Raw genomic sequence first — 57,671 nt, forward strand, 5'->3', positions numbered from 1 at the left:
GCTTTAGGCTTATCGTTACTGTGTTTATCTGGCGTAGCGTCAGCGAACTACGGGGTCGCATTCGTGCATGGAACGGGTTCTCAAAACAATGCAGAAGATAATTACTGGACACGATCATTTATTAGTTCAGTGATGTCTGGGGCACCCAATTCAAATCGCTATGTCGTTGTAAATTGTGATTTTGAAAAGAATATGTGGGATGCGGCTGCAACTGGTTGTTTAGCAAGCCAGCTCACACAATTTATTCAATCACAGAATATCTCTCAAATGTATGTAATTACTCACTCTCATGGTGGCAACATGATGCGCTGGGTAATGTCAAACCCGACCACAGATTCCCGCTTTCCAAATATTATTAATAAAATTGTAAATGTGACTGCATTGGCGCCGTCTAGCGGCGGAACTGCTCTTGCTGATGCTGCAATAGCTGGCAATGTATTTGAGTCGGCTGTCGGCTGGTTGCTGGGTTACAAATCTGATGCGGTTAAGCAGCAACAACGTAGTTGGATGAGTTACTACAACAACAATAACTTGCTAGGAACAGCAGGTCGTCCAGCGTTACCTAAACCTTTCAAATCCGTGGTTGGCACCGATGTGGAATCTGCAGTTTGGGACAGTGATAGTTACTGTGGAGGATATCAAAATCAAGTTGCACTTGAGTTTACCCAAAACTGGTTAGATTCCTGTTCAGATGGCTTTCTTGAATGTAGTTCTCAGTCTGCTGCTGGCTATGTTTGGTTCCGAGATAAAGATCGCATGAGTGGCAGAGAGCCGTTGAGTCATCAACAATCCAGACGCCAATGTTTCGGTCTTGATACTCAACTGCGTAATGATATCTAGGAGGCAATAATGAAAATTTTTACCACATCTTTATTAGCGGCGACGTTGAGTGCGCTACTTGCTAGTGGCGCAGCTATCGCCAATCAAGGATATGCTACTTATACTTTTCCAATTAAAGCGGACACCACACTTAATAAATCAAATAAAGAAGAGTCTGTAATGAGTCAGTCTTACTGGCGTGAAGTAACAGGCGCGGAGCTTCGTAAAGGGATAGATCTAAATACAACAGCTAAAAGTGCACTTGTGTTACTGTCATTGAAGGGATCACAGGCTGATCAAAAGGTGATCGACACGGATCAGCTACAGTTGATTAGTAGAAATGGTCGTTATGTCGATAGTAAAAAAGTGTCTCAGGAATCGTTGGCACAAACGGGATTGTTTGCCCGCAGTGTCGCGATAACCGCGAAACATCATGAAATCGACAACGATCTTACCTTACGCTCGAATCAAGCGTTTAACGATGATGATCGATTCATTGTGACAGTGAAAGAGTCATCTTCTCCTTATCAACTTAAACTTCGAGCGCCAACGCAAAATATCACTGATGATCAGGATGTCTTGGCTACATTTTCGTTTACCGAAGGAAAAAGCCAGATCATTGATAGAAGCACGTTATCTGATCCGCAGTACAAAGCGCAATTGGTTGCGCCAGATGGGGCGATTACTGATCTTATTGTTGAGTCGGCCAACGAGCAGCTACAGGTAAAAAGCCCAGCGCTTTCCACCGTACTCAGTCCGGTTCATGGACTTTATGAGGTTCAGGTGACAATGGATGCGAAGGTTGATGGAAAACAAGTACTGCGTAATGCAAAAGTCGCAGTGGCGATGAAAAATACAACAGCTCAATTGGTTAACACCCGTTTTGAAACCTCCGACACACTGCGAGCTATTGTATCGTATGAAGCTATCGTTCCTAGTCGATTTGAGGCGAGAGCAGTGCTTTACGGTACTAACCATCAGGGAAAACTCGTTCCGGTTGCAGAAGCACATGCGGCTCACGATGTGAATTCGGGTAAGCAGATGCTCATTCTGCCTTTCAACGAAGAAATCGTAAATGCTGCCGGTGTAAAAGCCCCTTATGAAGTTGGGATGGTACGTCTATTCGATCAGGGACAATTGGCGTTACTTGATACATCTGATTCACGCGTTTCATCGGTTGATGAGATTCAGAATAATAGGCCAACATGGCGCTAATGATTGATCGCTAAGTGAATGAACGAGCCCTCGTATATTTTTTAAATATGCGAGGGTTTATTGTTCTGCGGCCTGTGTTGTTGATTATGCCGCGCGCTCTACTGCAATGTGCGCTAACCCTATTAATGCCTGCTTATACTCTGACTCAGGCAAAACGCTAAGGGCATCTATAGCCTGTTGACTTGCTTTGATTGCTTGGGCTTTGGTGTAGTCTAAGGCGCCAGTTTGCTCCATAGCAGTAATAATTGGCGACAAGTTTTCCATGCCATTACCTGACTCTATAGCCTGCTTAATCATGGCAGCCTGTTCGCTATTTCCATGCCACATTGCATACAGTAGCGGTAGTGTTGGCTTACCCTCGGCTAAGTCATCACCAACGTTTTTACCCATTTCTTCGCTGTCAGCTGCATAATCGAGAATATCGTCCACGAGCTGAAATGCCGTGCCTAAATATTTTCCATAGTTTGCCATAGCATGTTCAATTTCTTTAGATTGATCGGTGATCACCGCGGCTAACAGAGTTGCGGCCTCAAACAATCTTGCCGTTTTACTGTAAATTACCTGCATATATCGCGCTTCAGTCGTGTCAGGATCATTACAATTCATTAATTGCAGCACCTCACCTTCAGCTATCACGTTTGTGGCATCAGATAAAATTTCCATGACGCGCATACGTTTTAAACTCACCATCATCTGGAATGAGCGCGTATAAAGAAAGTCACCCACGAGCACACTGGCTTGATTGCCAAATACCGCATTTGCGGTTTCGCGCCCGCGTCTCATCATTGATTCATCAACCACGTCGTCGTGAAGCAATGTCGCGGTATGGATAAATTCAATAATTGCTGCAAGTGTATGGTGCTCATCATGACTAATATCCAGTGCGCGTGCAGCAAGTACCGTCATCAGAGGCCGTAATCGCTTACCACCACTGTTTACGATGTAAAATCCCAGCTGATTGATCAGGGCAACATCAGAGTCTACTTGGTTTTGAATAAGTTGATTAACCGATTGCATATCTGCATCGGCAAGTGTTCGGATCTGATTGATATCCATGTTATATTTGAGCAATTCTGATTCAAGGCATTAATATGCCGACGATTTTACAGAAATCCGTCTAGGTATCCAGTCTAGAAGCGCTTTATCAGCTTGAAAGCCAGCAGAAAGATAAATTGATGCTAATTTAATCAAAAAAAACGAATTTTGGGGTTGCTTGAAAAGGTCAGTTCACGTACAATTCGCGCCCTGTTTTAGAATTGTATAGCGTTATGAAAACGCAGAGCGGAGTTTAATATGTACGCGGTTTTCCAAAGTGGTGGTAAACAACACCGTGTGGCTGAAGGCCAAACCGTTCGTCTTGAGAAGATCGAAGTTGCGCCGGGTGAGACGGTTGAGTTCGATAATATCTTGATGGTTAGCAATGGCGACGATGTTAAAATCGGTACGCCTTATGTGCAAGGCGGCAAAGTAACTGCTGAAGTAGTTACTCACGGTCGTGGCGACAAAATTAAGATCGTCAAGTTCCGTCGTCGTAAGCATTCTCGTAAACAAATGGGCCACCGCCAGTGGTTCACTGAAGTGAAAATTACTGGCATTAGCGCTTAATAGGAGTACTGAAAGATGGCACACAAAAAGGCGGGTGGTAGTACCCGAAATGGTCGTGACTCAGAAAGTAAACGTTTAGGTGTTAAGCGTTTCGGTGGTGAGTCTGTATTGGCTGGTAACATCATTGTTCGTCAACGTGGTACACGTTTCCACGCTGGTGACAACGTAGGTATCGGTAAAGACCACACTCTATTTGCTTTGTCTGACGGTAAGGTTCAGTTCGAAGTTAAAGGTCCAAAAAATCGCAAGTACGTAAGTATCGTTGCTTAATTGACCTTTATAAAAAATTGATAAAGAGCCCCGCCTGATGTGCGGGGCTTTTTTATGATAATGGCATTGTGCATGTCTGAACATGCTTCGATAAAATACGATTAACGTTGTCGTTTGCTAGCCGAATGGGGCCAATCAGACTTAGGTAGAGCAGGTTTAAACTAGATCTCTTCTGAAGTGTTATACGACCAGAGTTTCAGTCTGGTAAATTCCCAACTAAGATTAGTCTTTGCCCTAATGCATAATTTGATCGTAATTCTTGTTTCTCAATTGAGGTAAGTAATGAAATTTGTAGATGAAGCGGAAATCCGCGTCGAAGCCGGGGATGGTGGAAATGGAACCATCAGTTTTCGTCGAGAAAAGTTTGTACCCAAAGGTGGGCCTGACGGCGGAGACGGCGGAGACGGCGGCAGCGTTTATCTTTGTGCAGATGAAAACTTAAATACCTTAATTGATTTTCGTTTTGAGCGTTTTCATCGTGCAGAGCGAGGGCAGAACGGGCAAGGTCGAAATTGCGCCGGTAAGCAAGGTAAAGATCTCGAATTAAAAGTGCCTGTAGGCACAAGAGCGACAGATCAAGATACTGGTGAGGTGCTTGGCGACCTTACTAAGCATGGGCAACGACTCAAAGTTGCGCAAGGTGGTTTCCATGGCTTGGGTAACGCCAGATTTAAAAGTAGCGTAAACCGTGCACCACGACAAAAGAGTAATGGTACACCTGGTGATATCCGCAATCTGAAACTTGAATTGATGCTACTTGCCGATGTTGGCCTACTTGGCTTACCAAATGCGGGTAAATCGACGTTTATTCGCTCCGTTTCAGCTGCAAAACCTAAAGTCGCAGATTACCCGTTTACCACCTTAGTACCGAATCTAGGTGTGGTGCGCTTAAATGCGCAAAAGAGCTTTGTTATCGCCGATATTCCTGGCCTTATAGAAGGGGCTTCTGACGGTGCTGGTTTGGGTATTCGCTTTCTTAAGCACTTAGAGAGATGCCGAATCTTATTACATTTGGTTGATTTGCTACCGGTTGATGGCTCAGATCCTCTTGAAAATGCAAAGGCAATTATTCAAGAGTTAGAAAACTACAGTCCGAAACTCGCAGCCAAGCCTAGATGGCTGATTTTTAATAAGATTGACTTGTTACTTGAAGAAGAAGTTGAAGAAATTACGTCGCGTATTATCGAGGGCCTAGAATGGAATGGCCCAGTCTTCCAAATCTCTGCTTTTCAAAAAGAGAATACTGATGCCTTGTGCCACGAAGTGATGCAGTTTATTGAGGAGCTTCCAATAGACGAACAGGCAGAGGTTGAAGAGGAAGTAGAGTTCAAGTGGGATACATATCATCAAGAGACGATTGCTGCACATCAGCATGTGGAACTTGATGATGATGACGACGACGATGATTGGGATGATGACGATTATGATGTCGAAGTCATTTACACCAGAGAGTAGCGACTCACTACGAAAGCCCCGCAGATAGCGGGGCTTTTTTTGGTTCGGTAAGATAATTTTCTCTCTTCGGTAAGGTTATTTCTCGTGATTGTTATTTGTACAAAAAAAATTAAATAAAAACACCTGTAAGCTCAAAAAATTATCAATTTCAACTAGTTAATATTATATGTGATTTTTATTGCAGTTTTTATGTAAACTGTATACCTTATACATCAGAATAAAAAATAACCTTTTAGGTGAAGTGTACTTCACATTTTTGACACAGTAACTATCTGTGTTATATTGGTTTCGAGTTAAAACAAAGATTTGCATATGATGAATCCTGATCGCTTAACAGACCTTCTCGAGCGCCTTGGTGCGCTTTATCGTAGTGAGATGAAACAATCTGGCATTAAACTATCGTTGCATCCTGTTCATATGGAAGTGCTGTATTTTCTCAGTCGCTGCAATAAATATAGTAATACGCCAGTCGCTATCAAAGAGTATCTCAACACCACCAAAGGTACGATTTCTCAAACAATTTCATTGTTGGAATCTAAAGGGTTACTGACTAAAGTTCCGGATGAAAATGACAAACGTGTAGTACACGTACATTTGACTGATGAAGGTAGGGAAATCGTCAATCAAGAGATGCCTCCTCGTGCGTTTTCTAACGTGCTTAATAAGTTGCCCTCAGATGATCATTTGACGCTGGAATGGCAGTTAGAATCATTACTGTCTGAATTACAGCGAGATGCTGGCAAGTCAGGATTTGGCATGTGCAAAACCTGCCGATTTCACCGAAACAAAACTCCATTGAATTTTTACTGTGAATTGACCAAAGAAGATTTACCTAAAGCTGCAGGTGAGCTAATTTGTCGAGAGCACAGCTTTGACGTTAGAGAAGAAGAACTAGAAAAGGAAAGCGTTGAAAAATGAGAGGCACCTAGATAAGAGTGTGAGCTCTAATTGTCCTGACTGGGTGCCTCTCACCTATTAAAAAGACAAGATAAGTCGTTTACCGTTTAGATTACGCAGCAATTTGATTTACCTCGCTTTCATCAATACCGAGACTACCTAGTAACTTACTGACACCTTTCAGATCAACCTCAATACCCGAGTCTGTTTCTTCCTTGCTCTCTAGCAGCATTTGCTTGTAGTTAGGGAAGCCAATTTGCTCAAGAACCTGAGCCCAAACATCCCATTCGCTATCACCAAATGATGCGATCGCTGCAGGCAATGCGTTCAGGTAGAAGCGTTGATGTTTTTCTGAAAGACTATGATAAATCTCAGCCATGGTATATGAGAAAACACTCGCGTGGCTCCACTCATCTGCTGCGTGTGCTGCAACTGATTCGTAACATAGCGGCTGGATCTCTCTGTCATTGGCAAGATCGCTCAAATAGTCAGTGATCAACGTTTCCGACGCAGTTGCTACCGCTAAACGAATGAGCTTTTGCTCGTCTGACGTTTGGCAGTTATCCAACAGTCTATGTAATTGGTTGATCAATTCAAACTGAGGCATGCTTACACGCTGGATCTGTCTTTCACGATAAACAATGTTAATTCCTTGCACTGATAAAAGCGTATGGAACGCTTCGTCTACGAGTGCTTGCGAGATAACGTTTTGAATAATCGGTGATTGTGATCCAGGATATGCTCCCTCAATAAGTAAATCACATACAGGCGTGATTAACTTAGATTCGATATTAATCGTCTTTTGATTGTAAATAATCCAACCATAAGATAGCACCGCCGCTTTTAATGCGGGATCAGCTTGTTTCCAGCTGTCATGATTGCAAAATGGAAGTAAGTTTTCTTTAAAATCCGGCTTGCTAGCATCAAACGCTATTTTCTGATTAACATCCCCATTGTGCACCATTGCACGGGTATTCCATAACTTTTCCAAGTTAGAAAGTACTTCTAAAACTTGGTTGTGGTCTTCATGATGATGGTGTTGTGAATTCATCGTTCCTTTCCCTTTTTCAAATTCCAGAAAAACATATTTGCTCAAATAAGCGCCAGTATAGTATCGAATAAAATCTATAAATAAAAGTTGAATTTTTGTTTAAAACTGGTTAAATTCTTTTCCTGTTGATTGAGGTTACCGTATGGAAACCTATTAAGTGCTTGAAAAATAAGAAGAAATAAAAGTTTATTTTATGGTTAATAATTTTGTAACCAAGTGAAGGAAAAATGAATGGTACTTATATTTACCGCATATAGGTATCGAAACAAAACTGTAAGGAGTGATCATGGAAGAGAATATCTTTCGCTGCATTCAAGTAAGAAACGACGTTGAAGGGATGAAAACTTTTGTATTTAAACCAGCAAAAACAATGCGATTTTTACCTGGTCAATTTGTTTCATTCGATCTTCCAACACCTCAAGGAACTATCACGCGAAGCTACAGTTGTTCGTCTTCAACGTGTAATGACAATATTTCGTTTTCTGTCAGACAAGTTGAAAATGGTAGAGGTTCAAACTGGCTCCATGAAAATTTAAACGTTGGCGATGAGCTTTCGTGCACAGGCCCTTATGGATTTTTTACTCCAGATGAGCACGCAACAGATAAGTTACTCTTTTTAGCAGCGGGAAGTGGTATTACCCCTTTCTTATCTGTTTTACGCACGTGGCGAGATCTTGCTAAAAGCGTTGATGCATTGCTGGTTTTTTCAGTGCGTTCACCTACGCAAATTATTGAATACGCCGAACTCAAGGCGCTTGCGGCCCAGATTCCAGGCTTTTCTTTTATCGTTCTACCTGAAGTTGATCCAGATAACAGCTGGACGGGCATAACAGGCAGACTTGATGGTGCATTAATGGACGTAATAGTGAGAGATTTGCCTCAACGACGCGTCTATACCTGTGGTCCCAAGCCATATATGGACAATATTAAGCAGCACTTGCTTGATAAAGGTATTGGGCTTGACCGCTTTCATGAAGAAGCCTTCGTTTCACCGAAGTCTGAGAAGCCTGTAGAGGTCGTCGCAAGTGGTGCGGAATACCGTGTTCAATTTGAAGACAGTGGAATAGAAGTAAGTGCTGATGGTTCATCAACACTTCTTGAACTTGCTGAAAAGGCAGGTATTACGGTTCGGTCAGCATGCCGAACAGGAATTTGTGGTTCATGTCAGGTGCAGAAAAAAGCAGGTGATGTGGATATGAATGATCTTGGTGGCATTTTGCCATCAGATAAGGAAAACGGAATGATTTTGCTCTGCTGTAGCCGTCCCAAGAGCGACGTTGTTCTATCTCTGTAAATAATGGGAAAGGAGATTATTATGAAGAAGACATTATGTTTTGCAATGATGGCCGCTGCTGGCTTGGTATCAGGTAACGCGTTGGCGAATGTTGACGCGGGCAGTTTTATGGATGGTGCTGAAGAAGCGGCATTTTTCGATTTCTGGTCAATTAAAGGTAAGCCACTTGCGTTCAGTAAGCGTTTGTCTAATACCTACGTTGCACTTGATATGATGGAAGGTGAAATCATTCTGGTAAATGCAGACAATGATTTCATGATTCAACAAAACCTAACTGGATTGTGGGGTTGGCCAGGTGGTCGTCCACAGCATGCTATCATCTCTGCAGATGGCAAATGGATCTACGTTACTACAGATGCGAGCGCAGAAGATCCTGCTAGTGTGGTCGTGCTTAAGGCGCGCCGTTTGTTCTGGGAGCAAGGCTACGCAGATCTAGAAGTGGTAAAAGTACTCGAAGCTGAGCCTGCAGGAACAACGTCAAAGTACAATGTGCCGACGCAAACATCTGATTTACAGCCTATTGCTTCATGGACTCAGCCTCCAATGACGCAAATTCACGGCCCAACTATCTTGCCATATTCTAACTTTGCGTATTTCACACAGTGGACAGACGACAAGGTACGTATCATTGATGGTAAGAATCTTGAATTTGCAGACCACGATCCACTTGTAATTGAAGGCGTAACTGATTACACCCACGGTATTTTCTTCAACGAATCAGGCACATTGGGCTTGTCTACAGGTTACTACTATGACGATACAGACGTAGATTTGTATAGCGTTGATAAGAAAACCGGTAAATTAACACTTGAAAAAGTTATCCCTCTAGGTGATGAGAATGCAAAAGCAGCATTCACTCACTTCAACGTATGGCTTGACGAGCGTTATGTGGTAACAGCATCTATGCAGTTTGGTCCAACGTCTTTGACACCAGCTGGTCAAGACATCATTCCTCCTAGCGTTTGGGTAATCGATGCATGGGAAGGAACGGCTAAGAAGATCCTAGATGCGGCTAACGACGCATCAGAATCAGGTGTATTCCGTTCAGCATCAGACATCGCTGTTGCAGCAGGCAAGCTTTACGTTGCTGAAGAAGATAGCTTAGACGGTACTTATGGTAATGATGGATATGTTTCTATCTACGATTTGTCTAATGTGAATGAGCCTAAGTTCATTAAGCGTCTGAAGCCAGGCGTAGAATTGCCTGAAGGTTTCAACGTTTCACATAGTTTGGGCGTAACAGCTGACGAGCGTTTCATCTACCTAACAAGCTACGCGTCACGCTTCATCATCAAAATCGATACAACAACAGATACCGTTGTTAAGGTGTATGATGAAAATGATGGATTGACGATGCCTCACGGTGGTTTCGTATCAGGTTCACTTCGTTAATTTGAACCTTTGTAAGAAAATGAGAGCCGTTTGTCGGCTCTCATCAAGAGCTGCCTAGCAGCTCTTTGTTGGTTAAGGACACAGACATGAAAACCGTACACGTTATACGTCATATGGCGTTTGAAGGGCTAGGGAATATAGAGCTTGCCCTTGCGAAATTTGATACAAACATCAAATATATTGAAGCGGGTATGCAGCCCATCACAGAAGAGATACTTGAAAGTGATTTGTTAATCGTTTTAGGTGGTCCCATCGGCGTATACGACGTTGAAGATTTTCCCTTCTTAGAAAATGAGATTTCGCTGCTAAAGCAACGCATTGAAATGAAAAAGCCCGTGCTAGGTGTTTGCCTCGGTGCTCAGCTGATCGCTCATGCCATGGGAGGCCGCGTATATGCAGGGCCAGTAAAAGAAATTGGTTGGGGCGAGCTTGAAATCACCGCTGGTGATAGTAATCCATTGCGTCACCTTACTCGCGTTCCTATTTTACATTGGCATGGTGATACATTTGAACTCCCTGAAGGCGCTACCCATTTAGCTGGAAATCATAATTACCCGAATCAAGCGTTTGCAATCGACGACCACGTGCTTGCATTGCAATTTCACCCAGAAGTTACAGAGACCAGTATTGAGCGTTGGTTTATCGGACACCTTTGTGAAATTAGCGCAACAGAGGGGGTTTCAGTGAAGTTGCTACGCGAAGATACGGCTAAATACGTTCGTCAAATGCAGGATGCGGCAGATAAAGTATGGTTAGATTGGTTTAAAACCATCAACCTATAAACAGATTTCACATTCTCCCATAAGAAAAAGCCAGTAATGATACTGGCTTTTTAATCTGATTCGACATTACGCATTCAAGCTGCTTTTAACATCTTCCATGCTTGCGCCGAAATTAATGTGTAGTACCTGATCGTCTATAACTAGCGCTGGCACAGATTTAACACCCGCCTTTTCAGCTTCGCCAATACGATCTTTTGCATTGCCAAAGTGAACAATTTCTAGGTTCAGTTTGTTTTTATCTACCACATCAAGAATTTTCTCTTCTGCTGATACACACACTGGGCAACCCGCATGATAAAACACTGCCTTACTCATCTCTCATCTCCATTGGTTTTGATTCGAATCTATATTTGCGCATCGTGATTCACAAAGTCAATAGAAAAATTGCTTTTATTTCGAACATATAGTTATAAGTATGTTAAATAAAATTCTAAACAGCGCTTTACAGTGGTGTCGAAACGATACTATCATGGTCGGCGTAACGTTAACCTTGGATGGAATGAAAATGAAACTGACACATATCGCCATGGTACTTGGCACAACTTTATTCGCAGCAACGCAAGTTAATGCGCACAGTATTAAAAGCGACGTAGACGGAAGCAAAAAACAAGCGTTTGATATCACTAACGCTTCTGCGTCTACAGACGGCCGCCTTACTACATTCATGATGGAAGTAGCAGGTGTTGCTGGAAGCGAAAAGCCTAAAGCAATTGGTAAGTTGGCAGGTGCGAAAGTTGAATCTTATGTTTGGCCAACAAGTTTAGATCCGGAAGTGGTTGGCTTTGACAAAAAGTCGGGCATCCTTGCTTTGGCGATAACCGCTCACCCTGATTTTGATGACACGCCTTTGTTCGATGAAGATGGCGACGGTAACCCAGCGAATGATGGTGCTGATTGGCACTCACATTGGGTTGTATTGACAGAAGAAAAAGCGTGTGGTGCAGGACTCAAAGTACGTGACGTTTCACCTGGTGTTGACTTGCTTCCTGCTACAGCACCTATGTTACCGATTGCATTAGACAGCCCTGGCATGAGCCCAATTCTTGATGGCAAGATCGCTAAAATTACCGTACCTGTAAAAGATACAGAAATGGTGAGCTTCGACGCGGTAACTGCCGAGCTAATGGTACACGCAGAAGGTAAAGCGCCACTACTATGTGTTACAGGTGTACACGACGTAGCATCTGGTGACTTGTCGCTACCAGGTAAGATCATGCGTTCTGAATAAAAGTTTAGGTACTGACGGCAATACACCCTGGTTTGTCGTCAGTATCGCTTTTAATTCACCCTTTGAATAAGGCAGGATAAGGAGAGTTTCTGTGACCAAAGTGAAGGCACCTGAGCTTAAAGTAAGCAAGTGGTTGGGTACTGATGACAATATATCGCTTGATTCCCTAAAAGGGCAGGTGGTGTTGATTGAAGCATTCCAATTGCTATGTCCTGGATGTGTAACACACGCGATACCACAAGCGATAAAAGCCCGCAAAATTTTTGCAGATCATGAGTTAAAGGTACTCGGTTTGCACACGGTGTTTGAGCATCATGAAGCAATGCAAGAAGCCACGCTTTCTGCATTTATGCACGAATATAGAATCAACTTTCCTGTAGGTATTGATGTTGCGTCTGCTAACACGCCTATACCTCAGACCATGTCTCTCTATGACATGAGGGGAACACCGACTACGCTGATAATCGATAAAGAAGGTTACCTTCGCCATCACCTTTTTGGCGCGGTTGATGATATGCAACTAGCTATGCACATTCAAAGTCTGATTTCGGAGTAAAGCATCATGTTACGTCAAATTCGTAGAGCAGCGACATGGGTTTTGTTGTTGTGCAGTGTGTCCTTCTCTTCAATGGCAGATACTGCTAAAGCGTATTTTATCTATCCGAGTGATGGTCAGACTGTGCCAAGCACATTTAACGTTGTTTTTGGATTGAAAGGAATGGGGATTGCACCAGCTGGCATAGATTTTCCGAATACAGGTCACCATCATCTATTAATAGACCAATCGACGTTGCCAGATATGTCTAAGCCTCTACCTGCAAATGAAAATGTACGCCATTTCGGTAAAGGTCAAACGGAAACAATTATTACCCTGCCAAAGGGAAAGCACACCTTACAGTTGGTGTTGGGGGATTATTTGCACACACCGCATGATAAAGCGGTAGTCTCCGAAAAAATCACAGTTTTAGTCAAATAGCATTCAGGTTAAAAAGTTAACCTAGATGCTTGCATTTCGAAAAATTGCATTGCATTATGGTTTTCATTCGAACCTATTGTGTCTGCAATTGATAGAACCAAAAAATATAGTTTTGTAGTAATAGCATTGTAGTAAAGGAAGGATTTACAAATGAGAGTACATGTTTTTGATACACACGTTACGTCTGAAGAAGGTAAGTATTATCATTTTGATGTTATCGTTGACGATGATAATACAAAGTTTGTGTCTGACTACGTAAAAGAATATTTATCTTCAATTAATGTACAGCAACAATCTGTTAAACAGCAATCATGTGCCTTTTGTCACACAGAGACGGCTAATGATCAAATTAAAATTGATATAGCGAATAAAGGATATCATATCCTTCCGATGCAAGGCTGCCCTCAATAAATTTTAGGTTTATCCCCAGCGGGCCGCGCGAGGTGCAAAGAGTAGAGGCTTTCCTTCGTTGCGGTTTTTTTGTTGGATAGAGTATATAGAAAATGCACCTGATTATAGGTGCATTTTGCTTATTTCCAGTAGTTATTTGCTGCAGCAATCGTTTGATAATGAATGCTGATAACCTGGCTGGACGCAATGAGATCGCGCGTATTATTGGCGTATTCAGGACGTAGTGATTTCAAAACCTCCATATCAGGTTGAGTGACTTTTACGCCCAAACGAGACAACTTTACTGCTAGTGCAAATCCATCTTTCGGTGTGTCGGCTTGTAAGCTCTCTGGAAAGTCTTTTAATGCTTCTGACATAGTTATTCCTTAGTGTTGATAGTTAACGAACAAACTATATGACTAATAAGGTGTTGAATCAATACTAGTGGTGTGAAAATATTACCCTCAGAAACCAGTAGAGAATAGTGGAACAATGACCATCGAAAAACACACTAACGCAGAAACGATCACGTCGGTTAGAATTGGCGAAGTAAAGCAAATACCAGGCTCAGATCTGCTGTCAGGAATCAACAAATCTGAATATAACGCACCACTTTTTCTAACGAAAGAGGGGTTGAAGGGCGATCATCAAGCCGATCGGCGCTTCCATGGCGGGCCAGAGAAAGCATTGCATTTTTATCATCGAGGTCATTATGCGTACTGGCGTAAAGTAGTCAAATCCCCTAATCCTATTGAAGTAGGCTCATTTGGTGAAAACATTACCTGTACTCAGTTTCATGAGAGAAACGTGCGAGTAGGAGATATTTTTCGCTTGGGAGATACGGTCATTCAGGTGTCTCAAGGAAGGCAGCCTTGTTTTAAGCTAAACGCAAAGTTTCAGGTGCCAGATATGTCTGTTAAAGTCCAGCAATCAGGTCGAACGGGTTGGTATTGCCGAGTACTAGAGGAAGGGGAAGTCAAGCCTAATGATACACTTACCTTATTGGAACCCAATTCGTCAGGACTGACATTGGCAAAAATAAACTTTATAATTTTTAGTCCATCATTAGATCCGCAGTTGTTGAGCGCGGTGGCTGAAACCGATTCCTTGAGTGAGAGCTGGCGGAGGCTTGCTCGCCTTAGGCTTGAGTCAGGTAAAGTGGAAAATTGGGACAAGCGCCTCTTCGGATAATACGCGTACTTATCTTTAATACGTTGTTGAGATTGTCACTCACACCATTGGGATTCAATGTGTAAATCAGTGAGCTCAATTCGATAATATGTTACAAACTTGAGAATTGAAGATCGTGAAAAGTTTATCTAAGCCGATGATTCTTTTACTGTGGCTATGTATACTCGCTGCTCAGTAAATAAGTCTCAGAGTTATCTATTCATGAATATATCAATGATTGCAGCCATGGCTAACGGGCGCGTAATTGGTAAAGACAACACAATGCCTTGGCATTTACCTGCTGATCTCGCCCACTTTAAGCGCGTTACACTCGGCAAGCCCGTGATTATGGGTAGGAAAACGTTCGAGTCGATTGGTAGGCCGCTTCCCGGTCGATTAAACATTGTTATTAGCCGTAATCCGGATTTTAAACCTGACAATGTGACTTGTGTCAGCTCTTGTGAGCAGGCTTTAGTTTATGCACAAGAGCATAGTGAAAATGTCGACGAAATCATGATTATTGGTGGAGGCACCGTTTATGACTATTTTCTTCCACATTGTGACACGCTGTATTTAACCGAGATAGAACTCGATGCTGAAGGGGACACATGCTTTCCCGATTATCAGAAAGACTTTGAGTGGTCGCTAATCGATGAAGAAAAGCATAACGAGGACGATCGGAATCCATATGCCTACCGTTTTCTTACATTGAAAAAAGTGGGAGTTAAACAATCTAGCTAATGTAGCGAAAACTGTTTGTTACCGTAGCGTCTCGCGAATTTTTCGATAGGTATGCCGTTGCAGTATATGTCAGATACCCGCTTTTGACCAAAAAGCCTATTTTTAACATCAATGAAGGTTTGATTTGACGTTGCTGCTGCTACGCAAAGTTGCGTTTCACGATTGTCTTCTCTTGCTTCGAATGCATAAACACGGACTATGTCATTGCCTTCGGTATCGTTGTAACGTTTCGCAAATTCGTCAATAGGTAGGCCATTGCAAGTGAATACATCAAGGTCACGCTGATTAAATCCAAATTGCTTAAGTGCTTCTCGAAGTGCATCGTCAGATTTGGCTGCGGCAATGCATACCGCTGACAGATTGGAGCCGTCGCTATTGGTAAATGTCACACCATGAGCGGGCAACGAACAGCATATTAAAATAAAAAATAACCAGCGTATTGTCATAGCGTCCCTAAAGTATTTCCAGCACTCGTGTAAAAGTGATAAGGGTTAAGGTGTGGCAGTGTTCTACCATTGGTAGAATATCTATCCGTCGTTATCACCTCAGTGTGCAAAAAATCAGGGCATGTGTCAAAGCGCCCTTGGCCAAGGGCGCTGATAACTTATTGATTTTTGTTAAATAGGGCTTCTAAGTTGAGACCCTGATGGCCTAACATGTCTCTTAATCGCCTTAGCGCCTCGACTTGAATTTGTCTGACCCGCTCCCGTGTTAAACCGATTTCAGCGCCAACATCTTCCAGAGTAGAGGGTTCATAGCCCATCAATCCGAAGCGTCTGGCAAGTACCTCTCTTTGTTTAGGGTTGAGCTCCTCAAGCCACTTCACGATACTTGATTTAATGTCTTTATCTTGAAGTTCATCCTCTGGCCCATGCCCCTTTTCATCTGCGATAATATCAAGCAGCGCTTTGTCATTGTCGCTGCCTATTGGCGTATCTACAGAAGTGATTCGTTCATTGAGACGCAACATCTTACTCACGTCTTCTACAGGCTTGTCTAAGGCTTCAGCTATCTCTTCTGCGGTCGGTTCATGATCAAGCTTTTGCGCTAGCTCTCTAGCTGCACGTAAGTACACATTGAGTTCTTTTACTACATGAATTGGAAGTCGAATGGTGCGAGTTTGATTCATAATTGCGCGCTCAATGGTTTGACGAATCCACCAAGTCGCGTAGGTTGAAAACCTGAAACCCCGCTCAGGATCAAATTTCTCCACGGCCCGAATAAGACCGAGATTACCCTCTTCGATTAAGTCTAATAGCGCTAAACCGCGATTATTATATCGTCGAGCGATTTTTACTACTAATCTAAGGTTGCTGACTATCATTCGTTTGCGGGAGGCTTCACACCCTCTCAGTGCTCGCCTTGCGAAGTACACTTCTTCCTCTGCGGAAAGAAGCGGTGAGAACCCAATTTCACCTAAATAGAGCTGGGTTGCATCGAGATTTTTTTGCAGTTCGTCCTGACCCTGTAAGATTTCCTCCATCTGATCATTTTCATCAGATTCAATCTCTTCTAGTTCTTTGTCAATAGCATTGTCAATATCGTCGGCAGCTTTTACTGCTTCTGCGACTGCGGCCTTCGGTTCACCCATGACTGCATCTCCTGCTTGTTAAGAATTTGTGTTTACGGTCTCCCCATTTTCCTTTTTGCTTTTATTTATTGTTATTTGAATTATGTTTACTTTGGTAAATACCTAAGTGGATCAACAGATTTTCCTTTGTAGCGCACTTCGAAGTGAAGCATGATGCGATCAGCATCGCTATCACCCATTGTCGCTATTTGTTGCCCAGCAGATACCCATTGTTGCTCTTTTACGAGTATTTTCTCGTTGTGAGCGTATGCACTCAAAAATTTATCTGAATGCTTGATGATCACCAATCGACCAAATCCCCTTAAAGCACTTCCTGTGTATACGACTTTGCCAGCAGCGGCGGCCTTGATTGGTGTTCCACGGTTGCCCGCGATATCAACGCCTTTGTTCCCTTGTGCTCGGCTGGAGAAGGTGCTTATCACCTTTCCCTTCGCCGGCCACTGCCACCGTTCTACACGTTGAGGAAACGCACTAGAAGGTTGTTTTTTGGCTAATTTTTGACCTGTTCGTGAATTACCATACGCCTGCTTGTTGGTACGGTCAACTGGAATTTGTGAATTTTTTGTTAAGGTCTGACCACTTGGCTTGGGTGAGGGTTTTGGCGTATTACTAACACGCTGCTTGGTTTTCAACCGCTGGCCGGGATAAATCTCATAAGGGGGGGCAATATTGTTAAAACGCGCTAAATCTCTGTAGTCATTGCCACTTATCCAAGCGATAGAGTATAAGGTATCCCCGCGTTTTACGATGTATTCATCTTTTGCGTAAGAGCCCTGTTTACGATCATAGACTGTTTTACCTGAATGAACTTCTACAACGGGGGCTGGCGTGGTTCGGCTACTACATGCACTTACTAAATACAGCGTCATGAGATAAATAACACAACGTGCATATGAAAAAGTCGTTGAACGGATTTTCATATTAAGTGTGTTACCTCATAAATGCAGAAGACGAAGCACAATTGTCACTACGTCGAAAATTTCTGCAAGTCTCTTTGTCGGATTAAGACGCTTGTTCGTCATGAACTCTACCGAGTTTTTCCATTAATATCACTAATACAATGCCTAACAACAGTAGGCCAAAGGCAAGTGGGGCGTTGGCGTTCAATCCGGTATTGAGTTCATAAACCGCAGGAAGTACGTTTTTCTCTACGAGTGGAACCACCTCGCCGTGACGGTTTATGGTGGTTTCAAGTGTGATTTTCCACGGCCAAACTTTATTGAGTGCACCCACCATAAACCCACTCAGTAAAGAGAGGGTTAGCATTTTTTGATGGTTGAACATCCAGTTCAAGACACGAGAAAAGCTCAATAAGCCTGCAATGCATCCCAATCCAAATAAGCCAATGATGATTAGGTTGAGCTCTTTTACTGCTGTAAATATAGGGGCATACAACCCAAGTAATAACAAAATAAAGCTACCAGAGATGCCGGGTAATATCATGGCGCATATGGCAATAGAGCCGGCTAAAAATACAAAGAGTGGTGTGGCTTCTGTCGCGGTTGGCGTCAGGGTTGTAATAAAGTACGCCACACAGGCACCCAATATAAATGTGAGTACTCTAGGTAGGTTCCATTTGTCTACATGGCGAGCCACGGACCATACTCCAGCCACAATCAGCCCAAAGAAGAATGCCCACAACATAGCAGGATAATGCTCAAGTAAATGAAGAATACCGCGGCTTAGCGTCAGGATGCTCAATATCACCCCCGAAAACAGTGCGACCAAAAAGTTGCCATTAACGTGTTGCCACGCAGCCCCGAATCCTTGTTGCATCAGTAGTCTCAGCGCATCCGGGCCACACTGCTTTAATGAGTAAATCAGCTCTTCGTAAATCCCTGTAATAAAAGCGATAGTTCCACCTGATACGCCAGGAACGACATCAGCGGCCCCCATCATCATGCCTTTGCCTGCAACGCTTAAATAATCACGCCATGATGAGCGAGAGGGAGTTATTTCCATATTTTAAAGGCTCCGAACGATAAAAACTAAATGATGTCGCCAGCAACAAGAGGCACAAAACGGACCGCTTCAACGACCTTTTGCGTGAACTCTCCGTCTGTGCGCGTAATGCAAAGTAACGATTGTGTGTCTTCCCCAACCGGAATGACTAATCGTCCTCCTTCATTGAGCTGAGCATAAAGGGCTTCTGGAATTTCTTTGGCAGCGGCGGTCACGATAATGGCATCAAAAGGGCCCTTTGAAGGCCAACCGTTCCAGCCGTCACCATGCTTCATGGATACATTATGCAAATCAAGCTGGTTCATCCGTCGCTTGGCTTGGAATTGTAGCGCTTTGATGCGCTCAACCGAATAGACGTGCTGGAATAGCTGAGCAAGAATAGCAGTTTGATAGCCTGAACCGGTGCCTAACTCCAACACCGTTTTAGGCTTGTTTTCACTTTCAAGCAGCAACTCTGTCATTTTAGCGACAATGTAAGGCTGTGAAATTGTCTGGCCCTGCCCAATCGGAAGTGCAGTATTTTGATACGCTTTGTGCATTAATGCATCAGGCAAAAAGCGCTCTCTAGGGGTAGAGGCCACCGCATTGAGCACGTGTAAGTTTTGAATACCTTCTTGGTGAAGAAGTTGTGCTAATGCTTCTCCTTTTCTGCTGGTAGATATCATGTTTGTCGTGATTCCGATTCGTTCTTACTGTTCTTTATTGCTTGAATTATTATATTTCTTTTTTAACCAATGTTGCATGGCCTCAAGGCTTTTATACGCGGTCATATCAACACTTAATGGTGTTACAGATGCATAGCCTCGCGCGATGGCATGAAAGTCTGTTCCAGGGCCAGCATCTTGTTCGCTGCCAGCTGGGCCATACCAGTATATATCTCGTCCAAAAGGATCGGTATCTTTCACCATTGATTCAGCTCTGTGTCGGCGTCCTTGGCGTGTGACTTCCACGCCTTTTAACTGCTCGTATGGTACGTCAGGCACGTTAATATTCAAAATTTGGTCAGCAGGGAGCGGATGAGCAATCAGGTGTTCAATCATATCACACACCACTTTGGCAGCCGTTTGAAAATGCTCCCCTCTCTTGCTGGCCAGCGACACAGCGATGGCAGGGAGTCCCATATAGCGTCCTTCAGTGGCTGCGGCAACAGTACCAGAATAGATAACATCGTCGCCTAAGTTCGCTCCGTGGTTGATGCCAGACACAACGAGTTGAGGGTCTTCTTCTAAAAATTGGTTAATACCCACATGAACACAGTCTGATGGCGTGCCGTTAACGGAGTAGAAGTCGTTCTTCATTTTCTGGATTCGTAAGGGTTGATGAAGCGATAAGGCATTGCTAGCACCGCTACAATTTCTATCAGGTGCAATTACCGTCACATCGTGCAGCTTCGCCAACTCGTCATGCAAACAAGAGAGCCCTTCTGCAAAAACACCGTCGTCGTTACTTAGTAGTATTTTCATTCCCTGTCTCCACTTTGCGTCGTAATCAACTCACGTAATACACTGGTTGCAAATGCGCCTGAAGGCAACGAGAAGCTTATCGTAAGTGTATCGTCTGCAAGTGTAAAATCCAGATTCGACGCATATAAGCGAATTGCGCGGCGCTCTTGAGACAATTTAAGTGCTTCAAGGGTATTCGTTAGGTCAGAGTAACTGCCAGCACATTGCGTTTCGAAGTCTTTCGCCGCTTCCTTTGATTGAAGCGGACCTTCTCCCCACATTGGCGCCGTGACAATGACGTCGCGTTGTTCAACACGTGAGAGTAAGTGTTCGTCAACCACATCAGCAGTAAAAAAGCTGTTGGAACCACTGAGCTGCATAGCATCCCCTTCAAGAACGGTATCAAAAATACCGTGCTCTAGCCGCTTTGACACAAACTCATTAAACAGCCAAGAGCGTAAGGCTGAAATGGCCATTGAGCGTTTATTTCTGTTACGAATGGTTTCGCCACCCATCATCATTTCTGCTAACGCAAGGTTGCCGCCCTGAGGGTGGTGTCGGCTGCTGCCAAATCGTTGCTCACCGAAGTAATTTGGTACCCCAGTTTGCGTTATTTTTGCAATTCTATCAGGTAAGTCTTCTGCGTTTTTAATATCACGGAGAGTGATCGTAAAGTGATTCCCTTTTAAAACACCCGTGCGCAACTTTTTATTGTGGCGTTTTGCTTCAAGGATTTGCAGCCCATCAAGGTGTAAACCTTGCCAGTCGATATCTTCTTTACCAGGCTTATGCACGCCTATCCATTGGTAGGTTTTAGCATGCTTGTCTTTTCTGCCTGCATAAGAAACGGCGCGCAGCGGTAATTGGGCATATTTTGCAATAGCCTCTGCGACAAACGCGGTATTCAGTTCGTTTTTTTCGATCCACAAGTAGATGTGTTCACCTTCGCCGATGGGTTGGTAGCCCAATTCTTCTTTTACGATAAAATCATCTGGCGATGACTTTAACGTGCCAGTCGCGTTTGGCGCTGATAGCAAATACTGCCAATGATCTGTGGTTAAATTCACGCGTTTTTTCTCTCTAGCAATACAACCGCATGGGTCGCAATTCCTTCTTTCCTGCCAACAAAGCCAAGCTTCTCTGTTGTAGTGGCTTTAATGTTTACCTGGTCTGTATCGCAATTAAGCACCTCAGCGATAGTCGCCTGCATGGCAGTTATATGGGGAGCCATTTTGGGAGCTTGGGCAATAATGGTTATGTCAGCATTGCCGAGTGTATAGCCTTTTTTAGTGACCAAACCATACACATGCTTTAATAGGTCTTTGCTGTCTGCACCTGAGTAGGCGTCGTCAGTATCGGGGAAATGCTTGCCAATATCTCCCAATGCCACTGCGCCTAGCAGCGCATCGCACAACGCATGCAAGGCTACATCGCCATCTGAATGGGCAATCAGTCCTTGCGTGTAGTCAATGGTAATGCCACCAATGGTGATGGGACCTTGTCCGCCAAATTTATGTACGTCATAGCCATGACCAATGCGCATTAGGATGTCCTCTGATTAAGATAAAATTCGGCCAGAGCAAGATCTTCTGGCCGTGTAACTTTAATATTACTGCTACAACCCTCAATTAAGTTTACGGTGAAACCAGCTTGCTCCATGGCCGAAGCTTCATCAGTAATGTTTGAACCCGCAGATAAACCGTTTAGCAACGCGGTGAGTAATTGCGCTTTGGGGAAAAATTGGGGCGTTAACGCATGCCAAAGCCCGTCTCTGTCTTCGGTATGAGACACCGTATTTGGCATGTGTGTTTTGGCTCGTTTCATCGTATCACGTACCGGCGTTGCCAAAATACCCCCTTCAGTGCCTTGTTCAGCAAGTGCGAGTAACTTGTTTAGGTCACTGTGCTTCAAACACGGACGTGCTGCATCATGCACCAATATCCATGGGCTGGAATCGTCTGTTTGAAGGCCTGACAGCACAGAATCAGCTCGCTCTTTACCGCCTGCAACTCTGTGTACACGAGGGTGGTGGGCAATGTCGAGGGCATCAAAATAGGGATCGCTCGGATGTAAAGGCAAGATCACGCGTCCGATTTGAGGGTGCGAAAGCAGGTTGTTTAGCGTGTGCTCTAATAAGGTTTGTCCGTGAATCGTTAAATATTGTTTGGGTCTATCGGCTCGCATGCGCTTGCCGACTCCCGCAGCTGGAACGATTACGTCAAATATCGGTTTGTTATGCATGTAAACTATTGTTCTGAGGGTAAAATACGATAAAAGGTTTCTCCGCGCTTGATTAAACCCAGTTCATTTCGGGCACGCTCTTCAATCGCTTCGAGGCCAATTTTTAAATCATTAATATCTGCTTGTAGCAATTCGTTTCGTTGCTTTAGGTTTGCGTTCTGTTTACGTAAATCCTGCACTTCTTTTTCCATCGCTACATAGTCGGGAATGCTATGCTTTCCAAACCAAAGTCGGTATTGGAGCATACACAAAAGTACCAGCAACAATGCTGTTAGCCATTTCATCTTTTGCTACCTCCTCGCTAAATACCGTTAGGTACGCATTATGCCGAGGTTTGATGTGTATAGCCAGCGGCACAGCGAAGCGCTATTCATTGTCGCCAAACAATTTATCCAGCAGTTTGTCTTTTAGCTTATTTTTTTCTTTTTGAATGGCATCATCTAATTTAGTTTTGAGCATATTTTCAATGCTGGTTAAATCGCCTGTTGCTAATTCTTCCCACTGTAACCATTGTAAATATTCATCGTCCTTTGTGCCTAGGAGTGAATTCGCTTTTTGATTAAGGCGGCGTTTTAGCTCTTCGATCTTCTGGGTTTGTTCGGGTGACAAATTAGTAACTAACGCACTGGCTAACTGCTTATCCAAGTTTGAGGAAAATTGAAATGACGGCGAATGAATATTCCCAGAAATTTTTGAATCAATTTGTAATGAGTTAAGGCCCGATAACGTCGAGGCGATAACATTCGTTAGCTTGTTTTCGCCTTTTGCTTGAATAGCCAGCTGGCTCAGATTGGCTTTGCCGTTGCCACTCAGTTGATTGTCTTTAAGGCGTACACTGCCTGATGTCGTTAATTTTCCTTCCAGAAGCGACGATACTAACTTAGCACTGTTAATCAGGGTTCCTTGGGGCAAAGCGAGTTCGTCTACTTGCCATTGCTGCTGCCCATTGAATCCTGCATCACCTAAAGCAAACTCACCTTTTAAAGAGACTGCGTTGAACAAAGGAGAGCGTCCGGCATCGGCGGTGTAACGGGTAGGTTTGCCGATGATGTCGTGCTGTTGAGTGATATCAAACCATTCACTCGCAATGTTTTGTCCTTGATATTGTACTGTTATGTTGGCATGTTTAATCCAAAAATCAGGCATAGAACCGTCATCTTCGAAGATTATCCATCTCCCCGTTTCGCGTTGTTGCTGCTGAGCGTCTTCGTGCTGGTTATTCATCGCTGGGGCAAGCGTATCTGTGGCAAGTAACACGTACTCTGTCCATTGCTTGGCTTTGGGGCCAAACACCATTTCAGTCACTTCAGAAATGGCAGCATGATCACCAGCAAAGGCAGATTTCAATCGGTTGAAATCATTTTCAGGGGCTTGTTTCAATTGCGACAATTTAGGCGCGATATCTTGTTTTGCATTCGACACCGCGTTTTTGAAGGCAGAAATGCGGGCTTTATCTTCTTGCAAGGCTGATTTAATGCGTTCGAATTCTTCTTTTGCACTGAGAATGTCAGCGGGCGTCTTATATTCTTTTTCTGTCAGCGCTTTCAGTTGCGCTTTGTATTCCTCAAGTGTGTCTTTTTTAGGAAGGGCTGCATACCCCTGTTTAACCTGCGTTTTGTGATCTTGAAAAGCAGATTCTAGTGACTCAGCAACGCGTGTTGTTTCTAACGGTGAGCGTGCTAATACGTCATCCACTGAAGGCGCTTCAGGCAGGTCGCCGAATAGAGCCTCTGTAGAGAACGGACTAGAACCTGGTGAGCGAAACACCTCGCCGGCAGAGCTACGCTCTGTGCCAAAGCGTAGTCTGTTGACATTCAAGCTCTCAATGATAACTTTTTTCATTAATAGAGGAGAAAGTTGTACCTCTGCGTCTAGCTGCTCAATCTGAACTTTATTCCTATTCGGGCGGGCGGCATCGGTTATTTGAATATCGAATAAAGCGATTTTAAAAGGAGAAAACTGATGCGCGGCACGTTCAATGTTCACTTCTGCCCCTACGGCTGACTCTAAACCTGACTCGGCAGCTAATCGAATCCATGTATCAAGAAATGCCCACACGATGAGTGCAATCAGCCCAACAAAACCGAAAAAGGCAGTCAGTCCCCACCAGCGAATAACATTCTTCATCTGTTAACTTTCCATTTTTTCATAAAGGCTATAGATGCGCGTTCCTTTAATGAACTCGACAATTTTCAAGGTTTTTATCCATTCCATAACGCGCTCACGGTATTTGACCACCAGTATTTTGCTGGTAATGACCACAATGGGAAAAAGCACCATGGCAACGACTAGGCTTCCTAATGTCAGGGTGTGATTAAATTGTGACAATACACCAATACTTGAATTGTACGCACTTTGCCAAACGCTATGAAGCGAAGGGGCGGTTAACAGCGCTTCACCTACGGCGATCATCAAAGGATCGAACAAATACGCGATTAAGGTAAATGCTCCCCATGAAACCAGAGCTGCGGTTAAATTTACTCTGAAAAAGAGAATGCACAACACGACTACAAGGTTATGAAGTCGCAGAAGCGGCGTTAATCCCAGTATCATTCCTAGCGCTATTGCAAAGGCAATTTGCCATGGTGATGACGCCGAATGAAGGATTTTAAAAAATTTGGCGAGCCAGTACATGAAAAGCCTCCTTGCACATCAGGCGATCAATTCGAGGTAGACGCATTCTCAGAAAATGGCGTATTCTCATTTATGGATTCAAGCATAATCAGACTCCCCAATAACATCAATATAGAGCCAGAAATACGCTCTTGCCAGAATGAAAAGCGCGGATGCGTTGCCAGCCATTTTCCTACCTGTCTGGATAAAAATACCACAAACAAATCCGATGCTAGTGCAATGCAAGTGTAAATACAGCCAAGCACGAGCATTTGCGATATCACGTTGCCATGATTTTCAGAAACAAATTGAGGCAAAAACGCAAGTAAAAACAGGGCTGTTTTGGGGTTGGTCATTTCTACGATAAAACTTTGTTTCAGAATGGCTTTGGGCGCTAAAAATGACACATGAGGTTTATCGGGGGAGGCTACCTGCGCATAACGAATGTATTTCCAACCGAGATAAATGAGGTATCCGGCTCCGCCCACTTTAATTGCAAGATACGCCATCGGGGAGTAGGTAAACACAACTGCAAGACCGAGAGCCGTTGCCAGTGCATATGTTAACGAGCCGATTGCCATGCCTCCTGCGGCGGCAACACCTGCTTGATACCCTTGCCCAAGCGCGCGCGCCATAATGTACAAATTTGATGGGCCGGGTGACAAACTTAAAATGAGTGCGGCTAAGGCGAATGCGAGCAAAGATTCAAGAGGTGGCATAAAACTCCTTATTGGCACTACAGATAAGTACGCTGTGATCTGGTGGCATACTGCAAATAGTTGCTATGGATAGCAAGGTTGATAAAACCATGGTAGCAGATTTGTTCTATAGAGAAAGTCGAGATTGATTTAAAGGTGGTGTGATGTATTTGATATTAAAGCTTTCGCATTAGTGCTTCGGCTTCTTCTCTGCTTTCAACGATGTGAACATGCCAACTGTCTGTCGATGCTTGCTCTTGGTATAAGCGCGCACGATCTGTTCGTTTATTGCTTAATGATGGAATACATACGGCATGAACATTGTCATTAATGCTCCCTAGAATTCTGCCTAGCACTGCAAATTCAGCGATATTTTCGTGACTGAAATTGACTTCGCTTGCATTGGAGTAATCAAATATGACTTTGTGCAGTGACTCTAACCCGTTCATAAACTCGTCGGTTTTCACGGATGCAATAACATCTGCTGCGTCTACCACACCACTGTATTGAATGGCTACCCAATTGGCGTAAAGGGTGATGTCGTAGGGCATAATGCGTATTGCTCCGTGTAAAATACTGTAACGCTCTTAGGGGCTCACAGGCATGGTGTTTTATTTCACTCTAATACAAGTATAGGCTGTTAATTCTGAGCAAGAGACACAATGTTAAGAAAAGGGGACGCAAAAACAGATGGGGCGATAGAATAAAAAAGAAAAAGGCCAGAAATATCCGGCCTTACTGAAGTCATTACCTGTAAGCGTTAGTCGCCTAAGCTTAATAACGTGGTGTTTCCACCAATTGCTGTGATGTTATTTGAGCGCGTTTTTTCTGTGATAAAACGCGTCAGATAATGTGGGCCACCCGCTTTAGGGCCAGTGCCCGATAAGCCTTGGCCACCAAATGGTTGTACGCCAACCACAGCACCCACTTGGTTACGGTTAATGTAGACATTGCCCACATTAACCAGATCTGCAATCGACATAGCCAGTGACTCGTTTCTGGAATGAATGCCGAGCGTCAGCCCAAAGCCTGTTGCGTTGATATTGTCAATGACGTCATTCAAGTGTTTTGCTTTAAAACGAATAACGTGAAGAATTGGACCAAAATGTTCTTTTTCTAATTGATCAATAGACGTAATTTCTACCGCTGTTGGTTGCACAAATGTACCGCTCGCCATAACCGATTCATCAACTGGAACCGTTGCGATTAGCTTGCCTTCTTTTCGGATGCGTGCAATGTGTTCGTTAAGACTCTGCTGCGCCGCTGCATCAATTACGGGGCCAACATCGGTTTGATAATCTAGAGGATCGCCCACAACCATCTCTTTCATTGCACCTTGCAACAGTTCGATAATGCGATCAGCAATGTCTTCTTGCACATAGAGCACGCGCAATGCGGAGCAGCGCTGGCCAGCACTGGTAAACGCAGACGCAATCACGTCTCTAACGACTTGCTCTGGCAACGCAGTACTATCTACGATCATGGCGTTTTGACCACCGGTTTCTGCAATAAGTGTCGATATCGGGCCATCTTTTTCTGCCAGCGCCATATTAATGCGCTTGGCTGTTTGGGTTGAGCCAGTAAAGCACACGCCAATCACGCGAGGATCTTGGCTAAGTGCTGCGCCTACATCACCACCACCTGGTAATAGGTGCAATACGTCCGCTGGAATGCCCGCTTCAAGGGCCAATTCAACGGTTCTATAAGCAATAATGCCGGTTTGTTCAGCGGGTTTGGCGACCACAGTATTACCTGTCACTAATGCTGCGGCAATTTGGCCTAAGAAAATGGCTAGCGGGAAGTTCCAAGGACTAATACACGCAAATACGCCTTTACCCACGTTAAATAGCTCATTGCGCTCGCCCGTTGGGCCTGGAAGCGGCCCCTCATAGGCAAACAATGCACGGCCTTGTTGCGCATAGTAACGGCAAAAATCCACGGCTTCGCGTACTTCATCAATGCCATCTTGCAACGTTTTTCCTGCTTCCATATTGCACAGTGCAATCAGCTCGTGACTGTGTTGTTCTAATAGATCGGCCAACTTTTCAAGCATAAGCGCACGCGATTCCACTGTAGTACGCGACCAAACAGGAAAGGCGGCATGAGCAATGTTGATAGCGTCTTTTGCTTGGCTTTCATTAGCCCAATGAATATGACCAACCGTCACGCTCTTGTTTTGTGGCATGCTCACTTGATGCTTAGTGCCTGATGTCAGGGTTTTACCGTTTACGATGCTGCCGACAGTCCATGTTTTGCCATAGAAAGATTTCACTTTGTCCATGAAGGCGTGATGTTGACTATTAATATTCAAATTAACTCCTTGTGAATTACGTCTGTCAGCAAAAATATCGGTGGGCAGGCAAATTTTATGGTTTGCAAGTGTGGGTTGTTGAGCCAATGTTTCTACAGGATGATCCACGAGTGTGCTGATTGGCGTTTTAGGATCGACAAGCTTGTGTACAAAGGAACTGTTTGCGCCATTTTCTAGAAGACGTCTCACCAAGTAAGGCAGCAAGTCTTTATGCGCGCCCACGGGCGCATAGATTCTAACGTTAAGATTGTCAGTACGTGATATGACAGTATCGTAGAGCTCTTCGCCCATGCCGTGTAAACGCTGGAACTCATACTCACGATTATGTTTTTCTGCCATTTTACGAATACACACTAAAGTGTGAGCATTATGGGTTGCGAACTGCGGATAAATGGCACCGGTAGTTTGCTCAGACAGTAAGAAACGCGCACACGCTAGGTAACTGGCATCGGTGCCGGCTTTTCGTGTAAATACCGGATAACCGTCTAGACCCATTTGCTGGCATTCTTTAATTTCAGTATCCCAATAAGCGCCTTTTACCAGCCTGACTGGAATGATGTCGCCCTGACTTTTCGACAATTGTGTTAACCACATCAATACGGGAAGGGCACGCTTTGAGTAAGCTTGCACCACTACCCCTAGATTTCCCCATCCTTTGGCAGCATCACTACGATAAACTTTTTCGATTAGTTTCAGAGATAACTCAAGGCGATCCATCTCTTCGGCATCAATGCTAACACCGACATTTTGCTCGCGAGCCAAGGCCACAAGTTGAATAACGGTGTCAGACATTTCATTTAACACGCGCGCTTCATTGGCGACTTCGTAGCGTGGATGAAGAGCAGATAGTTTAATTGAAATTGTCGGTGGAAGTGGGTAAGTATCGTTAATATTCTGGACACCCAGTTTACGGATCGCATTGGCGTAAGCATCGTAATACTTTTTCGCATCCTCCATGGTGTAGGCTGCTTCACCGAGCATATCGTATGAATGGGTGTAGCCATCTTTACGCTGGCTGCGGCTAGCTTTAATCGCCTCGTCGATGGTACGACCAAGCACGAATTGCTTACCCATGATTCGCATTGCTGCATACATGGCGTTACGAACAACTGGCTCACCCAAGCGGCTGATCATTTTATTTAGTAAGGTTTCACCGCTTTTCGTTTGATCAGTGCCCAACCGAAAGACTTTACCTGTAAGCATTAACCCCCACGTCGACGCATTTACCAACAAAGAATCACTGCTTTTTAGGTGTTTGCGCCAATTTGCGCCTGACAGCTTATCTTTGATAAGTGCGTCAGCGGTATCTGCATCGGGAATACGTAATAGTGTTTCTGCTAAACACATGAGAATGACACCTTCGGTGGTGTCTAAGCTGTATTGCTGCAAAAACGCGTCGATACCGTCTCCGCCTTTTGCTTCTTTTCTGACTGCGCTAATCAGATCTGTTGCATCTTCTTTGATTGCACTCATTGACCCTTGGTCGCGCTCTATAAGAGAGAGCAACTCTTGCAAATAGGCATTTTCGTCGACGATGTAATTATCTGAAATTATCGATTCCAACTCACTCAAAGAGGGCAGTTGATAGTCAGGTTTTTTGAGTTCGCTCGCTTTGAACATGATGCGCACATCTCCCGATGCAACAGTTAAAATTTTGCGGAGTATAAGCGCAGGGTTTCATAGGAACAATGATTGAAACAAGAAAAAACGCCTGAATTGTTATTCAGGCGTCATTTGTTTTACTTAGATAGATGGCTAACGCCTTTATTAGTAAGCGTTTTCTAGTAAATAGCGTAATGGTCTAACCACTACATCCATTGATCATTTCGGCGTCGTTTTTTCGGCAAATAGGCAATAATAACACCGATAATCACACTGATTAGGGCAATAATACCACCACGGGTTAACCATTCCATTTGTTCTGACTTGTCTTGATTTTGCAGTTTAGCTTTAAGTTCGTTGTTACTTGCCGTCAGCGCGTTCAAGTCACTCTGTAATTGGTTATTCCGAGAGCGAAGATCTTCTATTTGCTGATTCAATAAGTCGTTAGATTGTTTTTCCTCATTCAAACCTGAACTGGTAAGTTTCAATGATTCTTGCAACTCAGGTAGCTGCTCTCGGAGACTTTCGCTTTGGGTAATAAAGCTTGCATCTACCCACCCCGTACGCTGCTTGTCATCGATAATTTCAGCGAAATTATTCTCTGAATCAAACTGCAATTGAATGACTTTTGTTCCGGCTAACACTGAACCTAAAATTCGGTAGTTTCGGCCAGGACCTGCATGAAGGTAAGTGTACAGATCATCGGTAATATAACGGACTTCACCGTCTGTTTCGTTGTTCGTTTGTTCCGAGTCCTGTGCATTCACAGAAAGGCTCACAAACATCAACGAAAAAATAGCAATTAATAGACGCATTTTTTTCTACATGTCTTCCAGTGATGACATAGATGGTATTAATTGATGCTTATAAAGGCAAGCTTCGATTTAATTTAAGCGTATTCTGTGGTTTTCTTCACTGTGAACAAGGATTTGGTGTTATGATTTTGATCATTATTGGCGATATTCCTTGGTTTAAATGGCTACAGAATTAGAACTAAAACTTATTGTGAGCGGTGATGCGAAATCACAGATAGAAAATCGATTTCTGCCTTCACTTGACGCCAAAGTCACCCGCTCGGAGTACACATTGTTTAATCAGTATTACGATACTCCTGATAATCTTTTACGTCGCCATGACATTGGCCTTCGTATTCGAGGCCGTGATGGTAAGTTTGAACAAACTATCAAAACCGCCGGAAAAGTCGTGGCAGGTTTGCATAGCCGCCCTGAATATAACGTCGATATTCGCGAGCCACAGCCAGATCTTAGCTTGTTCGACCGAGAGATATTTCCTGAGTCGCTGTCGGTAGATGACCTTCAAAAGCGCATTCAGCCGTTATTTACCACTGATTTTACCCGTTCTGAGTTTTTGCTTGATTTTGGTGACAAAGGAATCATCGAGTTGGTGTGCGACCTTGGTACGATTCGTGTCGACAAACAATCTGTTCCCATCAGTGAAGTTGAGCTAGAACTTAAGCAAGGCGATGTATCTTTGATTTTTGAGCTAGCAGAACGCTTGAGCGATGTTACTAATGCGCGTGTAGGCAATATGAGTAAGGCGGCTAGAGGCTACATGTTGGCTAAAAACCGTTCGATTAGCAGTAAGGCGATGGATGCGTTTCTATCGGTCGATCCTCATACCACATGCGAAGAGGGCTTTATTCGTGCTGCAGAATACGCATTGGCATATTGGCAGCACCATGAGTCGTGTTATTTAGAACATAGAAAAGTTCGCGATTTAGCGCATATGGTCATGGGCATGCAATTACTACTGCAAACCCTCACATTATTATTGCCATTGTTGCAATGTCGTACGATGCTTGATTTACATAAAGCGTTAATGCTGAGAGTAACCGACTGGTTTTGGGTTGAGCAGCTAATGAGCATTAAAGAGCTGCGTTCTAAAAAGGGGCCATTTAGAAAGAAACTTAGCAATAACCCAGAGCTATTGAGCTATTTACGTGGTATCAGCGAAGGCATCATACAAAATTATGCTCCCGACAAGCGTATTGAAAGCCGTGACAATGTTGCCTTACAGCTAAAAATTGCCAGAACCCTCTACGATAAACCCTGGCGTCAGGAGTCGTCTGGCTATGATTCATCGTTGATTGAACACGCGAAGGGGTGGTTGTCGCAAGGTTGGCATAATATTTTGCAAAATATGCCACGTAATAAGCGTTTGAATGCCCACGAGTATATCGCGCAGCAATCCATGCTGCGACAAACGCTGTTCACTGGGTTTATTCTCGGTAACTTGTTTCCGGAACGACGGGATCAATTTCGTGCGCCTTGGCTAGATATTTTAAGCGGAATAGAAGAGCTGAATACGTTATTTAGTTTAAAGGCGCAACTGAATACGGCCGATATTCAAGGCAAAGACGAATTAATGCTATGGTGTGACGAAAAAGTCGCTTCGCTACTCAATGTGATGGAGCAAAGTCGTGCCGTTGCCCTCGGTTTAGACGCTTACTGGTAATCAATATTATGGTAATCAACATTATGGTAATCAATATTGTATGATTGATGTTGGTACTTACTATCAATATTTCATCACGTTTATGCTGGTGGCGTGGTCGATTCCTATGTTTCTATTTTGGAGTCGTTATGACCGTTTTCCCCATCAGACTTATTTATTGCTAAGTTTACTGTGTTGGCCAGTCACCTTGCTAGATGAAGCGATTCGCGCCTACGGGGGAGCAGAATCATGGATTGCTCTTGCGGGCGGCTTTCAATTTTTACCCATATTGATATGTACTTGGTTACTGTTGGGAGTTCGGCAGCTTCTATATGAGAAGCCCCTGCAAAAAAGTTGGCGCTTTTATCTGCCAACTGTGTTTATGTTGTTAGGCGAGATTCCGTATTTGGTGCTTTCTGCGAGTGATAAATTAGCTCTCTTTGATGCGCCACCTGTCGGTAATCTAACTCAATATTGGCAGCATTACTTACCGGTATTATTTGCGGGTTTTGTTATGCTTGCGCTTACAGTTCAAGCGCTAGAGTGGCTTAGTACCTACCATCAGAACTTATCTGAGCAGGTTGTGGATGTACATTTTTATAAGTTTCAGCGCGTGAATTGGGGCTTTGTACTGATCATGCTCTCGGCGTTTGGTGCGATAGCATTGACTGCGCTGGCGATGTTTTCTTTGGGGGTGTCCTCAATTTGGTTAAGCACCATAAACTTATTGTATTCGTTAACATTATTTCTGACGCTCATTACGTTAATGGAAAGACGACGTTATTCTCCGTCACCCATTGATGATGAGTCACTGTTGAAGCAAGCATACAGTGACGCGTATTTACGCGACACGTTACGTAAAGCTGAAGATGCGATAATCCGCCAAAAAGCCTATAAAAAAATAGGTCTGCGCATCCGTCAGGTTGCTGACAGTGCGAAGGTTGATCCTGTTGCACTTGCTGTTGCAACGCGGTCTATATTAAACCGAAACTTCCGTGCTTTTATTTACCACTATCGCCTCGAATATGCGAAAAAAGTGTTGATGCAAACCGACACTAAGGTGTCATCCGTCGCCAAACGTTTAGGATTCAATTCTGAAAAATTTTTAAGCGGCGTATTTATTAAATATATTCAGGCAATGGGCAAAGACCAGAATGACAAACTCGAAGAAGATGTCTTTCGGCAGTCGTAGTCGTTGAACTGTGTTGGTTCAGCTTGCGTGAATGCTAACCAGCCCGAATAAATAGAAATTAAATTATCTTAACCTTCCCTCGTTTTTTAGTATTTGAATGCATTTTTGATCCTAAATATCTGATTCAGGTTACAAATTGCTCTACCGACTTGATGTTTGAACAAACCATTGACCATTAATATTTTAACTATACTGATGGGCACGGGTTCAATTTACATGCAACTAAGGAGAGGGAATGAAAGCTTCGGATTTATTTGTCAGGGCGCTGGAAGCAGAAGGGGTGGAATACATCTTTGGGATTCCTGGTGAAGAAAACCTCGACTTGTTAGAGTCATTACGCGAGTCGCCCATTCAACTCATTCTTACACGTCACGAACAAGCCGCAGGATTTATGGCTGCTACCTATGGCCGCTTAACCGGTAAAGTTGGCGTATGCTTGTCAACACTAGGGCCGGGCGCTACGAATTTGGTTACGCCGGCTGCCTACGCCCAGCTAGGCGCGATGCCTATTTTGATTATTACAGGGCAAAAGCCGATAAAAACCAGCAAACAAGGTAAATTTCAGGTTATTGATATTGTCGATATGATGCGACCGATTACGAAATATACCTCGCAAGTGGTGAGTGGCGATCGTATTCCGTCTGTGATTCGCGAAGCCTTCAGAGTGGCTCAAGAGGAGCGTCCCGGCGCTGTTCATATTGAATTACCAGAAGATATTGCTGCTGAAACTACCTCTGCCAAATTGCTGGAAGCGAGTTTGGTTCGTCGCCCTATTGCAGAATACAAAGCTATCAGTCGTGCCGTAGATATGATTGAACAGGCTACCTCACCAATTATTTTGATTGGAGCCGGTGCAAACCGCAAGCTCACCAGTAAAATGCTACGTGAATTTGTAGACAAAACCCGTATCCCCTTTGTCTCAACGCAAATGGGCAAGGGCGTATTAGATGAGCGAGATGATTTGTTTATTGGTAACACGGCATTGTCAGATGGTGATTTTGTGCACCAGGCATTGTCAAAAGCGGATTTAATTATCAATGTAGGTCATGATGTCGTGGAAAAACCACCGTTTTTCATGAAGCACGGCGGCACAAAAGTTATTCATGTCAATTTTGAGACGGCCACCGTCGACCCCGTATATTTTCCACAGTTAGAAGTGACGGGGGACATTGCAAACAGCATTTGGCAGATTAAAGAAAAGATCGCGCGGCAGTCTCATTGGGAGTTCAGCTTTTTCAAACAAGTCCACAAAGCGTATACGGAACATCGTGGTGAATCAGAAGATGATGACCGCTTTCCAATTTTGCCAGAAAGGTTTGTAAAAGACATACGCAAAGCGATGCCCGCCGATGGTATCGTTACGCTGGACAACGGCGTGTACAAAATTTGGTTTGCGCGCAATTACCCCGCTGCTCAGCCGAATACCTTATTGCTAGACAATGCGCTGGCTTCTATGGGGGCAGGTTTGCCGTCGGCGATGGCGGCAAAAATGGTGTATCCCGAGAAGCCGGTTATCGCGGTGTGCGGAGATGGGGGCTTTATGATGAACTCCCAAGAACTTGAAACAGCCGTAAGATTAAACCTGCACATTGTGGTGATCATTTTACGTGATAATGCCTATGGCATGATTAAGTGGAAGCAAGCCAATATGCAATTTGGTGATTATGGGCTGGATTATGGAAATCCGGAATTTGTAAAATATGCAGAAAGTTACGGTGCCAAAGGGTGGCGTATAGAATCAACGCAGGCCCTTATTGAGCAAGTAGAACATTGCTTGGAGGAAGAGGGCGTGCATCTGATTGATGTGGCGGTTGATTATAGCCTGAACGATAAAACCCTAAACCACACTATCCGTGAATTGAGCGAAAAACTGTAAAGGAGTGAGCATGACAACGCAAACACTTGAAAAAGCCTATCCCTATTTTCTTGCGAGCAAGCCAGTATTCGCGAATCAGGATTTGCAGGTAACCAACAAATACACAGGCGAAACGGTGACGACAGTAGCCATGGCCAGTGCCGACGTAATTGATAAAGCCATTGATGCAGCGGAAAAAAGTCAGCCGGCGATGGCTAAAATGAAGCCTTACGAGCGTCAGGCAGTGTTGAACCATTGTGTTAAACGTTTTCAAGAGCGGTTTGACGAATTGGCCTATATGCTGTGCATTGAAGCAGGTAAGCCAATCAAAGATGCAAAGGGCGAAGTCACGCGCTTGATTGATACATTTCGCGTGGCAGCAGAAGAATCCGTAAGGATAAATGGTGAGCAGATCAACCTTGAAATCACCGAGCGTGCGAAAGGCTATCAGGGAATGACCAAAAAAGTGCCGATAGGCCCTTGTTCGTTTATTTCTCCCTTTAACTTTCCATTGAATTTGGCCGCTCACAAAATTGCGCCTGCAATTGCGGCAGGGTGCACCTTTGTACTTAAACCTGCCAGCCGTACGCCATTGGGGGCCCTAGTTATTGGTGAAATATTGGCTGAAACCGATTTGCCCGAAGGGGCTTTTTCTATATTACCTTGTAGCCGAGATGGGGCTGATTTATTTACAACCGACGAGCGTCTTAAATTGCTTAGTTTTACGGGATCGCCAGACGTAGGTTGGGACCTGAAAGCCCGAGCGGGTAAAAAGCCTGTCGTGCTGGAGCTCGGAGGCAATGCCGCATGTATTGTTGATGAAGATGCTGATCTTGACGATGCGATTGATCGTTTAATTGTAGGAGCCTATTACCAGTCTGGACAGAGCTGTATCAGTGTGCAAAGGATACTGGTGCACGAGTCTATTTATGCTGAATTCAAGACCCGTTACGTTGATGCGGTAAAAGCGTTGACGCATGGCGATCCTCTTGACGAAGACACGTTTATCGGGCCAATGATTTCTGAGTCGGAAGCAAAACGGCTAGAAAATTGGATTGAAGAAGCAACCGCAAAAGGCGCTTCAGTGCTATGTGGGGGTCAACGAGAGGGGGCTATGTTGCAAGCTTGCGTGCTTGAAAATGTTCCTCATGGCGCAAAGGCAAATGCAGAGGAAGCATTTGGCCCGTTATCAGTGCTTAGCGCGTTCTCTGATTTTGATGCGGCACTAAAAGAAGTCAATAACAGTGTTTTTGGCTTGCAGGCTGGCGTATTTACCCGTGATATCTATAAAGCGTACCGAGCTTGGGATGAATTGCATGTTGGTGGTGTTGTGATTGGTGATGTGCCCAGCTGGCGCGTTGATAATATGCCATATGGCGGCGTAAAAGAATCGGGGCTTGGGCGGGAAGGAATTCGCTATGCCATCGAAGATATGACCGAAATTCGCTTGATGGTGTTGCGTACGCCTCAATAATTCAGCAGCATACATTCTAATCGATGTTGGCAGACGCGATTTTCGCGCGTTTGCCAACGTGCCTACTATTCATTATCTAACTGATTTTTCGATATTTATATCTTGAAACACTTTCATACACCATTGCTTTTTTAAAGATGTTACTGTTCAGTCATATATATTATTGTGCTTGGCACGCTTAACTTTGACTGGAATTATCATGACACTTCAAAAATGGGGCGGAATCGCTGCTATTATCGAGGCATGTACGTATTTGTTTGGTTTTGTGTTGTTTTTTGGGTTGATTGACGCCACAGGGTATGACACGCCGGAACGCTACCTATCTTTTGTGCTTGAAAATAGAGATGTATTTATTTCAGGCTACTTTGTGATTGGTATTTTGTTTAGCTTTATGCTGGTGGTATTGGTGCATGCACTGCACCAACGCATGAAAAACGTTGCACCTGAGCTAATGGCATGCACCGCTGTGGTGGGGTATATCTGGGCGGCTTTTGTTCTTGCCAGTAGCTTTATCTTCATTACCAGTTTAAGTGCGGTGGCTAAATTTCACGAGCTCGATCCAGTACAAGCGCTAACGATTGATCGCACCATTGGTATTGTGGTTGACGCGTTAGGTGGCGGCATTGAGCTAATCGGTGCAATATGGGTGTTGGCAATCACCTACGTCGGATTGAAACATAACGTCTATAGCCGGCTGCTTCACTATTGGGGGGCATTAGTTAGTGTGGCAGGTGTACTTACGCTGTTCTCGACATTGTCATTTTTATCAGGCAATCCGTTTTTTGATATCACCACCGCGCTATTTGGGTTAGGGCAAATACTTTGGTTTATTGGCCTTGGCGTTGCCATGCTAAGAGATAATCCAACCTCACACCCATGATTGACGCTAGGCGCGTTCTGGCTAAAGGCCAAAGTGCTGAGCTAGTAGCGCGCCTGTGAACTGTTTACGTAAGTAGAAGCCTCTGGGGCGTGTTTTAATTAGGGTGCCTTTAGAACCAATTGCATCTGTTAGCACGCTACCATCGGCTGCTTTAGGCCGGATTTGCAGTACCTCGCCATGCCTGGCCGTAACATTCTCGATCTCTCCGAGTGAGATCATCTCCATTAGTTCTTCCCAATCTGATTGTAACGCGTGAAGCTGTTCATGACTGGGAGACCATAAAAATGGAGACGCCACACGTCGGGCGCTCACGGGTATATCTCGGCTTCCTTCAATGGGTATCCAAAGCACGCAAGCCAGTTTGTTGCGCACATTGCTAGTCGCCCATTTGATGCCCGCTATGTTTTGTAGCGGGCAATAACACACGTAGGTAGTTTCTAACGGCATTCCGTTGGCGTCGATGGGAATGGTTTTGAGTTCAACACCGAGTTCGGGAAAATCTTGCTCTGGGTTTGAGCCTGCCTCTGCGCCCAAATAGTGCTCAAGCAACTGCCCAGTCCAGCCTTTATCCCGCTTGAAGTCCTTTGGAATGTGAATGTCGGCAAGGTTAGCAAGCTCGCCCAAACTCAGTCCAGCAAGCACCTCGGCGCGTTTAACCAACTCATTGATGGACGTGGGCGGGTGTTTGGCGGGTTGGATATTCAACGGCAATCTCCAGAAAACCTTTCACGATAAATAGTTGTGCAGCGTAATAGGTTAGCATAATCCACTGACTGGAATAAGGGATTGGCGTCACAAACTCCGTTAGCCCAATCAGGCCATCTGATACAGTGAACGTCAGTGCGCCAACCATAATCCAACGGGTTGCTGCAAGTGTATAGGCTGCGGTTAGTGTCATGAGCCCCAAACTGGCAATGTAGCAAGCAACCGCTATTTTTAATTCACCTGCGGTTGGTGCTACCAATATAATGGCTAACGTGAAAACTATACCGAGCAATACCGCTAAGGGCATAGAGTGTTTAGTCGGACTACGAAAACAAAAGAAACCTGTGCTGTAACAAAACTGCGCGAACGCAAACGCGATAAGCCCATGTAAAAAGCTAAATTCGATCAGCATATCGCCACTGGCACTAAAACTCAGCGCTAACGCGATGAATACATAAGTAGCTTGCCGTGTTTTTACCAGTTTGAAGAGCACGACACCAAGGAGGAGTAAAATAGGCAGGGCTTTATGCACAAAATGGCCGACGTAAAGATCCCCTCCAGCAAAAGGGATATAGCTCAACCCGAGTAGCACAAACATGAAAAGAAGTACGTTGCCCATTATTTGTATCCTGATTTTACTCGTAATATTGCTCAAACAGTCCCTACTTAGAGGGCTTTCTTACCACGATAATTTTATTGCTTTGATTACAGCGTAGTTTGTGGAAGAATGGAACCAGTTTATAGAATTGAGTGCCCGGGAGTCTAAGTGATTGATGCCGAAGGATTCCGCGCGAATGTCGGCATAGTGATTTGCAATAGAATAGGGCAAGTATTTTGGGCAAAACGCTATGGCCAGCATTCATGGCAGTTCCCGCAAGGCGGAATTGATGATGGGGAAACTGCTGAACAAGCGATGTTCAGAGAGTTACATGAAGAAGTCGGACTATCGCCAAACGACGTTGAGATTCTTGCAGTAACGAAAAACTGGGTGAGATATAAGCTGCCTAAACGTTTAATTCGTCAAGGTAGTAATCCAGTGTGTATAGGTCAAAAACAGAAATGGTTTTTGTTGCAGTTGTCATGCAACGAAAGCGATGTTGATGTGCTTAAATCTGGTCATCCTGAATTTGACGATTGGCGTTGGGTTAGCTATTGGTATCCTATTCGAAATGTAGTGTCGTTTAAGCGGGATGTGTACCGCAGGGTGATGAAAGAGTTCGCCCATGTGGCTATGCCTGATAGTCAACGCCAACAACGAAGCTATCATCATAAACGTCGTCGTAAAAGTTAGGTGCTTTCACTATGCTAACCACGCTTAAGCGTATTGTTCAGGAAGTGAATAAGATTCCTCATTTAGAGGATGCGCTTAAGCATTTGGCGAGCCGCTTACAACAGTCTATGGCAGTAGATAGCTGCTCTATTTACCTTGCCGACTATGACAAACAACACTTTTTAATGATGGCGACGGAAGGGTTAGCCAAATCGGCAATTGGCAGTGTGGCGATTGGTTTTTCTGAAGGCCTAATAGGCTTGATTGGCCAACGCGAAGAACCGCTTAACGTCAGCGATGCCCGTTCACATCCACGCTTTAAGCACTATCCTGAAGTAAAAGAAGAGCAGTACCATGCCTTCTTAGGCGCGCCGATTATTCATCAGCGCAAAGTGTTAGGTGTGATTACACTTCAGCAAAAACGCAAGCGCCGTTTTAGCGAAGACGAAGAAGCCTTTCTCGTTACCCTTGCTGCGCAGCTTGCGCTTGAAATTAAACACGCAGAAGCTCGGGGTTACTTCACGCCGAGTGAAGAAACCCCACCAAATTATCAAAAGTCTTTGATGGGAGTTCCCGGTTCGTCAGGTTTAGCGATGGGAACCGGCTTTGTATCGAACTATCGCGTAACCTTGCAAAGCTATGTGCCCAAACATACGCGCCACGCGGATAAAGAAATCTCGCTATATCGAGATGCCGTCTTTGCGACACGAGAACAGGTTAACGTACTCTCGTCACGAATGGCGGGAGAGGTGCCTGAAGACGTGGCGGCGATCTTCCAAATTTATCATCACCTCTTAGATGCCAACAGCCTCGGCCATGAGGTTGAAGCCCATATACGCGAAGGCTGGGACGCGGGAAGCAGTTTAAAATATGTCGTAGAGCAGTACATTCAGCAATTTAAAAGCATGAGTGATCCCTACATGCAAGAGCGTGCAGTCGATGTAGAAGATTTGTCTAATCGTATTCTCGCTAACATTGTGGGCATGGGAGAGGTGTTTCGCACAGAACGCCCGAAATCAGCCTTTGTGCTAGTGGCGGATGAAGTCACGGCGTCGATGTTGGCTGAATACCCTTCAGGGCAGCTTCAGGGCATTGTGTCGATGCGCGGTTCTAACAACTCGCATGCTGCCATTTTAGCGCGAGCGATGGGCGTTCCCGCTGTGATGGGATTAACAGATGTACCTCTGTCTGTGCTAGACGGCAAGCCGTTATTACTAGATGGGTATTCAGGCGAGGTGATTGTTAATCCGTCTGATTCGGTGAAAAATGAATTTGCTCTGCTGGTTAAAGAAGAGCAGGAGCTGTCTCACCGCATTCAAGAGCAAGCTGACTTACCGACTGTGACGCAAGACGGCGAAATTCTCTCATTGTTGATTAATACAGGGCTGTCTGCCGAGTTAGAAAATAGTCATTTTAATCAGGGCGAGGGCGTTGGTCTTTATCGCACTGAAGTGCCCTTCATGATGCGGGAGCGTTTTCCTTCTGAACATGAACAAATGGCACTGTACAAATCACTGCTGTCGGTAAATCCGCAAAAGAGTATTACCATGCGCACCTTGGATGTGGGCGGAGACAAGCCGTTACCTTACTTTCCAATAGCAGAGGAAAATCCATTTTTGGGGTGGCGTGGTATTCGTTTGACGTTGGATCACCCTGAGATCTTTCTTGTTCAGGTAAGAGCCATGCTCCGAGCAAGTATTGGTCTGAATAATTTAAAGATTATGCTTCCGATGATAACCACGGTGGCAGAAGTGAGAGAGTCTCGTCGCTTGATCCGTCAGGCATATCATGAAGTGTGCGAAGAGGCAAAGCAACGTGGCGAGCAGGTTAACATGCCTGAAATTGGTGTGATGCTTGAAGTACCCGCGGTGATTTATCAGCTGTCTCATCTTGCCGACAAAGTCGATTTCTTTTCTGTCGGCACAAACGATTTAACGCAGTATTTATTGGCCGTTGACCGCAACAATCCACGTGTTGCCAGCATTTACGATAGTTATCACCCTGCGGTATTGAATGCGCTTTGCAGTATTATTAGTACATCGAATGAACATAACGTGCCTGTTACCGTTTGCGGTGAAATGGCGGGCGAGCCGGGCGGTGCAATTCTGTTGATGGCGATGGGGTATCGAAAACTGAGTATGAATAGCCACAATTTGCTTAAGGTAAAATGGGCGATTCGCAGTACCACCCTAGTTGACGCACATGCGTTGCTAGAAAAAGTCCTCAAGTTAGAGCACCCGTTACAGGTGCGTGAATATGTTAATGTGTATTTGGAATCTATCGGTTTAGGCGGATTGGTCAGAGCCGGTATTTAATCAAGGAAGTCAGGTGTCTATTTTTATTATTTGTTTGTTCTTAGGCGCAGTGGTGGGCGTACTGGCAGGTATGCTCGGTATTGGTGGTGGCATTGTCATTGTGCCAGTGCTTTTATATTTATTTACTCAAGAGCTGATGTTGCCACTTTCTGTCGCTATGCCAATGGCCGTGGCCACCTCGCTGTCTACTATTATTCTGACGGGCATGTCATCTAGCCGCGCACATTATCGCTATGGAAACCTAGACATGACGATAGTGAAATGGTGTGCATTGGGTATCTCACTTGGCGCAGTTGTTGGAGCACAAATTGCCAGTCAGATATCAGGTGAAGCGTTAAAGAATATTTTTGCCTATTTATTAGCGCTCATTGCTTTACAGATGGCATTTGGTGGGCGTAGAACATCAAAACATGACATGTCTCCGAAAATTTTGACCTCAATCGGTTTTATTACTGGCAATATCTCAGCGTTTATGGGGATTGGCGGTGGGGCATTGATGGTGCCTGCATTGGTTTGGTTTCGTGTTAATGTTAAACTCGCTATCGGCTGCGCTGCTTTTTGCGGTTTGGTGATTGCCGTATTTGGTACGGCAAGCTACATCGTGGCGGGTTGGAATCAGCCGGAGCTACCGTCGCACGCGGTAGGTTACGTATATTTACCCGCTACGTTAGGCATAATATTAACGTCAACGTTTACTGCCACGCTGGGTGCGCGCATTAGCAATGCGCTTGATACACACTTATTGAAAAAGATTTTTGCAGGCTTTCTGGTTATTGTCAGCCTGCGTATGTTGTTAGGATAAAACCTCCATGTCGGATACTCATTACACGTTACCGATTATCGATCCCGCTATTTTTACTATTGGGCCAATCAGCCCCAAATGGTACGGGTTGATGTATTTAATTGGATTTATTGCGGCTTATCTTTTGGCTAACCATCGCCGAGATCAAATTGGCTGGAGCAAAGATCAAGTGAGCGACATGCTCTTCTGGGGATTCATGGGCGTAATCTTGGGTGGTCGCTTAGGGTACGTATTTTTTTATCAGTTCGGCTTGTTTCTCGACGATCCTCTTTATCTATTTCGCATATGGGAAGGCGGCATGTCATTTCATGGCGGCCTAATGGGTGTGATTGCTTCGTTGTTTTATACCGCCCGTAAAACCAATACGTCGTTTCTCGCTGTGGGGGATTTCGTGGCGCCGCTTGTTCCCATTGGCTTGGGCGCAGGGCGTGTAGGAAACTTCATCAATGCCGAGTTATGGGGACGAACCAGCGACGTACCGTGGGCAGTTATTTTCCCGGGGGCAGGGCCGCTGCCGCGTCATCCATCGCAGTTATATGAATTCGCATTAGAAGGCGTAGTATTGTTCGCGATACTTTGGCTTTATTCAGCAAAACCACGACCAACAGGCGCAGTTGGCGGCCTGTTTTTACTGGGTTATGGTACGTTCCGTTTTATTATCGAATATTTCCGAGAGCCTGATGCACATATTGGCTTGTATGGCGGTATTATCTCTCAAGGCCAGATCTTGTCACTACCGATGATTTTCGCCGGACTAGGCTTGATTATTTGGGCATATAGTAAAAACAACTCAGCTTCGATAACAAGCAAACAACCGAACGCTTAATGTAGTAATTAAACCAAATGAATATACATCCTGAAAAACAATACTTAGATTTATTGTCACTGCTGCTAGAAAAGGGCAGCGAAAGAATAGACCGAACTGGTGTTGGGACTAAAGCGGTTTTTGGACATACGATGCGCTTTGATTTATCAGAAGGCTTCCCTGTGTTCACTACAAAGCGAGTATACTGGAAAACGGCATTTAAAGAGATGCTCTGGATGCTGTCTGGTGGCCACAATATTCGAGAGTTAGTTGAACAGAACGTGCATATTTGGAGTGATTGGCCTTATAAAAAGTTTATTGATGCTCAACCAGATGGCAGCCCCGACAAGTCAATTACGATGGAAGCGTTTGAGCAGCGAGTATTGGCTGATGATGCATTCGCGCAAAAGTGGGGGGATTTGGGGCCTGTGTATGGAAAACAGTGGCGTAGATGGAAAACCGAAGACGGACAAGAGATCGATCAAATATCTCAGGTGATTGATCTATTAAAACATAACCCATCTTCAAGACGAATTATATTTGATGGATGGAATGTTGGAGAGCTAGATCAAATGGCGCTTCCACCGTGTCACAAGCACTACCAATTTTATGTGGATCCGAACACAAACAAGCTTTCTGGTGGAATGGTACAACGGTCATGTGATTCTTACCTAGGTCTTGCCTTTAACATTGCTAATTTGGCATTTATTACGACGCTGTTGGCGGAGCAGACCGGCTACGAAGTGGGCGAAATCGTATGGTTCGGTATGGATGTTCACCTCTACATGAACCATATTGAGCAGGCGAAAAAACAGCTTACGCGTGAACCTAAAGCATTTCCTACGTTAGTCATTAAACGTAAACCTGATTCATTGTTTGATTACACCATTGATGACTTTGAACTTGAGGGTTATGACCCTCATCCAGCCATACCTGCACCTGTTGCTGTATAGGGAAGACGGGCCGTTGCCGGTTGGCAAAAGCCCTGCGTTGCAGGAGTAGCCTCTAGGGTAAATAGTTGAACGTTCACATAACGTGCTATTCGCTGACGAAACATTTCTTTATTAGCTTGCCATTAGAGCTCAATGACGACTCGTGAAAAGGCATTTCTTTTTTTACTTTTAAAAAGAGATGCCTTTAAAAGTAAAACATGGCTCATTGTAATGCGTGTAAGGCATTTTCAGTGAATTTAATGGTACAAGTTTTATCTGCAAAGTATTGCAGAGGCATGTAGTACAGCGCTATAGGAAGATTAACACTCTTTTTGCGCATGATTGCACTACTTTTCAAACTCGAATTGAGGCTGCGCTTATTCGTTCTGTGAATTTATCTTGAGCTGAACAAGCCTGTATTGAGGTATATGCTATTTTCTTACTTTCTTTAGAAACATCGTTTAGATGTTTTTTTACGAATTCATTGCTATCTATGTATGTTTTCACTCCGATTTTAATGCTGATGCTACCACGTAAAAGAATTGAATTGGTTTCGATGAAATTAAGCACTCAAGGTGGATGAGTGCTGTTTGCTCATGCGACAACAAAACTATCTTCATATGCATAAACAATGTGAAGACAGAGCGGCTATTGCGAGTTTTTGAGGCTTTTTTCTGCTCTGGTAATTGAACATACGTGTTCCGCTTTTCACCGTAAAGGGTAGTTCGTGTACTTCGTGGATGTTTTACTTCTGATGAAAGGTGTTTGCACATCGTCGCCTTCTTTCACACCATGCTCAACTTTGGCTAGTTTTTTATTATTTTTGAAGTAGAATAGTGGGTTAGCTAAATGAGCTTTACTAAGGACAGTGAAATCACCCTCCACCTCTGTAGCAGGTAAATTGCACAGTCACTGATGTATTTGTTCTTAATAGGGGCGAATTTTAAACACTTAGGTCGTTACTTAATGTGTTTGCTTCCGCACCGCTAAAAGCTGAATTTTTATTAAGTGAGTAAGGTCATTTGCCCGAGTTCTAAACAAGTTCGTGTGATGATTGACTCGCTTAAAATAATAGAAGATGTTTCAACAGGATTTTGTGCTAATGACTAGCCACTTAACTTCACCGCGCTCTTTATCTAAATTGTATTGGATTATGCCATATTTGCGCATGCTAATCGGTATTATTGCTTTGATGTCACTTCCTGCGTACGCGAGTGCCGATACATTGCAACCCGTCACATTAACTTGGACTGAGAATGTGTACGCTGATTCGTATAAATTGGTACGTAAAGATGGGGCAATAGATTCTTTAGCACAATATGTTGAAATTCCCGAGGTCATCACGGGCGATGAGTATACCGATTCGACCACTTTGTTGTCGAAAATTTATACCTATAAAATTGTCGCGTGCTTGACGCATCCTGATTCGAAAGCCCGCCTTTGCGATAGTGTGGGTGAATACAGCGCACCCTTAGAAGTTAAGCCTGGTTCGGCAGATAAATTTGATTTTTCGGCTCACGGTGGGGCACCGGTTTCACACAGTGCCATTAACGCTACCACTGTTTCTGACTTTTTTGGCGCGATAAATGGTCAGGCAAGCGTAAGCGGCGGTGCTGCGTCGTATCAGATCCCTATTGTTATTCCGCCAGGGCGAAAAGGCATGCAACCCGCTGTGTCGGTGAGCTATAGCAGTCGAGCGGGAAATGGTCTTGTTGGTGTTGGTTGGAATCTTAATGCGGGTAGCAGCATTAGTCGTTGTAGTTCAACTATGGCACAAGATGGCACGAATCGAGCTATCAAATTTGATGGTGGCGATAAACTTTGCTTCGAGGGGCAGCGTTTAGTGCCAATAGACGGCAATTATGGTCAAACGGGCACGACTTATACTACGGAAATCGACAGCTTTGTAACGGTAACGCAGTATGGCCGTCTGTCTGATAGCACTGCATATTTTACGGTCGCCCTTCCTAATGGTAACACTCGAATTTATGGGCAATCTAATCAAGCCCGCATAACCCCGACTGGCGCGTATACGCCGTTAACATGGCTGATTGAAAAAGAAAGCGACTTACACGCTAACAATATTAAGTACCATTATTCAAACGATTATAGTGATGGAGAGATTCTACTCTCTTACATAACGTATACAGGGTATAACAATAATGATGGCAGCCGTAAGGTTCGCTTTATTTATGAAAATGCGGGATATTACTCCACCCAGTATCTCGCTGGAGCTAAAACCCGCAGTACTCAGCGACTTCAAGCTATCGAGACATTCTATGCGTCTACGAAAGTTCGCGAATACAATTTTTCTTATACGCTAAGCGAATCATCGACTCGCCCACTTCTTAAAAGCGTCACAGAATGTGGTTACAAAGGGGGAGCCAGCTTGTGTAGTGAGCCAACCTCATTTTCGTGGACTGACGAGTTCCCACTTTTCGTTACTGAATTAGTGACTAAAAACGACGGATCGGACATTTTACCGCGAGGAACGACTGGCAAAGCCGCATATCTTAAAAATTTGCACATAACGGCAGATTTTGATGGTAACGGAGTAAGAGATTGGCATTATAAAAGATCGAATAGCGATACGAACGTGTTGACGCACTTTAATGCTGAAGGCGAGGTTGTTGAGCAGAAATATTTAGAGACTTATACCAATTGTTACAAAGACCAGTGGACACATCAAAGTACCTGCTTTGAAGCGGATTTCAACATCGATGGTATCTCTGATGCATTCAGAATATTAAGCGACGGAACGCTACAGATTGGGTATACCCTCAACAAATCTACGATAACGTTTAAAAATGCTGGGTTTAATGTGTATTCGAAGGGGAGTGAAACCCACTGGAATAACGTCACGAATGTTAGCGATTATAATGGTGACGGATATCCAGATTTTATTATAAAAAGTGGAAGTAGTAGTCAGTACAGTTTGTATTTGTACTTACACAAAGGAGATAATAGCGGTACACCGTATAACGGAACGCCAATCCATTTACTTACTATAAATGGGAACGCAACAAAACGCGGGGCTGAGTTTGACACCAATGTACAATTTGTTGGTGACATGAACGGTGACGGCATGGGGGATTTTACCATTTATGGTAAGCGTTACTTCAGGCAAATTCCCACACATCTCTCTCTTCTGCTAACAGAAAAGTCGGGCAATAGTATTACTCTGAAAGAGAAAGATATTTTCTTCAGTAAAAGTAGTGATTCGCCTTTAATTAAATTTCAAGATTATACAACGCTGATAGATGTTAATGGCGACGGGTTATCAGACTGGGTTGGTTTCATTGATAATGATGATACGCTGAGCGTAAAACTGAACAAAGGTGATGGTAACTTTGATGCAGCGCAAGACTTAGGCATCAGTTTAGAGAGTCGAACAATACCGCTAACCACTAAATCTAACCTTGAACCTGAGTACGGCTGGGAACCCAAATTCAGTGAGACATTTCAACAAATGGATGTTAACGGCGACGGGCGTTCTGAGTTACTTATGCCCGATTATATCGCGGTTGGTGCGTGCGCAAAAGTTAGAGAGTGGAAAACAGCGTCTTTTTGGGAAAATGCCACCAAGTGCGGTGCGGCATTGAGCGCCCCCTACGCTACGGGGCAATATTCTACCGCAACGCTTTCACCAGAAGTGGATAGAAATGTTTATCAGTTTAAAGCGCTAGGGTTTAAAGAAGATGCGCAAGGAAACGTTAAGGGCTACTTCATTACTAAGAGTGACAAGCCACGATTTGACTTAAAGGCCACACGTGCCTTAAACGTATCTACCGATGCGTTTGGTAAAGGATTGCACGATATCGTATTCGCGTACGGTTGTTACGACAGTGGGTGTTCAATGCAGGGAGGCGCTGCTCCTGCGCCATTCAATAATAACGAAGACCGAATTTTTGTAAGTAAAAATTACGGTGCAACCACAACCACGTCTCCGAGCAAAGGCGACTATCAACCTGTGGATCTTATGGTTGCTGCTAACAATGGCATTGGCATGCGCAGCGAGTGGAAGTACCGTCCGCTTTCAAGCCAATCAGAAGGTGATGATTTTTATAATCCAGGGCGCGATGAAAATGGATTTGTCGATGAACATCATTTTAATTTTGCCTCGAGCATGTATGTGGTGTCTAGACACCTGTCATCAAACGGCGTGGGTAGTCAAAATACTACAGCGTATCAATATTCTGGTGCTGTTTATAATACGCAGGGACGAGGTTTTAGAGGCTTTAGATCTATTCTTGAGAAAGATTTGGCGAGCCAAGTTTCAACAAGAACCTTGTTTAAGCAAAAATTCCCAGAGAGCTCTCATATTGAGTCACAGACAGTATTTGCTTCTACTGCCTTAACTGATTGGTCGTGTAAAACTGCATCGAGCGCATGCCCGATAATTAGCCGTACAGAAAATAGCTGGAGCGATAACCCGCATCACAATCTGCCGGGAGTCTATTTGTACTACATGACGCGTAGCGATGCCAAAACCTATGATATCTCATCACGCGAGCTGGTTAGTCATAAGCTGCATCAGGTAATGTCGGTTGATAAGTTTAATAACGTAGAAAAAGCCAACGTTACGATAAAAGATGAATTAGGTGAATATGCCACGACTACCTACGGTGATTATCAACAAGCGTCGCGTAGCTGGCCAAGTCGTTACAACAGCAAAACGCAGGTAAAACATAAGGTGAAGGGACAGGCAATCTCTGTACCGGCTGAACTGAATTATGACAAAGTAGTAAAAACACAGGCGAGTTGGAATGAGACAACGCGCGTGCTAGAAACACAAAAGGTCTGGCATGGTGAAACGAGCGGAGAAGGCACTCAGTTAACCCCTCAAACCCTCGCTGCAACTACCACGACAACATACAATATGTATGGTTTACCCACTAAGGTCAGCACGACAGGGAATGTGTACGTAAAAAACACCGCGTCAACTCAAAGCCAGCGCCGTTTAGTTACTACAACCTATACCAACGATGGGCAGAATGAAAGCGCCGATGGGTATTTTCCATTAAGAGTTATTCAAGAAAATGGGCCAATAGACTTGGTCACACAAGTACGCACCGATCCTGCGACGGGGTTACCCAAATCTGAAACAGCCCCCACAGGTGCAGTAACCATTACCCATTACGATGCGCTGGCTCGCCCAGTGAAAATTGAGGCCACCGGCTTCCCAGCGCAACTTATCGCTTACCAAAAACCTGATTTCAATGCACCTAGCCTTGCTGTAATGCAAACAGTGTTGACTCAGGCTGGTGTGCCTGAAACAAAGGAATATAAAGATGTACTAGGGCGTAGTATTCGTACAGCGACTAAGCATTTTGACGATGTGCAGTACATTTTTAATGATGTGATATATAACCCACGAGGGTTAGTGGCTAAAGAGTCTGCTCCGTATTTAAGTGGTGCTTCTCCGATATTTACAACCTATAGCGGGTTTGATGCTTTGGGGCGTCCTACCAGCAAAGAGACCCCTCAAACACGGGGACGTTTACAGACAACGTACTCGTACAACAAATTAAACACAGCTATTACCGTCGAGCCGACGGTGGGCCAAAGATTATCAATGTCTCGCGCTTATAACTCACTTGAGCAGCTGGTTAGAACCGTAGATGCGTCGGGGGGCGTGACGCAGTATGCTTATGATGGTGCTGGCAATCCAATTATTATTAAAGATGCAAAAAACAACGATATACAAGCTAAGTACGATGGGCTTGGTCGTAAAGTGTATGTAAAAGACCCTAATCAAGGAACAACACACTTTACGTATAATGATTTTGGAGAGCTTGAAAAAGAGCTCGATGCAAATAACCAGAGTATTTATTACGAAGTAGATGCGCTTGGACGCGTTGTCGAACGCGGCACAAGTACCGGTGAGGTCGCGACTTTCGTTTGGGATACAAAACAACCTAGCTTACTCACAAAGCAATCTGTGTCTGGGCATAGTACCGAGTATGATTACGATGAAGCGGCACGTGTTATTTCAACTACCGTAAGGGTTAACACGCCTAAAGGGGGGGAAACATTCACGACATACAATACCTACGACAATAATCTAGGTCGGCCTTTGTCGTTGGAATATCCAGCATTTGGTAATCATAGCGAAGGGATTAAAATAGAGTATCTCTATAACGACGCAGGGTATTTAACCACGGAAAGAAACGCAGAGAGCCATTTTGAGTATCGTACAGTTACGGCACAAGACGCTTTTGGCAATATTGCCGAAGCGCGCATAAATAATGCTTCTCTCAAAGGCACTTATAATTATCATGCTGCTTCTGGGCAAATGTTGTCTACTCAGGTAGGCCAAGATCACAATTTGACTTATGTTGAGTACGATAGCTACGGAAATCTGAAAGAGCAACGCAATAGTAGCTATGGAATGCCAAACGTGACTGAAACGTTTACTTACGACGCACTCCATCGCTTAACACGTTCTTCTGTTTCAGGAAGTGGTATTTCTGATTTTGCTACAGAATACGGCTATGATGCCGTGGGTAACATGCTGAAAAAAAGCGATTACTCAGCAATTAGCAATGGTGCGTATGAGTATAAAACAGGCACTAACCAACTGAATAAGGTTAGGTTAAAGTCGGGTTCAACAATTAGCTTTACGTACGATAGTAAAGGGAACCAAACTCATCGCAATGGCGCTCAAGAAGTATGGTACAACCCGTTTAATAAACCGACCAAAATCACGAAAGGTGGGAGCAATATTCAGCTGTATTATGGCGCTGATTTAGCACGCTATAAGCAAACGCGCGTTGTCGACGGGAAAACCACCACCACCTATTACATTGGTAAGCACTTCGAAGTCGAAGAAACTGGCGGTAAACGAAACTATAAGAGTTACATCTCAGATATTGCCATTATTACTGAATACGACGGCGGCGGCAGCAACATTTTGTTTACGCACCGCGACCGTTTGGGCAGTGCGGTTACCATGACCGATCATTTAAATGAAGTAAGATCACGTCGCTTCTACGATCCATTCGGTAAACCCCGTAATGGCGATTGGTCTACCCTGACTAATGCTCAAATTGCCCTAAATACCTTAGACGAACGCCCCGACGTGCGCCGCGGCTTCACCGATCACGAACACTTGGACGAAGCCGAACTTATCCATATGAACGGGCGGGTGTATGATTATAACGTTGGTAGGTTTATGTCGGTTGATCCATTAGTGCATGGCGGATCGCAAGGTATCAACCCCTATTCCTACATGCTGAATAATCCACTGTCAGGAACCGACCCTACTGGATATTCTCCAGAAGATGAGGTCAAGAAAACGGTCACTGTTACCAAAACAGGGAGCCGTATTAAGCACAAGGTTGAAGTAAGTGCTAAGTCAAATGGAAGTGGTGGTGCTACAGTTACATTTAGTGGTAGCAATGGAGCCGCAGTAAACTCCGTTAAAAACTCTGTTTCAAATTCGTTATCCGGGGCTGGGTATAACGTTTCAGATATTGGATCGCAAGGCGAGATTGCTAAAAATAATTCGCAATTTGGTACTGAAAGGGCACGAAATCAGACTGTTTCAAATGATATACAGGATCAGAATGAAGCAGAAAAGCCCAAAGACAAGCTCTCATTACAAGATCAAGCTGCTGTTAATGCACTGACGAAAGCAAATGAGTTGTCTGTTAAAGAAAACTTAGAATATGGTGGTTTAATTTACAGAAAGAAAGATGGAACTTATGGCTACACTGAGCCAATGAAGGGTACTGATCAAGGATTTTCACCATCAAAGGCGAGGAAACTTGTACCTAAAGGAGCAAAAGTTCTAGGAGATTATCACACACATGGTGATTATTCGACTTATGACTGGGATACAAAAAGGGCTATTCGAACAGGTGATCCCAAAAGAGATGACTTTAGGTCGGATTATTTCTCTGAAAATGACTACAAAGGGATACGTCACGATTCTAAAGGAGGTCCAAGGTATAGAGGGTACCTAGGTACCCCGAGTGGCACATTTAGAGCTTACGACCCCACGAACGATAAGGAGTATATTATCAAATGAAATACTTAATATGTTTTCTCGTACTCCCTGTTTTCTTTTCAATGCAAATTGGAGCTGGAGAATTAATGAAAGACGCAATTAGTTTGGATAAGGAGACTTCTAAGGGGTTAAGGCTATCATTTGAAACACTATCAGAATTGGGTATCGATACTGACTTTAACGTCCAGATTATTAATAAGCCTCACGAGTATGTTTATATATTTGTCGAAACAGATGCAACAAATCATGACCGTGGCAATACCACGGACGGTATAATGATTGAAATGCGTTATTCAAAAGAGACAGGTAAAATCATTCATCAATTTGTTAGATAGAAATATATCGGATTAACAAAGCCCGCATCAATCAGCGGGCTTTGTAGTCTTAGGCAGCCAGCTCGTTCTCATTAGTGATTTGTTGCGTGGCTTCCTGCTGTGCCTCTTGTTCAGCAATGTACTCACTGGCCATGGCTTTGTGTTTATTGTTGCTCATGCAGCGGGCTAGGGTCTTCAGGCGTGTGGCCATGTCCGGTGTTTGCCCCTTGTCGGCATGACCGCTGTGGGCATCCAACTCTTGGCCATTGACGAACCAATGGCAGTTGTCTTTGTGACGACTTCCAGCCACATAGGATGCGGCTCTGTCCATAGCGGTGGTATACAACACAAAGGTATCACCATCGACGGTTGCCCCTTGGCTTGAGTACACTGTACAGGCATAGGCTTGTACCAGTTGCAGTCTGCCTTGTTCATCGGAATAATCCGACTGATAAAAGCTCACCGTGCGACCGCTATCGAGCTTGACCGTAAAACGAATATCATCCTGAAGTTGTAACACCTGAGTGAGGGTGCCTTGCTCGCCGTTGGTGAAATCCCTTTTGTAATCGTTTTTGGTAAAGCGCACCCGCTCACCTTTTGAAAACGCAAAATACAGACTCTGATTGGAGACTACGCATTCAATCAGAATGTTTTCTGTGCCCAGTTTTCCTTGCTCCTGATAGACCTTGCGCACCAAGTTAACTGTGCCTGGTTCATAGGGCCTTTCGTAAGCCTGTTATGATTCACTAATTATCAACACAGAAGAAAACAGTCGCTTCAGGCTTTATTGGCCGCTTTGGCATTGCTTGCCTTATGTTTTAAAAAAATGAGGCAGTCAATACGCCCATGGCAAAGCCAATGGCCACACCGGCGATGAACAAGCGGTTGGGGGAGACGATTTTACCTTTTCCCCAATGTGTTGTTGTTGGTTTGTTCAGTGTTTTCCATGCTTTATGCATTGCTGCCTCCTTATAAACGGGTAAAACTAAATTTTAATGACTGTTTCGCTTGTTTAGTCGGTCATTAATATATGAGCCTGTTAGCCCTACACTTACCGCAATCATGGCAACGGGAAACCATACCGGTGCTGTTGCTCCCGTCACGGCGACAGCAACCCCCATTCCAACTACCGCTAAATTGCCACTAATGGCGGTTTCTTGACTTACGCCACCACTAATTTGGTGACATTCCGTTATTGATATGTCATGCATATATCGTCCTTAATCATGTATTTTTCTGTTTTGAGCTTACTATGTGCAGATGAAGTGGCTACGCCTTAATGTGTACCTCAACATGTGCCTCAAATTGCACCTTAATGTGCGCTACAAAGCTTAAGCCAATGGCTACTAATAGAAACTGTACTAAGGGCCTGATTATTTGTATTAGGGTTCGAAGCCAGTATTGTTTTATTGTTGAGGTTGCCATTAAAAGAAAATTCGTACTTTATTCGTTTTCGTAGCACCGTAAAGGAAAGTGGTGCTTTAACAATGTTTCTCGATTAAACGAAAAAAGTAAAACCAGTACGGTAAACATTACGCCTAAAGCGCCAAATGAATACGTAAACGCTATAAGTGCCAGTGCTCCCAGTATGGCTGGGACGCCTGCTGCGTAAAGAAAATGTGCTTCTATTAATTTGCCGCAGCTTAAGCAGGGCGTGCCCTCAAATAGCTTTTCTGTATCTACACTGTTATTCCCACATTCAGGGCATCTTCTTAATACTCTTGCCATAGTATCTCTGGTTAACCTATGTAGGCCGCTTTGATTATGTAATCTATCGGGTTACGTTTTACGTGGTAAATACATGTTACTATTTCTAGTGCATGTTGCGTGTATGCTTGGCAGACTCCTCATTTTTTGTTGAGCAACAATTCTACGACACTGCCTATACTCACAATCAATATTACCGCCCATAATGGGATCCCCATTAATGCAGAGCTAATTGCTATTACGATAACGGCAAGCAAACTTGCATTTTTCTTCATGGTAAACGCTTGCACACATTGTTTTTAATCGTGTATTTTCCTGTTCTGAGCTTACTATGTGCAGATGAAGTGGCTACGCCTTAATGTGTACCTCAACATGTGCCTCAAATTGCACTTTAATGTGCGCTACAAAGCATACGCCAATGGCTGCTAATAGAAACTGTACTAAGGGCGTGATTATTTGGATTAGGTTTTTTGAAGGTGGGCGTTTTGCTTAGCGTTGTGGTGACGATAACAGAGAAGATAGTGACATCTTCTCTGTTTAATTACGTTGCTTGGGCGGTTATTTCAAACGCTTTTATTGCTACGGTGTAATAACCGGATCTGCAACAATGGTGTAGTTAGACAAGCCGTAGTCATCGGCTACCCACGCAAAGCTCGTGAAAATATGATAGGTATTGTTGGCATAATAGCCGATTTCATCCCAATCGTATTTCGCGTTAGTGTAATCAGACCCTTCAATTACACCGGTAAACTTGAAGATATCGCCGTTATGAGGGTTCTTTACTGTTGATGTGTAAGGCACGCTTACAGATGAGAAATCAACTTGAATACGCGCAAGCATAACACCGTACGCAGGAACATTTGTGCCAATGGATTGCTTGAGGGTTTTCTGCGTACTTTGCTCTGATGTGCCGCCAATGGTTGTTGAGGCGCTAAAGGTCTCAGAAAAGTTGAAGCTAATAGAACCGCTATTTTCTACCGTGCTCGGCACGCCCACTTTGTAGCCTTGGGTTAAGGTTACCCCAGCGGTAACTGACAATCCGAGTGTTTCAGTCCAGCTGTCAGATTCCTTCAGACCATAGCTGTACCACACCTCTGTGCTGCCGTACTGGTCAAGGCTTGAGTTGTTTTTCATCAGGCTTTCACCGAAAAAGTTTTTCTTTTCGTTTACTTTTTCAGAGATGCGATCCCAATGAATCGTGACATCAATTTCTTCTAAGTCTAGGCGCTTCGCCGTACAAGGATAAATGCTCCAAATCGTTGAGGAACCAGCGGTGCCTGCAAAACCAATAACAGAACGTTCACTCACATTAACGGAGCGTTCCACTGATTTGTACCAGCCATTTCCACCACCAAATACGATATCGCGGGTGTCATTGTTTGCCGTGTCTTTAAGATTTAATTTGATACGAGAGATGTTGCCGTCGCGCTTTTTATAAAAGCGGTATCCTTGAATGTATTCAGTGTTTCCGAATACTTTACGGTATCCATTGCCACTGGTGTTGCCTACGGTTTCATCATCTGCATAAAGATACTCAATTTTGATGCCTTTTAGCTGTTCAGAGCCACTGTAAGTGGTAATGGCTGTAATTTTATCGCCTGGCACACGTTTGGTTGCGTAGCTATCACATAAATTAAAATCGCTGCCCTTTGAGGTTTTGCCGTAACCATAATGGGGCTGATACAACAACTCTCCGCCATTTTCAGGTGTATTGAAATATTCGTCTAAGATGTTGTTTGCAGATGCATGTTGAGCGCTCAAAAGCAGTGCAGACATAATGGCAATTTTTTTCATTGCTTGCTCCATAAGGTGTATTTGATAGATCGCATCCTTGAAAAATCCGTTTCTATCTTTCTTTGTTTTAAGTGAAGTTGATGGAATATCATCAGGTTAATATTTTAACCCTATTTGGGCGAGATATACAGAGATTTGGGGTAAAAATAAACTCTAATTAACAACGTGCGCGTGGGCTGGCGGTATGTATTAAAAAAGAGGGTGTTGTGAGATGATTAAAGGGAAATGCGAGTGCGTGTTGATACTGAAGAGAAGACTGCCTGCCATTGCGTAATGACGATTACAGGCAGTCCTCTGCTACTTATTGCTCTGTTTTTGAATGTGTTAGGTCAGGCTTCGTTAACTTTTGCACTGAAATTGGAGCAAAGATGTTCACGCGGCTCCCATCCATTTTTTGACATTGCCATTCTGTAAGTAGTGGCTCGCCTGTGGAATACACTCTGGTTTGTCCGGATTCATCGATGTGTAACAGCGTGTCATCAGCGCTAGCGATATGACAGTGTTGAAAGTAGGACGCATCCCAAACGATTGAAGAGGGTTCTGTTACTTTAATTTTATCTGGTTCCCATTGAATCAGCCCTTTCATATCGATGAGCAAGTTAGCTTGCACATAACTACCGCACTGGCTCGAACGACAAGCTTTGACTCTAAAGTCATGAACTCCGGCGACGTTCAAAGGCAGTGTTGTGTTAAGGCCTGTGAACAACGTGTGATAGGTTTTTGTTTGTGGATCGACAAAATTAAAGGCCCCTTCAGAGGCTTGAGGTGTTAGTTCACGCCATTCAGTTTGATTAAACCTATGTTCTATCACGTACCCGTACGCAGAGGTAACGGGTGTCCAAGACAGGCTAGCCATAAATCTATTTTTATCAAATTGAACATCCAGTGAAAGCGGTGACGGTACAATCTCAGCATGTTGCTCCAAATACCCTGATGCTGGGCACGAAGCATGGCCTGCACAATGTAAGCGGAAAATATGCATGCCCGCAGGTAAGTTGGCTCTGTATTCTGTGTTTGAACCAGAATAAAGTGTTTTCCAGTTTTGGCCTGTTTGCCTGGTCTCAACATGGTACGGTTGGTTGGCAGGCTTAAACTCACTCCAACTTAAGTCAGCATAGGTGAAGTAAGTAGAGATCGGAGCATAAAACCATAAGTCTGGTCGTTGATTCGACAAGGTAATTGGGTTTGAAGTTATCCATAGCCCTTCACACCCCGATGATCGACACGCTTTAACTCTGAACTGATACGTGGCAATGCTTGGGTTTTCTATCACCTTGTGGGTTTGAGCGAATAAATGATATCCCTTGTAGTGTAAACTGTTGTCGTTGCTGTCAGGTGAGAATGCTCGCCACCCCGTTCCATTGATATTTTGTTCTACGAGATACCCTTTTGCTGCGACGGTTTTAGACCATGCGA

At 44.1% G+C, this 57,671-nt stretch carries 56 protein-coding genes (2 of these 56 cut by a window edge); 27 read left to right on the plus strand and 29 right to left on the minus strand.

Annotated features, from left to right (window positions below; genetic code table 11):
- Both OE749_RS07795 and OE749_RS07800 read left to right on the plus strand, forming a co-directional pair.
- Window positions 1–840, plus strand: partial view of a lipase family protein gene (locus OE749_RS07795; protein ID WP_263711874.1) — the 3' portion only. 45 nt of this gene lie to the left of the window's left edge; the window shows 840 of its 885 coding nt (coding positions 46–885); its start codon lies beyond the left edge, outside the window; its stop codon occupies window positions 838–840.
- Between the two features lie 9 nt (window positions 841–849).
- Entirely contained in the window at window positions 850–2,034 is a 1,185-nt protein-coding gene (locus OE749_RS07800; protein WP_263711875.1) for a DUF4785 family protein, read from the plus strand.
- An 84-nt stretch (window positions 2,035–2,118) separates the two neighbouring features.
- On the opposite strand, the gene ispB is transcribed toward OE749_RS07800, so the two are convergent.
- Window positions 2,119–3,090, minus strand: coding sequence for an octaprenyl diphosphate synthase (gene ispB, locus OE749_RS07805; protein ID WP_263711876.1), 972 nt, complete (start codon window positions 3,088–3,090; stop codon window positions 2,119–2,121).
- A gap of 237 nt (window positions 3,091–3,327) precedes the next feature.
- On the opposite strand from ispB, the gene rplU reads away from it, so the two are divergent.
- The 4 genes from rplU to OE749_RS07825 all read left to right on the plus strand — a co-directional run bounded on the left by rplU (window position 3,328) and on the right by OE749_RS07825 (window position 6,282).
- The gene (gene rplU, locus OE749_RS07810; RefSeq protein WP_263711877.1) at window positions 3,328–3,639 is read left to right on the plus strand and encodes a 50S ribosomal protein L21; all 312 of its coding nucleotides are present in this window, start codon (window positions 3,328–3,330) and stop codon (window positions 3,637–3,639) included.
- A 15-nt stretch (window positions 3,640–3,654) separates the two neighbouring features.
- The gene (gene rpmA, locus OE749_RS07815) at window positions 3,655–3,909 is read left to right on the plus strand and encodes a 50S ribosomal protein L27 (RefSeq protein ID WP_263711878.1); all 255 of its coding nucleotides are present in this window, start codon (window positions 3,655–3,657) and stop codon (window positions 3,907–3,909) included.
- Between the two features lie 282 nt (window positions 3,910–4,191).
- Window positions 4,192–5,364: an Obg family GTPase CgtA gene (gene cgtA, locus OE749_RS07820; protein ID WP_263711879.1), complete on the plus strand. Its 1,173-nt coding sequence runs from the start codon at window positions 4,192–4,194 to the stop codon at window positions 5,362–5,364.
- A 312-nt stretch (window positions 5,365–5,676) separates the two neighbouring features.
- Complete coding sequence (locus tag OE749_RS07825) at window positions 5,677–6,282, plus strand: MarR family winged helix-turn-helix transcriptional regulator (RefSeq protein ID WP_263711880.1); 606 nt, start codon at window positions 5,677–5,679, stop codon at window positions 6,280–6,282.
- Between the two features lie 91 nt (window positions 6,283–6,373).
- Here the strand turns inward: OE749_RS07825 and OE749_RS07830 are convergent, their stop codons facing one another.
- Window positions 6,374–7,312 carry a diiron oxygenase gene (locus tag OE749_RS07830; RefSeq protein ID WP_263711881.1) on the minus strand — a complete coding sequence of 313 codons (939 nt, stop codon included), beginning with the start codon at window positions 7,310–7,312 and terminating at the stop codon, window positions 6,374–6,376.
- A 286-nt stretch (window positions 7,313–7,598) separates the two neighbouring features.
- Between OE749_RS07830 and OE749_RS07835 the strand changes: the two genes are divergently transcribed.
- From OE749_RS07835 to OE749_RS07845, 3 genes are all read left to right on the plus strand, one after another.
- Window positions 7,599–8,606, plus strand: coding sequence for a flavin reductase family protein (locus tag OE749_RS07835; RefSeq protein ID WP_263711882.1), 1,008 nt, complete (start codon window positions 7,599–7,601; stop codon window positions 8,604–8,606).
- Window positions 8,607–8,627: 21 nt separating this feature from the next.
- Entirely contained in the window at window positions 8,628–9,998 is a 1,371-nt protein-coding gene (locus OE749_RS07840; RefSeq protein WP_263711883.1) for an LVIVD repeat-containing protein, read from the plus strand.
- Between the two features lie 86 nt (window positions 9,999–10,084).
- Entirely contained in the window at window positions 10,085–10,780 is a 696-nt protein-coding gene (locus tag OE749_RS07845; RefSeq protein WP_263711884.1) for a glutamine amidotransferase, read from the plus strand.
- A gap of 66 nt (window positions 10,781–10,846) precedes the next feature.
- Here the strand turns inward: OE749_RS07845 and OE749_RS07850 are convergent, their stop codons facing one another.
- Complete coding sequence (locus OE749_RS07850) at window positions 10,847–11,095, minus strand: thioredoxin family protein (RefSeq protein ID WP_263711885.1); 249 nt, start codon at window positions 11,093–11,095, stop codon at window positions 10,847–10,849.
- A 190-nt stretch (window positions 11,096–11,285) separates the two neighbouring features.
- On the opposite strand from OE749_RS07850, the gene OE749_RS07855 reads away from it, so the two are divergent.
- From OE749_RS07855 to OE749_RS07870, 4 genes are all read left to right on the plus strand, one after another.
- On the plus strand, window positions 11,286–12,008 hold the full coding sequence (locus tag OE749_RS07855; RefSeq protein WP_263711886.1) for a hypothetical protein: 723 nt from the start codon (window positions 11,286–11,288) through the stop codon (window positions 12,006–12,008).
- A 91-nt stretch (window positions 12,009–12,099) separates the two neighbouring features.
- The gene (locus tag OE749_RS07860) at window positions 12,100–12,564 is read left to right on the plus strand and encodes a peroxiredoxin family protein (RefSeq protein ID WP_263711887.1); all 465 of its coding nucleotides are present in this window, start codon (window positions 12,100–12,102) and stop codon (window positions 12,562–12,564) included.
- A 6-nt stretch (window positions 12,565–12,570) separates the two neighbouring features.
- Window positions 12,571–12,984, plus strand: coding sequence for a DUF4399 domain-containing protein (locus OE749_RS07865; RefSeq protein WP_263711888.1), 414 nt, complete (start codon window positions 12,571–12,573; stop codon window positions 12,982–12,984).
- A gap of 150 nt (window positions 12,985–13,134) precedes the next feature.
- Complete coding sequence (locus OE749_RS07870) at window positions 13,135–13,395, plus strand: DUF2024 family protein (protein WP_263711889.1); 261 nt, start codon at window positions 13,135–13,137, stop codon at window positions 13,393–13,395.
- A gap of 119 nt (window positions 13,396–13,514) precedes the next feature.
- On the opposite strand, the gene OE749_RS07875 is transcribed toward OE749_RS07870, so the two are convergent.
- Complete coding sequence (locus tag OE749_RS07875; protein ID WP_263711890.1) at window positions 13,515–13,751, minus strand: hexameric tyrosine-coordinated heme protein; 237 nt, start codon at window positions 13,749–13,751, stop codon at window positions 13,515–13,517.
- A 115-nt stretch (window positions 13,752–13,866) separates the two neighbouring features.
- Between OE749_RS07875 and OE749_RS07880 the strand changes: the two genes are divergently transcribed.
- Window positions 13,867–14,565, plus strand: a complete 699-nt coding sequence (locus OE749_RS07880) for an MOSC domain-containing protein (protein WP_263711891.1) — start codon at window positions 13,867–13,869, stop codon at window positions 14,563–14,565.
- Window positions 14,566–14,766: 201 nt separating this feature from the next.
- Window positions 14,767–15,285, plus strand: a complete 519-nt coding sequence (gene folA, locus OE749_RS07885; protein WP_404828145.1) for a type 3 dihydrofolate reductase — start codon at window positions 14,767–14,769, stop codon at window positions 15,283–15,285.
- Here the strand turns inward: folA and OE749_RS07890 are convergent.
- From OE749_RS07890 to OE749_RS07965, 16 genes are all read right to left on the minus strand, one after another.
- Entirely contained in the window at window positions 15,282–15,731 is a 450-nt protein-coding gene (locus tag OE749_RS07890) for a hypothetical protein (protein ID WP_263711892.1), read from the minus strand. The two genes, folA and OE749_RS07890, sit on opposite strands and share 4 nt — an antisense overlap.
- Window positions 15,732–15,889: 158 nt before the next feature.
- The gene (gene rpoS, locus OE749_RS07895) at window positions 15,890–16,876 is read right to left on the minus strand and encodes an RNA polymerase sigma factor RpoS (RefSeq protein ID WP_263711893.1); all 987 of its coding nucleotides are present in this window, start codon (window positions 16,874–16,876) and stop codon (window positions 15,890–15,892) included.
- An 86-nt stretch (window positions 16,877–16,962) separates the two neighbouring features.
- Window positions 16,963–17,796 (minus strand): peptidoglycan DD-metalloendopeptidase family protein, encoded by an 834-nt coding sequence (locus tag OE749_RS07900; protein WP_263711894.1) that lies wholly within the window; start codon window positions 17,794–17,796, stop codon window positions 16,963–16,965.
- 82 nt (window positions 17,797–17,878) lie between these two features.
- On the minus strand, window positions 17,879–18,838 hold the full coding sequence (locus tag OE749_RS07905) for a DUF368 domain-containing protein (protein ID WP_318527869.1): 960 nt from the start codon (window positions 18,836–18,838) through the stop codon (window positions 17,879–17,881).
- 26 nt (window positions 18,839–18,864) lie between these two features.
- On the minus strand, window positions 18,865–19,503 hold the full coding sequence (locus OE749_RS07910) for a protein-L-isoaspartate(D-aspartate) O-methyltransferase (protein ID WP_263711895.1): 639 nt from the start codon (window positions 19,501–19,503) through the stop codon (window positions 18,865–18,867).
- A 24-nt stretch (window positions 19,504–19,527) separates the two neighbouring features.
- Window positions 19,528–20,301 (minus strand): 5'/3'-nucleotidase SurE, encoded by a 774-nt coding sequence (surE, locus tag OE749_RS07915; RefSeq protein ID WP_263711896.1) that lies wholly within the window; start codon window positions 20,299–20,301, stop codon window positions 19,528–19,530.
- Window positions 20,298–21,347, minus strand: a complete 1,050-nt coding sequence (truD, locus tag OE749_RS07920; RefSeq protein ID WP_263711897.1) for a tRNA pseudouridine(13) synthase TruD — start codon at window positions 21,345–21,347, stop codon at window positions 20,298–20,300. The genes surE and truD overlap by 4 nt, the downstream gene beginning before the upstream one ends.
- Window positions 21,344–21,823 (minus strand): 2-C-methyl-D-erythritol 2,4-cyclodiphosphate synthase, encoded by a 480-nt coding sequence (gene ispF / locus OE749_RS07925; RefSeq protein WP_263711898.1) that lies wholly within the window; start codon window positions 21,821–21,823, stop codon window positions 21,344–21,346. The genes truD and ispF overlap by 4 nt, the downstream gene beginning before the upstream one ends.
- On the minus strand, window positions 21,823–22,521 hold the full coding sequence (gene ispD, locus OE749_RS07930) for a 2-C-methyl-D-erythritol 4-phosphate cytidylyltransferase (RefSeq protein WP_263711899.1): 699 nt from the start codon (window positions 22,519–22,521) through the stop codon (window positions 21,823–21,825). Before ispD ends, ispF begins: the two co-directional genes overlap by 1 nt.
- Window positions 22,522–22,526: 5 nt before the next feature.
- A complete protein-coding gene (gene ftsB / locus OE749_RS07935; RefSeq protein ID WP_263711900.1) occupies window positions 22,527–22,805 on the minus strand; it encodes a cell division protein FtsB in 279 nt (92 codons plus the stop codon).
- An 82-nt stretch (window positions 22,806–22,887) separates the two neighbouring features.
- Entirely contained in the window at window positions 22,888–24,648 is a 1,761-nt protein-coding gene (locus tag OE749_RS07940) for a TIGR03545 family protein (RefSeq protein ID WP_263711901.1), read from the minus strand.
- A 3-nt stretch (window positions 24,649–24,651) separates the two neighbouring features.
- On the minus strand, window positions 24,652–25,155 hold the full coding sequence (locus OE749_RS07945; RefSeq protein ID WP_263711902.1) for a TIGR03546 family protein: 504 nt from the start codon (window positions 25,153–25,155) through the stop codon (window positions 24,652–24,654).
- Window positions 25,156–25,181: 26 nt separating this feature from the next.
- A complete protein-coding gene (locus tag OE749_RS07950; protein ID WP_263711903.1) occupies window positions 25,182–25,853 on the minus strand; it encodes a LysE family translocator in 672 nt (223 codons plus the stop codon).
- A gap of 155 nt (window positions 25,854–26,008) precedes the next feature.
- A complete protein-coding gene (locus tag OE749_RS07955; protein WP_263711904.1) occupies window positions 26,009–26,383 on the minus strand; it encodes a hypothetical protein in 375 nt (124 codons plus the stop codon).
- 209 nt (window positions 26,384–26,592) lie between these two features.
- Window positions 26,593–29,763: a bifunctional proline dehydrogenase/L-glutamate gamma-semialdehyde dehydrogenase PutA gene (gene putA, locus OE749_RS07960; protein ID WP_263711905.1), complete on the minus strand. Its 3,171-nt coding sequence runs from the start codon at window positions 29,761–29,763 to the stop codon at window positions 26,593–26,595.
- Window positions 29,764–29,951: 188 nt separating this feature from the next.
- Window positions 29,952–30,560, minus strand: a complete 609-nt coding sequence (locus tag OE749_RS07965) for a TIGR04211 family SH3 domain-containing protein (protein WP_263711906.1) — start codon at window positions 30,558–30,560, stop codon at window positions 29,952–29,954.
- A gap of 160 nt (window positions 30,561–30,720) precedes the next feature.
- Here OE749_RS07965 and OE749_RS07970 point away from each other — a divergent pair, with 160 nt between their 5' ends.
- The 5 genes from OE749_RS07970 to OE749_RS07990 all read left to right on the plus strand — a co-directional run bounded on the left by OE749_RS07970 (window position 30,721) and on the right by OE749_RS07990 (window position 37,600).
- A complete protein-coding gene (locus OE749_RS07970; protein WP_263711907.1) occupies window positions 30,721–32,220 on the plus strand; it encodes a CYTH domain-containing protein in 1,500 nt (499 codons plus the stop codon).
- A gap of 40 nt (window positions 32,221–32,260) precedes the next feature.
- Window positions 32,261–33,391, plus strand: a complete 1,131-nt coding sequence (locus OE749_RS07975) for a helix-turn-helix transcriptional regulator (RefSeq protein ID WP_263711908.1) — start codon at window positions 32,261–32,263, stop codon at window positions 33,389–33,391.
- A 235-nt stretch (window positions 33,392–33,626) separates the two neighbouring features.
- The gene (locus OE749_RS07980) at window positions 33,627–35,267 is read left to right on the plus strand and encodes an acetolactate synthase large subunit (protein ID WP_263711909.1); all 1,641 of its coding nucleotides are present in this window, start codon (window positions 33,627–33,629) and stop codon (window positions 35,265–35,267) included.
- Window positions 35,268–35,277: 10 nt separating this feature from the next.
- The gene (locus tag OE749_RS07985; RefSeq protein ID WP_263711910.1) at window positions 35,278–36,720 is read left to right on the plus strand and encodes an aldehyde dehydrogenase family protein; all 1,443 of its coding nucleotides are present in this window, start codon (window positions 35,278–35,280) and stop codon (window positions 36,718–36,720) included.
- Between the two features lie 199 nt (window positions 36,721–36,919).
- Complete coding sequence (locus tag OE749_RS07990) at window positions 36,920–37,600, plus strand: DUF4386 family protein (RefSeq protein ID WP_263711911.1); 681 nt, start codon at window positions 36,920–36,922, stop codon at window positions 37,598–37,600.
- A 21-nt stretch (window positions 37,601–37,621) separates the two neighbouring features.
- Here the strand turns inward: OE749_RS07990 and mutH are convergent, their stop codons facing one another.
- Window positions 37,622–38,299: a DNA mismatch repair endonuclease MutH gene (gene mutH / locus OE749_RS07995; protein WP_404828149.1), complete on the minus strand. Its 678-nt coding sequence runs from the start codon at window positions 38,297–38,299 to the stop codon at window positions 37,622–37,624.
- A complete protein-coding gene (locus OE749_RS08000; protein ID WP_263711913.1) occupies window positions 38,262–38,924 on the minus strand; it encodes a lysoplasmalogenase in 663 nt (220 codons plus the stop codon). The genes mutH and OE749_RS08000 overlap by 38 nt, the downstream gene beginning before the upstream one ends.
- 147 nt (window positions 38,925–39,071) lie before the next feature.
- Here OE749_RS08000 and rppH point away from each other — a divergent pair, with 147 nt between their 5' ends.
- The 7 genes from rppH to OE749_RS08035 all read left to right on the plus strand — a co-directional run bounded on the left by rppH (window position 39,072) and on the right by OE749_RS08035 (window position 52,775).
- Window positions 39,072–39,596 (plus strand): RNA pyrophosphohydrolase, encoded by a 525-nt coding sequence (rppH, locus tag OE749_RS08005; protein ID WP_263711914.1) that lies wholly within the window; start codon window positions 39,072–39,074, stop codon window positions 39,594–39,596.
- A gap of 11 nt (window positions 39,597–39,607) precedes the next feature.
- Entirely contained in the window at window positions 39,608–41,890 is a 2,283-nt protein-coding gene (ptsP, locus tag OE749_RS08010) for a phosphoenolpyruvate--protein phosphotransferase (RefSeq protein WP_263711915.1), read from the plus strand.
- Window positions 41,891–41,903: 13 nt separating this feature from the next.
- Window positions 41,904–42,692 (plus strand): sulfite exporter TauE/SafE family protein, encoded by a 789-nt coding sequence (locus tag OE749_RS08015; RefSeq protein WP_263711916.1) that lies wholly within the window; start codon window positions 41,904–41,906, stop codon window positions 42,690–42,692.
- 7 nt (window positions 42,693–42,699) lie between these two features.
- A complete protein-coding gene (gene lgt, locus OE749_RS08020; RefSeq protein ID WP_263711917.1) occupies window positions 42,700–43,518 on the plus strand; it encodes a prolipoprotein diacylglyceryl transferase in 819 nt (272 codons plus the stop codon).
- Between the two features lie 17 nt (window positions 43,519–43,535).
- Entirely contained in the window at window positions 43,536–44,450 is a 915-nt protein-coding gene (thyA, locus tag OE749_RS08025; RefSeq protein ID WP_263711918.1) for a thymidylate synthase, read from the plus strand.
- Between the two features lie 1,081 nt (window positions 44,451–45,531).
- Window positions 45,532–52,461, plus strand: coding sequence for a DUF4329 domain-containing protein (locus OE749_RS08030; protein WP_263711919.1), 6,930 nt, complete (start codon window positions 45,532–45,534; stop codon window positions 52,459–52,461).
- Between the two features lie 65 nt (window positions 52,462–52,526).
- The gene (locus OE749_RS08035) at window positions 52,527–52,775 is read left to right on the plus strand and encodes a hypothetical protein (protein ID WP_263711920.1); all 249 of its coding nucleotides are present in this window, start codon (window positions 52,527–52,529) and stop codon (window positions 52,773–52,775) included.
- Window positions 52,776–52,824: 49 nt separating this feature from the next.
- Here the strand turns inward: OE749_RS08035 and OE749_RS08040 are convergent, their stop codons facing one another.
- The 7 genes from OE749_RS08040 to OE749_RS08070 all read right to left on the minus strand — a co-directional run.
- The gene (locus OE749_RS08040) at window positions 52,825–53,451 is read right to left on the minus strand and encodes a hypothetical protein (RefSeq protein WP_263711921.1); all 627 of its coding nucleotides are present in this window, start codon (window positions 53,449–53,451) and stop codon (window positions 52,825–52,827) included.
- 121 nt (window positions 53,452–53,572) lie between these two features.
- On the minus strand, window positions 53,573–53,713 hold the full coding sequence (locus OE749_RS08045; protein ID WP_263711922.1) for a hypothetical protein: 141 nt from the start codon (window positions 53,711–53,713) through the stop codon (window positions 53,573–53,575).
- A 33-nt stretch (window positions 53,714–53,746) separates the two neighbouring features.
- A complete protein-coding gene (locus OE749_RS08050) occupies window positions 53,747–53,965 on the minus strand; it encodes a hypothetical protein (protein ID WP_263711923.1) in 219 nt (72 codons plus the stop codon).
- 232 nt (window positions 53,966–54,197) lie between these two features.
- A complete protein-coding gene (locus OE749_RS08055) occupies window positions 54,198–54,482 on the minus strand; it encodes a hypothetical protein (RefSeq protein ID WP_263711924.1) in 285 nt (94 codons plus the stop codon).
- Window positions 54,483–54,601: 119 nt separating this feature from the next.
- Complete coding sequence (locus OE749_RS08060; RefSeq protein ID WP_263711925.1) at window positions 54,602–54,736, minus strand: hypothetical protein; 135 nt, start codon at window positions 54,734–54,736, stop codon at window positions 54,602–54,604.
- Window positions 54,737–55,040: 304 nt separating this feature from the next.
- Window positions 55,041–56,255: a hypothetical protein gene (locus tag OE749_RS08065; RefSeq protein WP_263711926.1), complete on the minus strand. Its 1,215-nt coding sequence runs from the start codon at window positions 56,253–56,255 to the stop codon at window positions 55,041–55,043.
- Window positions 56,256–56,556: 301 nt separating this feature from the next.
- Window positions 56,557–57,671, minus strand: partial view of a hypothetical protein gene (locus OE749_RS08070; protein ID WP_263711927.1) — the final stretch only. Its footprint extends 1,624 nt past the window's final position; only the last 1,115 of its 2,739 coding nucleotides appear in the window; the start codon falls outside the window, past its right edge; it ends in the stop codon at window positions 56,557–56,559.

Source organism: Fluctibacter corallii (assembly GCF_025751585.1).
In the GTDB taxonomy this organism is placed as follows: domain Bacteria; phylum Pseudomonadota; class Gammaproteobacteria; order Enterobacterales; family Alteromonadaceae; genus Fluctibacter_A; species Fluctibacter_A corallii.

Coding starts and splice junctions, on each gene's coding strand:
- folA (WP_404828145.1), top strand. CDS start 14,767: ATGAATATATCAATGATTGCAGCCATGGCTAACGGGCGCGTAATTGGT.
- OE749_RS08000 (WP_263711913.1), bottom strand. CDS start 38,924: ATGGGCAACGTACTTCTTTTCATGTTTGTGCTACTCGGGTTGAGCTAT.
- OE749_RS08030 (WP_263711919.1), top strand. CDS start 45,532: ATGACTAGCCACTTAACTTCACCGCGCTCTTTATCTAAATTGTATTGG.
- OE749_RS07965 (WP_263711906.1), bottom strand. CDS start 30,560: ATGCGTCTATTAATTGCTATTTTTTCGTTGATGTTTGTGAGCCTTTCT.
- putA (WP_263711905.1), bottom strand. CDS start 29,763: ATGTTCAAAGCGAGCGAACTCAAAAAACCTGACTATCAACTGCCCTCT.
- ispD (WP_263711899.1), bottom strand. CDS start 22,521: ATGCATAACAAACCGATATTTGACGTAATCGTTCCAGCTGCGGGAGTC.
- OE749_RS07975 (WP_263711908.1), top strand. CDS start 32,261: ATGATTGATGTTGGTACTTACTATCAATATTTCATCACGTTTATGCTG.
- thyA (WP_263711918.1), top strand. CDS start 43,536: ATGAATATACATCCTGAAAAACAATACTTAGATTTATTGTCACTGCTG.
- OE749_RS07800 (WP_263711875.1), top strand. CDS start 850: ATGAAAATTTTTACCACATCTTTATTAGCGGCGACGTTGAGTGCGCTA.
- OE749_RS07900 (WP_263711894.1), bottom strand. CDS start 17,796: ATGAAAATCCGTTCAACGACTTTTTCATATGCACGTTGTGTTATTTAT.
- ptsP (WP_263711915.1), top strand. CDS start 39,608: ATGCTAACCACGCTTAAGCGTATTGTTCAGGAAGTGAATAAGATTCCT.
- rpmA (WP_263711878.1), top strand. CDS start 3,655: ATGGCACACAAAAAGGCGGGTGGTAGTACCCGAAATGGTCGTGACTCA.
- OE749_RS07835 (WP_263711882.1), top strand. CDS start 7,599: ATGGAAGAGAATATCTTTCGCTGCATTCAAGTAAGAAACGACGTTGAA.
- OE749_RS07825 (WP_263711880.1), top strand. CDS start 5,677: ATGATGAATCCTGATCGCTTAACAGACCTTCTCGAGCGCCTTGGTGCG.
- OE749_RS07990 (WP_263711911.1), top strand. CDS start 36,920: ATGACACTTCAAAAATGGGGCGGAATCGCTGCTATTATCGAGGCATGT.
- OE749_RS07910 (WP_263711895.1), bottom strand. CDS start 19,503: ATGATATCTACCAGCAGAAAAGGAGAAGCATTAGCACAACTTCTTCAC.
- OE749_RS07980 (WP_263711909.1), top strand. CDS start 33,627: ATGAAAGCTTCGGATTTATTTGTCAGGGCGCTGGAAGCAGAAGGGGTG.
- OE749_RS08050 (WP_263711923.1), bottom strand. CDS start 53,965: ATGCATGACATATCAATAACGGAATGTCACCAAATTAGTGGTGGCGTA.
- OE749_RS07955 (WP_263711904.1), bottom strand. CDS start 26,383: ATGCCCTACGACATCACCCTTTACGCCAATTGGGTAGCCATTCAATAC.
- OE749_RS07870 (WP_263711889.1), top strand. CDS start 13,135: ATGAGAGTACATGTTTTTGATACACACGTTACGTCTGAAGAAGGTAAG.
- OE749_RS07840 (WP_263711883.1), top strand. CDS start 8,628: ATGAAGAAGACATTATGTTTTGCAATGATGGCCGCTGCTGGCTTGGTA.
- OE749_RS07875 (WP_263711890.1), bottom strand. CDS start 13,751: ATGTCAGAAGCATTAAAAGACTTTCCAGAGAGCTTACAAGCCGACACA.
- OE749_RS08065 (WP_263711926.1), bottom strand. CDS start 56,255: ATGAAAAAAATTGCCATTATGTCTGCACTGCTTTTGAGCGCTCAACAT.
- OE749_RS07970 (WP_263711907.1), top strand. CDS start 30,721: ATGGCTACAGAATTAGAACTAAAACTTATTGTGAGCGGTGATGCGAAA.
- ftsB (WP_263711900.1), bottom strand. CDS start 22,805: ATGAAATGGCTAACAGCATTGTTGCTGGTACTTTTGTGTATGCTCCAA.
- OE749_RS07945 (WP_263711902.1), bottom strand. CDS start 25,155: ATGTACTGGCTCGCCAAATTTTTTAAAATCCTTCATTCGGCGTCATCA.
- cgtA (WP_263711879.1), top strand. CDS start 4,192: ATGAAATTTGTAGATGAAGCGGAAATCCGCGTCGAAGCCGGGGATGGT.
- OE749_RS07905 (WP_318527869.1), bottom strand. CDS start 18,838: ATGGAAATAACTCCCTCTCGCTCATCATGGCGTGATTATTTAAGCGTT.
- OE749_RS07890 (WP_263711892.1), bottom strand. CDS start 15,731: ATGACAATACGCTGGTTATTTTTTATTTTAATATGCTGTTCGTTGCCC.
- ispB (WP_263711876.1), bottom strand. CDS start 3,090: ATGGATATCAATCAGATCCGAACACTTGCCGATGCAGATATGCAATCG.
- OE749_RS08035 (WP_263711920.1), top strand. CDS start 52,527: ATGAAAGACGCAATTAGTTTGGATAAGGAGACTTCTAAGGGGTTAAGG.
- OE749_RS07865 (WP_263711888.1), top strand. CDS start 12,571: ATGTTACGTCAAATTCGTAGAGCAGCGACATGGGTTTTGTTGTTGTGC.
- lgt (WP_263711917.1), top strand. CDS start 42,700: ATGTCGGATACTCATTACACGTTACCGATTATCGATCCCGCTATTTTT.
- surE (WP_263711896.1), bottom strand. CDS start 20,301: ATGAAAATACTACTAAGTAACGACGACGGTGTTTTTGCAGAAGGGCTC.
- rplU (WP_263711877.1), top strand. CDS start 3,328: ATGTACGCGGTTTTCCAAAGTGGTGGTAAACAACACCGTGTGGCTGAA.
- OE749_RS07950 (WP_263711903.1), bottom strand. CDS start 25,853: ATGCCACCTCTTGAATCTTTGCTCGCATTCGCCTTAGCCGCACTCATT.
- OE749_RS07880 (WP_263711891.1), top strand. CDS start 13,867: ATGACCATCGAAAAACACACTAACGCAGAAACGATCACGTCGGTTAGA.
- ispF (WP_263711898.1), bottom strand. CDS start 21,823: ATGCGCATTGGTCATGGCTATGACGTACATAAATTTGGCGGACAAGGT.
- OE749_RS08060 (WP_263711925.1), bottom strand. CDS start 54,736: ATGAAGAAAAATGCAAGTTTGCTTGCCGTTATCGTAATAGCAATTAGC.
- OE749_RS08055 (WP_263711924.1), bottom strand. CDS start 54,482: ATGGCAAGAGTATTAAGAAGATGCCCTGAATGTGGGAATAACAGTGTA.
- OE749_RS07985 (WP_263711910.1), top strand. CDS start 35,278: ATGACAACGCAAACACTTGAAAAAGCCTATCCCTATTTTCTTGCGAGC.
- OE749_RS07850 (WP_263711885.1), bottom strand. CDS start 11,095: ATGAGTAAGGCAGTGTTTTATCATGCGGGTTGCCCAGTGTGTGTATCA.
- OE749_RS07940 (WP_263711901.1), bottom strand. CDS start 24,648: ATGAAGAATGTTATTCGCTGGTGGGGACTGACTGCCTTTTTCGGTTTT.
- rpoS (WP_263711893.1), bottom strand. CDS start 16,876: ATGGGTGAACCGAAGGCCGCAGTCGCAGAAGCAGTAAAAGCTGCCGAC.
- OE749_RS08045 (WP_263711922.1), bottom strand. CDS start 53,713: ATGCATAAAGCATGGAAAACACTGAACAAACCAACAACAACACATTGG.
- OE749_RS07855 (WP_263711886.1), top strand. CDS start 11,286: ATGAAACTGACACATATCGCCATGGTACTTGGCACAACTTTATTCGCA.
- OE749_RS07830 (WP_263711881.1), bottom strand. CDS start 7,312: ATGAATTCACAACACCATCATCATGAAGACCACAACCAAGTTTTAGAA.
- OE749_RS07845 (WP_263711884.1), top strand. CDS start 10,085: ATGAAAACCGTACACGTTATACGTCATATGGCGTTTGAAGGGCTAGGG.